This window comes from Pseudomonas sp. RA_15y_Pfl1_P11 (genome assembly GCF_963970975.1).
GTDB lineage: Bacteria > Pseudomonadota > Gammaproteobacteria > Pseudomonadales > Pseudomonadaceae > Aquipseudomonas > Aquipseudomonas tritici.
This window is the reverse complement of record NZ_CAXAOY010000006.1, coordinates 57,672-114,553: the sequence shown is the minus strand read 5'-3', so window position 1 is coordinate 114,553 and position 56,882 is coordinate 57,672. Positions and strand designations below refer to the sequence as shown.

51 protein-coding genes and 4 pseudogenes (2 of these 55 cut by a window edge) are annotated in these 56,882 nt (G+C 60.8%); 23 read left to right on the top strand and 32 right to left on the bottom strand.

All coding sequences use genetic code 11. From position 1 onward, the window contains the following. Positions 1-357, bottom strand: partial view of a nuclear transport factor 2 family protein gene (locus AACY44_RS09605; RefSeq protein WP_339530139.1) — the 5' portion only. 165 nt of this gene lie to the left of the window's left edge; the window shows 357 of its 522 coding nt (coding positions 1-357); it begins with the start codon at positions 355-357; the stop codon falls past the left edge of the window. Position 358: 1 nt separating this feature from the next. Next, positions 359-1,483 carry an amidase gene (locus tag AACY44_RS09600; protein WP_339457100.1) on the bottom strand — a complete coding sequence of 375 codons (1,125 nt, stop codon included), beginning with the start codon at positions 1,481-1,483 and terminating at the stop codon, positions 359-361. Between the two features lie 193 nt (positions 1,484-1,676). On the opposite strand from AACY44_RS09600, the gene AACY44_RS09595 reads away from it, so the two are divergent. Both AACY44_RS09595 and AACY44_RS09590 read left to right on the top strand, forming a co-directional pair. Next, positions 1,677-2,153 carry a MarR family winged helix-turn-helix transcriptional regulator gene (locus AACY44_RS09595; RefSeq protein ID WP_339530137.1) on the top strand — a complete coding sequence of 159 codons (477 nt, stop codon included), beginning with the start codon at positions 1,677-1,679 and terminating at the stop codon, positions 2,151-2,153. A gap of 137 nt (positions 2,154-2,290) precedes the next feature. Beyond that, a complete protein-coding gene (locus tag AACY44_RS09590) occupies positions 2,291-3,775 on the top strand; it encodes an aldehyde dehydrogenase family protein (RefSeq protein ID WP_339457097.1) in 1,485 nt (494 codons plus the stop codon). Between the two features lie 49 nt (positions 3,776-3,824). On the opposite strand, the gene feaR is transcribed toward AACY44_RS09590, so the two are convergent. The 7 genes from feaR to AACY44_RS09555 all read right to left on the bottom strand — a co-directional run bounded on the left by feaR (position 3,825) and on the right by AACY44_RS09555 (position 11,059). Beyond that, positions 3,825-4,724 carry a transcriptional regulator FeaR gene (gene feaR / locus AACY44_RS09585; protein WP_339457095.1) on the bottom strand — a complete coding sequence of 300 codons (900 nt, stop codon included), beginning with the start codon at positions 4,722-4,724 and terminating at the stop codon, positions 3,825-3,827. Positions 4,725-4,747: 23 nt separating this feature from the next. Then, complete coding sequence (locus tag AACY44_RS09580) at positions 4,748-5,869, bottom strand: MFS transporter (protein WP_339457125.1); 1,122 nt, start codon at positions 5,867-5,869, stop codon at positions 4,748-4,750. A 126-nt stretch (positions 5,870-5,995) separates the two neighbouring features. Next, entirely contained in the window at positions 5,996-7,201 is a 1,206-nt protein-coding gene (locus AACY44_RS09575; RefSeq protein ID WP_339457093.1) for a Bcr/CflA family multidrug efflux MFS transporter, read from the bottom strand. Continuing rightward, positions 7,198-8,046, bottom strand: a complete 849-nt coding sequence (locus AACY44_RS09570; protein ID WP_339457092.1) for an alpha/beta fold hydrolase — start codon at positions 8,044-8,046, stop codon at positions 7,198-7,200. Before AACY44_RS09570 ends, AACY44_RS09575 begins: the two co-directional genes overlap by 4 nt. Positions 8,047-8,112: 66 nt before the next feature. Continuing rightward, entirely contained in the window at positions 8,113-9,405 is a 1,293-nt protein-coding gene (locus AACY44_RS09565) for an NAD(P)/FAD-dependent oxidoreductase (RefSeq protein ID WP_339457090.1), read from the bottom strand. Between the two features lie 58 nt (positions 9,406-9,463). After that, entirely contained in the window at positions 9,464-9,886 is a 423-nt protein-coding gene (locus AACY44_RS09560; RefSeq protein WP_339457089.1) for a RidA family protein, read from the bottom strand. 33 nt (positions 9,887-9,919) lie between these two features. Continuing rightward, complete coding sequence (locus AACY44_RS09555; RefSeq protein ID WP_339457088.1) at positions 9,920-11,059, bottom strand: tyramine oxidase subunit B; 1,140 nt, start codon at positions 11,057-11,059, stop codon at positions 9,920-9,922. Positions 11,060-11,242: 183 nt separating this feature from the next. On the opposite strand from AACY44_RS09555, the gene AACY44_RS09550 reads away from it, so the two are divergent. From AACY44_RS09550 to AACY44_RS09525, 6 genes are all read left to right on the top strand, one after another. Beyond that, on the top strand, positions 11,243-12,067 hold the full coding sequence (locus AACY44_RS09550) for an AraC family transcriptional regulator (RefSeq protein ID WP_339457087.1): 825 nt from the start codon (positions 11,243-11,245) through the stop codon (positions 12,065-12,067). A gap of 133 nt (positions 12,068-12,200) precedes the next feature. Then, a complete protein-coding gene (locus tag AACY44_RS09545; protein ID WP_339457085.1) occupies positions 12,201-12,929 on the top strand; it encodes a response regulator in 729 nt (242 codons plus the stop codon). Beyond that, the gene (locus AACY44_RS09540; RefSeq protein ID WP_339457083.1) at positions 12,926-14,017 is read left to right on the top strand and encodes an ATP-binding protein; all 1,092 of its coding nucleotides are present in this window, start codon (positions 12,926-12,928) and stop codon (positions 14,015-14,017) included. The genes AACY44_RS09545 and AACY44_RS09540 overlap by 4 nt, the downstream gene beginning before the upstream one ends. A gap of 37 nt (positions 14,018-14,054) precedes the next feature. Continuing rightward, positions 14,055-14,252, top strand: a complete 198-nt coding sequence (locus AACY44_RS09535) for a hypothetical protein (protein WP_339530134.1) — start codon at positions 14,055-14,057, stop codon at positions 14,250-14,252. A gap of 55 nt (positions 14,253-14,307) precedes the next feature. Beyond that, positions 14,308-14,670, top strand: a complete 363-nt coding sequence (locus AACY44_RS09530; RefSeq protein ID WP_339457080.1) for a hypothetical protein — start codon at positions 14,308-14,310, stop codon at positions 14,668-14,670. After that, a complete protein-coding gene (locus tag AACY44_RS09525) occupies positions 14,658-15,566 on the top strand; it encodes an ABC transporter six-transmembrane domain-containing protein (protein WP_339457079.1) in 909 nt (302 codons plus the stop codon). The genes AACY44_RS09530 and AACY44_RS09525 overlap by 13 nt, the downstream gene beginning before the upstream one ends. 101 nt (positions 15,567-15,667) lie before the next feature. Here the strand turns inward: AACY44_RS09525 and AACY44_RS09520 are convergent, their stop codons facing one another. The 9 genes from AACY44_RS09520 to AACY44_RS09480 all read right to left on the bottom strand — a co-directional run bounded on the left by AACY44_RS09520 (position 15,668) and on the right by AACY44_RS09480 (position 25,138). Beyond that, entirely contained in the window at positions 15,668-16,609 is a 942-nt protein-coding gene (locus tag AACY44_RS09520; protein ID WP_339457078.1) for a helix-turn-helix domain-containing protein, read from the bottom strand. A gap of 50 nt (positions 16,610-16,659) precedes the next feature. Continuing rightward, positions 16,660-17,466, bottom strand: a complete 807-nt coding sequence (locus AACY44_RS09515) for a 2-keto-4-pentenoate hydratase (RefSeq protein ID WP_339469906.1) — start codon at positions 17,464-17,466, stop codon at positions 16,660-16,662. Then, the gene (locus AACY44_RS09510) at positions 17,463-19,070 is read right to left on the bottom strand and encodes a bifunctional 3-(3-hydroxy-phenyl)propionate/3-hydroxycinnamic acid hydroxylase (protein WP_339530131.1); all 1,608 of its coding nucleotides are present in this window, start codon (positions 19,068-19,070) and stop codon (positions 17,463-17,465) included. The genes AACY44_RS09515 and AACY44_RS09510 overlap by 4 nt, the downstream gene beginning before the upstream one ends. Before the next feature lie 61 nt (positions 19,071-19,131). Then, the gene (locus AACY44_RS09505) at positions 19,132-19,734 is read right to left on the bottom strand and encodes an amino acid synthesis family protein (protein ID WP_339530129.1); all 603 of its coding nucleotides are present in this window, start codon (positions 19,732-19,734) and stop codon (positions 19,132-19,134) included. Positions 19,735-19,749: 15 nt separating this feature from the next. Beyond that, complete coding sequence (locus AACY44_RS09500; RefSeq protein WP_339457073.1) at positions 19,750-20,208, bottom strand: VOC family protein; 459 nt, start codon at positions 20,206-20,208, stop codon at positions 19,750-19,752. Between the two features lie 11 nt (positions 20,209-20,219). Then, on the bottom strand, positions 20,220-21,260 hold the full coding sequence (locus AACY44_RS09495; RefSeq protein WP_339469909.1) for a VPS10 domain-containing protein: 1,041 nt from the start codon (positions 21,258-21,260) through the stop codon (positions 20,220-20,222). A 12-nt stretch (positions 21,261-21,272) separates the two neighbouring features. Further along, positions 21,273-22,067: an SDR family NAD(P)-dependent oxidoreductase gene (locus AACY44_RS09490; RefSeq protein WP_167655331.1), complete on the bottom strand. Its 795-nt coding sequence runs from the start codon at positions 22,065-22,067 to the stop codon at positions 21,273-21,275. 27 nt (positions 22,068-22,094) lie between these two features. Continuing rightward, on the bottom strand, positions 22,095-23,585 hold the full coding sequence (locus AACY44_RS09485) for an aldehyde dehydrogenase family protein (RefSeq protein WP_339457069.1): 1,491 nt from the start codon (positions 23,583-23,585) through the stop codon (positions 22,095-22,097). An 11-nt stretch (positions 23,586-23,596) separates the two neighbouring features. Continuing rightward, a complete protein-coding gene (locus tag AACY44_RS09480) occupies positions 23,597-25,138 on the bottom strand; it encodes an acetolactate synthase large subunit (protein ID WP_339530126.1) in 1,542 nt (513 codons plus the stop codon). Between the two features lie 288 nt (positions 25,139-25,426). Between AACY44_RS09480 and AACY44_RS09475 the strand changes: the two genes are divergently transcribed. Next, positions 25,427-26,185, top strand: coding sequence for an IclR family transcriptional regulator (locus AACY44_RS09475; RefSeq protein ID WP_339457066.1), 759 nt, complete (start codon positions 25,427-25,429; stop codon positions 26,183-26,185). Between the two features lie 29 nt (positions 26,186-26,214). On the opposite strand, the gene AACY44_RS09470 is transcribed toward AACY44_RS09475, so the two are convergent. The 3 genes from AACY44_RS09470 to AACY44_RS09460 form a co-directional block, all read right to left on the bottom strand. Continuing rightward, complete coding sequence (locus AACY44_RS09470) at positions 26,215-27,537, bottom strand: hypothetical protein (protein WP_339457064.1); 1,323 nt, start codon at positions 27,535-27,537, stop codon at positions 26,215-26,217. A gap of 38 nt (positions 27,538-27,575) precedes the next feature. Then, on the bottom strand, positions 27,576-29,012 hold the full coding sequence (locus AACY44_RS09465; protein WP_339530124.1) for an aldehyde dehydrogenase family protein: 1,437 nt from the start codon (positions 29,010-29,012) through the stop codon (positions 27,576-27,578). 81 nt (positions 29,013-29,093) lie between these two features. Beyond that, positions 29,094-30,542: an APC family permease gene (locus tag AACY44_RS09460; RefSeq protein ID WP_339457061.1), complete on the bottom strand. Its 1,449-nt coding sequence runs from the start codon at positions 30,540-30,542 to the stop codon at positions 29,094-29,096. Between the two features lie 308 nt (positions 30,543-30,850). Here AACY44_RS09460 and AACY44_RS09455 point away from each other — a divergent pair. Then, a pseudogene (locus AACY44_RS09455) lies at positions 30,851-31,071 on the top strand (hypothetical protein); the annotation flags it as partial. Positions 31,072-31,225: 154 nt separating this feature from the next. Continuing rightward, positions 31,226-33,364 carry a methyl-accepting chemotaxis protein gene (locus tag AACY44_RS09450; RefSeq protein ID WP_339457060.1) on the top strand — a complete coding sequence of 713 codons (2,139 nt, stop codon included), beginning with the start codon at positions 31,226-31,228 and terminating at the stop codon, positions 33,362-33,364. Here the strand turns inward: AACY44_RS09450 and AACY44_RS09445 are convergent. Continuing rightward, a complete protein-coding gene (locus AACY44_RS09445) occupies positions 33,312-34,328 on the bottom strand; it encodes a helix-turn-helix domain-containing protein (protein WP_339530121.1) in 1,017 nt (338 codons plus the stop codon). The genes AACY44_RS09450 and AACY44_RS09445 overlap by 53 nt on opposite strands. A 209-nt stretch (positions 34,329-34,537) precedes the next feature. Here AACY44_RS09445 and AACY44_RS09440 point away from each other — a divergent pair, with 209 nt between their 5' ends. From AACY44_RS09440 to AACY44_RS09430, 3 genes are all read left to right on the top strand, one after another. After that, a complete protein-coding gene (locus tag AACY44_RS09440) occupies positions 34,538-35,914 on the top strand; it encodes an aspartate aminotransferase family protein (protein WP_339469921.1) in 1,377 nt (458 codons plus the stop codon). A 27-nt stretch (positions 35,915-35,941) separates the two neighbouring features. Next, complete coding sequence (locus AACY44_RS09435) at positions 35,942-37,396, top strand: aldehyde dehydrogenase family protein (protein WP_339457055.1); 1,455 nt, start codon at positions 35,942-35,944, stop codon at positions 37,394-37,396. 82 nt (positions 37,397-37,478) lie between these two features. Further along, positions 37,479-38,042 carry a cytochrome b gene (locus tag AACY44_RS09430; protein ID WP_339457053.1) on the top strand — a complete coding sequence of 188 codons (564 nt, stop codon included), beginning with the start codon at positions 37,479-37,481 and terminating at the stop codon, positions 38,040-38,042. 300 nt (positions 38,043-38,342) lie between these two features. Here the strand turns inward: AACY44_RS09430 and AACY44_RS09425 are convergent, their stop codons facing one another. Both AACY44_RS09425 and AACY44_RS09420 read right to left on the bottom strand, forming a co-directional pair. Further along, positions 38,343-40,568, bottom strand: a complete 2,226-nt coding sequence (locus tag AACY44_RS09425; RefSeq protein WP_339437234.1) for a putative bifunctional diguanylate cyclase/phosphodiesterase — start codon at positions 40,566-40,568, stop codon at positions 38,343-38,345. Continuing rightward, the gene (locus tag AACY44_RS09420; protein WP_339530118.1) at positions 40,565-40,852 is read right to left on the bottom strand and encodes a hypothetical protein; all 288 of its coding nucleotides are present in this window, start codon (positions 40,850-40,852) and stop codon (positions 40,565-40,567) included. Before AACY44_RS09420 ends, AACY44_RS09425 begins: the two co-directional genes overlap by 4 nt. A 123-nt stretch (positions 40,853-40,975) precedes the next feature. Here AACY44_RS09420 and AACY44_RS09415 point away from each other — a divergent pair, with 123 nt between their 5' ends. The 4 genes from AACY44_RS09415 (at position 40,976) to AACY44_RS09400 (ending at position 44,931) form a co-directional block, all read left to right on the top strand. Further along, positions 40,976-41,788 (top strand): DUF1206 domain-containing protein, encoded by an 813-nt coding sequence (locus AACY44_RS09415; RefSeq protein ID WP_339437237.1) that lies wholly within the window; start codon positions 40,976-40,978, stop codon positions 41,786-41,788. Positions 41,789-41,934: 146 nt separating this feature from the next. Then, on the top strand, positions 41,935-43,377 hold the full coding sequence (locus AACY44_RS09410) for an ATPase domain-containing protein (RefSeq protein ID WP_339428452.1): 1,443 nt from the start codon (positions 41,935-41,937) through the stop codon (positions 43,375-43,377). Positions 43,378-43,400: 23 nt separating this feature from the next. After that, entirely contained in the window at positions 43,401-43,763 is a 363-nt protein-coding gene (locus AACY44_RS09405; protein ID WP_065873108.1) for a response regulator, read from the top strand. Between the two features lie 298 nt (positions 43,764-44,061). After that, positions 44,062-44,931, top strand: coding sequence for an isocitrate lyase/PEP mutase family protein (locus AACY44_RS09400; RefSeq protein WP_339420223.1), 870 nt, complete (start codon positions 44,062-44,064; stop codon positions 44,929-44,931). Between the two features lie 55 nt (positions 44,932-44,986). Here AACY44_RS09400 and AACY44_RS27740 read toward each other — a convergent pair. Continuing rightward, positions 44,987-45,463: pseudogene (locus AACY44_RS27740) on the bottom strand (methyl-accepting chemotaxis protein); the annotation flags it as partial. A gap of 111 nt (positions 45,464-45,574) precedes the next feature. Continuing rightward, a pseudogene (locus AACY44_RS27735) lies at positions 45,575-46,252 on the bottom strand (PAS domain-containing protein); the annotation flags it as partial. A 214-nt stretch (positions 46,253-46,466) separates the two neighbouring features. On the opposite strand from AACY44_RS27735, the pseudogene AACY44_RS09390 reads away from it, so the two are divergent. From AACY44_RS09390 to AACY44_RS09380, 3 genes and pseudogenes are all read left to right on the top strand, one after another. After that, a pseudogene (locus AACY44_RS09390) lies at positions 46,467-46,538 on the top strand (hypothetical protein); the annotation flags it as partial. Between the two features lie 65 nt (positions 46,539-46,603). After that, positions 46,604-46,984 carry a RidA family protein gene (locus AACY44_RS09385; RefSeq protein WP_339420219.1) on the top strand — a complete coding sequence of 127 codons (381 nt, stop codon included), beginning with the start codon at positions 46,604-46,606 and terminating at the stop codon, positions 46,982-46,984. Positions 46,985-47,154: 170 nt separating this feature from the next. Next, positions 47,155-49,134 carry a peptidase U32 family protein gene (locus tag AACY44_RS09380; protein ID WP_339420218.1) on the top strand — a complete coding sequence of 660 codons (1,980 nt, stop codon included), beginning with the start codon at positions 47,155-47,157 and terminating at the stop codon, positions 49,132-49,134. Here AACY44_RS09380 and AACY44_RS09375 read toward each other — a convergent pair. Beyond that, entirely contained in the window at positions 49,112-50,017 is a 906-nt protein-coding gene (locus tag AACY44_RS09375) for a DMT family transporter (protein WP_339439237.1), read from the bottom strand. The genes AACY44_RS09380 and AACY44_RS09375 overlap by 23 nt on opposite strands. Before the next feature lie 109 nt (positions 50,018-50,126). Here AACY44_RS09375 and AACY44_RS09370 point away from each other — a divergent pair, with 109 nt between their 5' ends. Beyond that, positions 50,127-50,567, top strand: a complete 441-nt coding sequence (locus tag AACY44_RS09370; RefSeq protein WP_049708345.1) for an Lrp/AsnC family transcriptional regulator — start codon at positions 50,127-50,129, stop codon at positions 50,565-50,567. Positions 50,568-50,599: 32 nt separating this feature from the next. On the opposite strand, the gene xylB is transcribed toward AACY44_RS09370, so the two are convergent. The 5 genes from xylB to AACY44_RS09345 are packed head-to-tail and all read right to left on the bottom strand — an operon-like array spanning position 50,600 to position 56,558. Next, the gene (gene xylB / locus AACY44_RS09365) at positions 50,600-52,060 is read right to left on the bottom strand and encodes a xylulokinase (RefSeq protein ID WP_339420216.1); all 1,461 of its coding nucleotides are present in this window, start codon (positions 52,058-52,060) and stop codon (positions 50,600-50,602) included. A 14-nt stretch (positions 52,061-52,074) separates the two neighbouring features. Further along, positions 52,075-53,067, bottom strand: coding sequence for a LacI family DNA-binding transcriptional regulator (locus AACY44_RS09360; RefSeq protein ID WP_339420215.1), 993 nt, complete (start codon positions 53,065-53,067; stop codon positions 52,075-52,077). 21 nt (positions 53,068-53,088) lie between these two features. Next, positions 53,089-54,021 (bottom strand): ABC transporter substrate-binding protein, encoded by a 933-nt coding sequence (locus AACY44_RS09355; protein ID WP_339420214.1) that lies wholly within the window; start codon positions 54,019-54,021, stop codon positions 53,089-53,091. 34 nt (positions 54,022-54,055) lie between these two features. Then, positions 54,056-55,033, bottom strand: coding sequence for an ABC transporter permease subunit (locus tag AACY44_RS09350; RefSeq protein WP_339420213.1), 978 nt, complete (start codon positions 55,031-55,033; stop codon positions 54,056-54,058). After that, complete coding sequence (locus tag AACY44_RS09345; RefSeq protein WP_339530114.1) at positions 55,026-56,558, bottom strand: sugar ABC transporter ATP-binding protein; 1,533 nt, start codon at positions 56,556-56,558, stop codon at positions 55,026-55,028. Before AACY44_RS09345 ends, AACY44_RS09350 begins: the two co-directional genes overlap by 8 nt. 322 nt (positions 56,559-56,880) lie before the next feature. On the opposite strand from AACY44_RS09345, the gene AACY44_RS09340 reads away from it, so the two are divergent. Further along, positions 56,881-56,882 carry a 2-nt sliver of a sensor histidine kinase gene (locus tag AACY44_RS09340; RefSeq protein WP_339420211.1) on the top strand. Its footprint extends 1,339 nt past the window's final position, so only 2 of the gene's 1,341 nt are visible here; its start codon straddles the right edge of the window (only 2 of its three bases are visible, at positions 56,881-56,882); the stop codon falls past the right edge of the window.

Here is a 56,882-nt window from a genome sequence, read left to right as displayed (position 1 = left end):
GGACGTCTGCAACATCACCCAACTGCCAAGCACGGTATCGTCCTGCACCTCGATCAGCTCGCTGGTGAGGAAGTGCACGTTGAGGGCAAAGTGCGCCGGGGTTTTCATGTAACCGGCGAACATCGCGGCAATCGCTTCGCGTCCACGATAACCACCGAAGCTCTGGGCGTACTTCGCGCCTTTGCCCTCCCACACCGCATCAAGGGTGAACAGACCGGCCAGTTCGTGCAGTGGCGTGCGTGCATCGAGTGCATCACACAGCACCATGTAGCGGTTCATGCAGGCACGGGCGCTGGCTTCGATTTCAAACCGGCGCAGGCGTCGCTCCAGGTCCGCTCGCGGGATGGTCGCGTTCATTTCAGACCTCTCCCCCGGCGTACAGACGCTCGAGTACGCGGCCGGCAATGGCCAGCAGTTGCTCATCGGCGCCCTTGGCCCCCACCAGTTGCAGGCCCACCGGAAGTCCTTCGGCGCTGGCCAGCGGCATGCTCAGCGCCGGGTGTCCCGACAGATTGAACGGGCGCACGAAGGCGGTCATTCCGAGCACTGCCTGGGTGTCAGTTGCCTCGGTCAGGGTCAAGGGGAAGTCCGGCATGGTCGGCAGTACCAGCACATCGACGTGCTGCAAGGCGGCGTCGACTTCGGCCGTGAACTGCGTGCGCACCCGCTCGGCTTCGGCCAGCGCGGCCGCCGTGGTATTGCCGGCGGCGGCCAGGCGCGCAGCGATGTCGGCACCCACCTTGCCGGTTTCCAGCAAGTGACCGCACGCATCGAAGGTTTCGCGGTTGATGACCACCATGCCAGCGTCATAGGCCGCCTTGAGGCTGGGCAGCGTGAGACGTTCACCGGGTAGACGGATCACCGCGATGGCGGCATCAATCACACGCTGTACGGCGGCGCTAGCCTGCACCGTGACGATGCCCAGGCGCGGCGCATCCGGCGGCGCCACTGACGTGAAGCTGGCGTCGATCGCCTGCATCGCCGTGACCAGCATCGGCAGGCTTGCGGCAAACGGACCGACGCAGTCGAGGCTGCTGTGCGCCGGCATGACGCCACGGCGGCTGACCCGCCCGAACGTCGGCTTGAAGCCGAACACCCCACAGCAACACGCCGGGATGCGCACAGAGCCGCCGGTGTCGGTTCCCAGGGAAAAATCCGCCAGCCCAGCCGCCACGGCAGCGGCCGAGCCACTGGAGGAGCCGCCCGGAATACGCCCCGGGAAACGCGGGTTGGGCGCGGTGCCGGTCCAGTGATTGATGCCCGTGGTGCCAAACGCCAGTTCATGCAGGCTGGTCTTCCCCACCAGGCGACAGCCCTTCTCCAGCAGCGCCTGCACCACATCGGCGTGGACCGTGGCAGGTGCGGCATCCTCCAAGGCCTGGCTCGATGCACGAGTGGGCAGGCCAGCCAGATCGATTGTGTCCTTGACCATCACGGTCGGCCCATCGCCACCAAGGAAAAGCTGTTCAATCACCAGGGTCATGTCGGGTTACCTTCACTGTGAAATGCGGAATGGGGGCGCCCGATGCGCCCTTTCCTTTTTTCACACTCACCGAATATTACGTGAATTGTCAACTAAATTTCCCGGTGCAAAGCGGTCTGCTGTCCGGTCAAAAGCCGTGCCGAATTCACGAGAAAAGTCTATGATTGCTCGCCGCCCCCGACATGAGCAGACCATGAGCGCACCCAAAAAACACGCAGGCCGCTACGACCCCGGCAGTGAAGACTTTCACAAAGAGGATTTTCCGTTCTACTGGCTGGCCATGGTGCATGGTCGCTACAGCCAGTACATGGAAAAAGCGCTGAAGAAAATCGGCTTGGATATCCGGCGCTGGCGGGTGCTGTTCATTCTCAAGGAGAACGGCCAGTCGAGCATTTCCGAAATTTCCACCCACGCCATCGCCAAGCTCTCGACCATCACCAAGACGGTGTATCGCATGAAGGAAGACGGCTTGGTGGACACCGCGCCCTGCGAGGACGACGGCCGCGTGACGCAGGTGCGCATCACCGAACAAGGGCGTGAGGCGATTGAACGTATCCAGGTCGCCACGGGTGACGTGTTCAAGCGCAGTTTCACCGGCATGACCGAAGCGCAGATCCAGCGCCTGAACCGCATGCTCGAAACGGTGTTCGACAACCTCGGCGAACCCTAGATCAGCGGCGACACAACCTGTCAGGCATAACCAAATTCCTGGCAGGCTCGAACAAGCAGGCACGCGGGCATCGGTTTTTAATGCAAAGGTCTTTCGAGCGCCCCAGCGCGCGACGAATCCTTCATTGGAGCGCCACCATGCACATTGCCCTGCTGCCCTCAGTCGTTGCCTTCCTGGGTCGCGACCATTCCAACTTCATCAATGGCGCCGCGCACACCAGCGCCTCCCCCCAGCGCATCGGCGTGGTCGATCCCGGAACCGGCGAGACCGTCGCGCAGCTGCGTGACGGTCTCGCCGAGGATGTGAACCTGGCCGTCGACGGCGCCACCGCTGCCTTCAAGGGCGCCTGGGCGCAAGTCACCCCCTACCAGCGCGGCGTGCTGCTCAACCGCCTGGCCGATCTGATAGAGGCCAACGGCGAAGAGCTGGCGCAACTGGAAACCCTGAGTTCCGGCAAATCGATCAACCTGTCGCGGCATATCGAAGTGGGCCAGAGCGCCGTGTTCCTGCGCTACTTCGCCGGCTGGGCGACCAAGATCGGCGGCCAGACAATGACCCCGTCGTTCCCTTCAATGGCGGGTGAGCAGTACAGCGCCTACACCCTGCGCGAGCCGGTGGGCGTGGTGGCGGCCATTGTGCCGTGGAACTTCTCGCTGATGATCGGCGTGTGGAAACTGGGCGCCGCGCTGACCACCGGCTGCACGGTGGTGCTCAAACCCAGCGAATACACACCGCTGTCCCTGCTGCGCCTGGCGGAACTGGCGATCGAGGCGGGAATTGCGCCGGGCGTGATCAACGTGGTAAACGGGCGCGGCCAAGTGGGCCAGCAGTTGATCGAACACCCGGCCGTGCGCAAGGTGTCGTTCACCGGTTCGGTGCCCACCGGCATCGCGGTGGGCAAGGCCGCCATGGCGGCCGACCTGACCCGCGTCACCCTGGAGCTGGGCGGCAAGAATGCCGCCGCGCTGCTGGCCGATGCCAATGTCGATGACGCCGTAGCGCGCTTCGTGCAATCGGCCTATGTGCACCAGGGCCAGGTGTGCGCGGCCCCCGAGCGTTTGTTCGTGCACCGCTCCATCGTCGAGCAGGTGACGCAGAAGATGGCGGCGATGTTGTCGCAGATGGTCATAGGCTCGCCTCTGGATGAACAGGCTCAGTTCGGCCCGCTGTCGAACAAGCCGCACTTCGACAAGATCCTCGGCTTTTTCGACCGTGCCCTGCAGAGCAACCAAGTGATATGCGGTGCGCGTGCCGTGGACCGTTCCGGTTACTACGTGGAACCGACGCTGATCATCGCCAACGGCAAGGACGATCCGCTGCTGCATGAGGAAACCTTCGGCCCGGTGGTATGCGTGCTGGCGTTCGACGATGAAGAAGAACTGGTCACCTTGATGAACGACAGCCCGTTCGGCCTCACAGCCAGTATCTGGACCAACGACTTGTCCAGGGCCTTGCGCCTGATCCCGCGAATCGAGGCGGGGACGGTGTGGGTCAACATGCACACATTTGTCGACCCGAGCGTGCCATTTGGCGGGATGAAGGCGTCGGGCATGGGGCGTGAATTCGGCAGTGCGTTTATCGACGACTACACCGAGCTGAAATCCGTGATCATGCGCTATTGACCACACCGGACCTGTGGCGAGGGAGCTTGCTCCCACGCCGCAACCAGGCTCAGTGCCCGCGGCGCCTATAGCTGCTGGGTGTCAGCCCCGTCTGATTCTTGAACGTCTTGGAAAAATGCGCCGAATCGGCGAAGCCCCAATAGCTGCCGATCTCGGTGATCGAGCGATGTGCGCAAACGGGATCGCGAAGGTCCTGCGCGGCCTTCAACAGCCGCTCACGCAGAATATAGCGGCAGACGCTGTCGCCACTCACCTCAAACAACCTGTAGAGCTGGCGGCTGGAGATGCCCAGCTCTTCGGCCAGCGACGCCGGCGACAGCCGGGGTGAGTCAAGCCGCTGCTGGATGACGGATTGCACTTCATGCAGCTGCCACCCAGGGCAATGGTCGCTCGCACGGTACTCCAACACCGAGGCCAGCAACGCAACCAACGCCCTTTGCAGACCATCACCATCCTGCGGGCAAGACCACTGAGCCAGCTTACCCGCAGCGACCTGCCGTACCAGCGTGCCGAGCAGTTGGCCACAGCCCCCCGTGGTCGACAGCTTGCCGAAGCGGCTACGGTCCAGCCCCTTGAGCAACTCACACGGCAACGGGATCGACACATGGGCGAACAACCCTTTGGGGGTCATTTTCACCGCGCCGGAAAAGTCCAGCAAAGCCAAGTCACCTGCGTGAAGGTCAAGCACCTTGTCGCCCAGCTCAATGACCATCGAGCCCTGCTGCTGCAATACAAGAAAACACCGGGCCGATGAGCTGCGCCCGCTTGAGCGAGCGGCCTTGGCAATCACACTGGCATTGCTGCGAATGTGGGCGACCGCCGTGGTGCCCACCAGCGTCTGTTGCATTTCCCCGATGAAAAGGCTCTGGCAATGGTCATAGCGCGTGTCGAAACGACCGCAGGTCGCGCGCACACATTCGTTCCAGGTCGACAATGCTTGACCACGCATGGGTATTCCCCCTCTTCACTCGCTCACAATCCGGACATCACGGCGGTACCCGAAGCCCGGATGCGCTGGAACGCCAACTGGGCTCTCAACACCGCCGCGCCATAGATGGCCAGCACCGCCACCGAACAGGCACCCGAGAACACCAACACCGCCGAGTAGCCGAATGCCTCGATCAGAAAACCACCGATGGCCGGCCCGAATGCCGCACCGAGGGACAGGCACAGCGCGCCCAGCGCGACAAGCTTGCCCGACAGGTCGAACTCAGCCATGACGCCGAAGGTGTAAGCCAGCACGAAGCCGATCGAAAAGAGAAAGCAAATAACGCCTACGACGTAGGTCGTCAGGGAAGAAAACTGCGACAGTGCCACCAGGCCCAGTAACTCGGCGAGGATAACCACAGCCACCGGCATGAAGCGCCCCACCTTCAGGCCGATCGCCGACGCGATGAAGCCGCCGCCGGCATTGATCAAGAAACCCAGCGCCAGCACCATGCCGATGGTGTCGGAGGCCAGGCCGGTCTTTTTCCCCATAAGCTCCAGGAATGCCCACACCGACATGATGCCGGTCAGGAAAATCAGGCTGGCCACCAGGCTCAACCATACGATGATGCGACTCTCGGCGGTCGCAATCCGCCCGGCGTTCCCGGGCACCTCCAGCTGTCGCTCGCTACGGCGCGGTACCCAGGGCAGCGGCAGGATGCCCATCACCGCCATGGCAATGGCGATGGTGATCAGCATGCCTTCAAAGCCCCACACCGGCGCCACCGCCACGGGTAGCACGATGAGCAGGAAGGCGCCCGGCACGGTCTCGATACCCAGCTTGAAACCAAACGCACGCTCAGGCTGCGAACTGTCACCGAAGATCGTCATCGCCAAGGCATACAAGGCGCCTGTCCCGGCGCCCGCCAGAGCCATGATCGCCAACAGCGCTTCATAGCTAGGATCTCGCAGCACAAACAAGATCGCGCCCACCACCAGCGCTGACGAGAGTGCCGAAATGACCCGCCAACTGAGCCGGTGAATCCACAGCAGGGACGCCAGCCCGAACGCGCCAAACCCCAGGTTCATGGCCATGGCCAAGTTGCCCAGTTGGTGCTCGCCGAGCCCGAAACGCTCGGCAAACGCGCCAAACAGAACGGGCAGCACGTTCAATAACAAGGCACCTGCACCCGAAACCAAGCCTGCACACACATAGACAGAGGTCTTATCGATCGAATTTATTTTTGTAGTTTTCATCCAGGTATCCCGGTTTTTTTAAACAGAAGCTCACGCTTACTTAACGACGGCAGTCACCGCGCTAGCGCGGGCAGGCGTGCGAAGGGTCACGCAATAAGCGACCAGCGAGCCCAGCCCGCAACACCCCACCACCCAACACATCGGCCAGGCGCTGCCATCAGCCAAATGACTGACCCACAGGCTGGCCAACGCCCCAGTGGCAAATTGCACCGAAATTCCCAGCGCCACGCTCGCGCCGGCCTGGCGTGGAAACAGCATCATCAGGCTGGCCATGCAATTGGCGCCGATCAAACCGGTCACGCCCATGTACAGCACCATGCAACACACGATGCTCGCCAGCCCACCCCATTCGGTATACCCGACCAGCATCAGCGCCAGCCCTGCCCCGCTCACCAGCACCGCACCGACGCCGAGCATGCGTTGCGGCCCAAAACGACCCACCCAACGCGCGTTGATGAAGGTCACCAGGATGATGCCGAGGATGTTCAGGGCGAACAAAGCGCTGAACACCCGGGGCGAGACACCGAAATACACGACGTACACAAAAGGCGAAGCCGTGATAAAGGCGAACATGCCGCCAAACCCCAGGGACATGCACAGGATCAGCGCCATCGCCCTGGGTTGCCGGGCGATGGTCAGGTACGCCGCGAAGGCCGCCCCAACGGACGCCCCGCGATCCTGTACCGGCAGGCTTTCCTTCAGGGTCAGGGCCACCAGCAACAGGCACAGGCTGGACAGGATGAACAAGGTGGCAAAGATCGTGCGCCAACCCTGGATCAGCACCAGCCAGGTCCCGATCATCGGCGCGACCAGTGTCGCCATCATCGTCAGCACGTGCATCCACGACAGCACTTTGGCTGCCTCCGCCAGGCCTACCCTGTCCCGGGCGACGGCGCGTGCCAGCACCAGCGCGCCCGCGCCACCCAACGCCTGGAAGAAGCGCCAGGCAATCAGTTGCTCGACGCTACCGGCAAACAGGCAACCCAGGGTCGCAGTCGCGTACAGCACCAGACTGCCGAGCAGCAACGGGCGCCGGCCATAGCGGTCGGACAGCGGGCCGTAGCACAGCATGCCCAGGCACAGCCCGGCGAGAAACGCGCTGATGGTGTGCTGCACCTGCGCGGTGCTGGTCGACAAGTCATCGGCGATTTGCGGAAAACTGGGCAGGTAAGTATCAATCGAAAACGGCCCAAAGGCCGTCAGGGATGAGAGCAATACAATCAGACGTGCCCGCGGTTTCATCGGCCGGGAATCGCGAGGCTGTCAAGAAATGCGATGACCAGCCGGTTGAACGTCTCGCCCTGGTCGTCGTGCACATAGTGGCTGGCGTCCGCGACTTCGGCCGTGCGCACGTGCGCATTGCTGTCGCGCATGGCTTGCAGCGTCGCCGCCGGCAAAAAGTCCGAGCGCATACCGCGAATGAACAATGTCGGACAATCCAGCGCGCGTACCGCCGGCCACAGATCGGTAGGCTCAATGCTCAGGCGCGCCTCGGCGATGCCTTGTTGATCGTGGCGCCAGGTGATCGCGCCCGCGCTGTCCTTCATCGAGTGCGCCAGCCGCGACGTCAGGCCCTGCGCCGACAAGCCAGGACGCGACGCCTGCCAGAACGCACGGGCGGCGTCCCAATTGTCGAAACGCAACGGGGTCTGGTTCATCTCGCGACGAATGCGCGCAGCACCGTCGCCCTGGCTGGAGGAACCAGGCCCGATGTCTTCGATGATCAGGCCAATCAAGCGCCCCGGCTGCTGCCGTGCGTATTCCAATGCGTTGGCGCCCCCCAGCGAGTGGCCCAGCAACACGAACCGCTGCAAGCCGACATAGGCGACAAAGTCCTGCAGGTCTTCCACATAGGACTGCGTGTGATAACTGGCGGCCGGTGCCCAGTCACTCAGCCCGCGTCCGCGCTGGTCCAGGGCATAGATGCAATAGCCATCGCCCAGCGCTTCTACCAGCGACTCCCAGGTCTGGGCGTAAGCGCGCAAACCATGCAGCAGCACCAGCGGCACGCCGCCCGGCTTGCCCCAGCGTAGAAAATGCAGACGCAAGCCTGCGCGATTGGTGAAAAAAATGCTGTCTGGGGACATTGCCTGGTTCCGCCGCTCAGTAAAGGAGAAACACCGTTTTTCTGGGACTGTTGCGGTGCATGTGACCTAGAAACGATCAAACCGATAAGGGCTCGGGTCGATGATCGGGGTATGCCCGCTGACGATATCGGCGGCCAAGTGGCCCGCCGCCGGCGAGGTGCCGAAGCCGTGCCCGGAGAAACCGGTGGCCACGGTCAGGCCGGGGATTTGCGCGACCGGACCAATCACCGGATTAGAATCCGGGGTGACGTCGATCGTGCCGGCCCAGGCCTGGGCAATCCTGGCGTGTTCGAACACCGGCCAGGCCGCCTTTAGGTTGTTCATCGCATCGTTATTGAGCCGCGGGTTGACCGCCGGGTCCTGTACGCGCACGCGTTCGAACGGGCTGACACTGTCGGCCGACCAACGTCGCGAAAGCACCAGGTCATTGAAGAAATACGTGCCCAGTGACACGTTCAATACGCTGCGCTGCGCGCGAAACTGCGGCATGTATTGCCTGGCCAGCAACAGGTGATCGAGGGTCAGGAAAGCATCCAGTTTACCGCGCTGGGTGATGATGAAGCCGCCGTCCGTGTGCTTGCGAAACGAAAAGTCCGGCGCGCCCACGGCAATCTCGGTGGGGCCCTGCATCGGATGGGTGCGCAACACCGAACAGGTCAGGGCCAGGGTCGGCAACGATACGCCGAGGTTGCCCAGGAAGCGTCGCGACCACATGCCGCCAGCCAGTAACACCTGGTCGCAGCGGATCTCGCCTTTTTCAGTGACCACGCCGCTGACTTTGCCAGCGGACATCTGCAGCGTACGCACTGCACACTGCTCGATGATCACCACGCCCAGGGCCATGGCGGCCTTGGCGATCGCGCTGCTGGCCAGGGTCGGTTCGGCGCGCGCGTCGGAGGGTGTGTAGATGCCGCCGGCCCACTCACCGGCGCCGCCCGGCACTTTTTGTGCGATTTCGCGGTTGCTCAGCAGCCGAGAATCCAGTGACAGGTGCTCGACCGATTTGAGCCAACCTTCATGCATCGCCATTTGCGCCTCGTTGCGGGCGACGAACATGATGCCTTCCTGGCGATAACCCACATCCGCACCGACGCGATCGGGCATTTGCGCCCATAAGCGGTCAGCGGCCAGGGCCAGCGGAATATCGTGGGCGTGACGACTGGTCTTGCGTACCCAGCCCAGGTTGCGTGAGGACTGCTCGCCGGCGATACGGCCTTTTTCCAGGACCACCACCGGGATATTGCGTTCGGCCAGTGTCAGTGCGGCAGTCAAGCCAATGATGCCGCCGCCGATGATGACGACGGCGGTCGTGGAGGGAAATTCGGTGGACGTATTCACGGGCGCAATAGTCGGGGCCATGATCAAGACTCGCAAAACAATAGAGGTCGGCCGCGCGAGGACGCGGCCGCATAACGGGTCACTGCGACAGGCGAATCACTTCGACCTGGGCCTTGGAGGCGTTGCGATACGCCGTCACTTCCAGCTCCACCTTGTATACCGTCGAACCCAGCGGCGGGCAGGTGACGGTACTGGCCGGGTCGACACCACGGAACTTCTCGCCGATCAGGCCCATCACCGCTGGCACGTCCTTGGGGTCCTGGATAAATACCCGCGAGCACACCACATCGGCCAGGCTTGCATCGACGGCGGCCAGCGCGGTTTCGATGTTGGCGAACACCTGATGCGTCTGCTCAAGGATGTCCTCCGGGATCAGTTTCGTCTGCGGGTGGCGCCCGGCGGTATTGGACACATAGATCCAGTTGTCCACCACCACCAGGCGCGAATAGCTGGCCTGGTCTTCAAAGGGTGAGCCGGTCTTTAGCTTGATGATTTTGGTCATGTCGTAAGTCTCGTCAGTGGGTTAAAGGATGGCTTAGCGCAGGACGGGGGTTTCCCACAGGTTAAGCTTCACGCCGATGCCTTTTTCCACGGCATTGCGATACACCACGGTGCCCCAGGCCACGTCTTCCACAGGCATGCCGCCCACCGACATGATGATGATCTCTTCATCATTGCTACGGCCCTGGGCATCACCGGCGACGATCTTGCCAATGTCTTCGAGCTCTTCGGGCTGCATCGTGCCTTCGGCGATCATGTCCATGAACCGCACACCGATGACCGGCACGCAGTGGTGCGCAGGCTTGGGCAATTCTTCGAACCAGGCTTCGTAGAGGCCGGTGTTGTCCAGCACCTTGCGCACGTCGGCGCGCTCCATCCCCTCGTCCAACGAGCAGGATGCCGGCATGGCCATGAAACAACCCGGCTTGACCCACTCGCGCTTCACAATTGGGTAGTTTGAGGGGTCACCTGTCTCACCGGAGCTACAATAAGTAACAAGGTCGGAACCACGGACCACCTCTTCGAGGCTGTCGACCACGGTGATCGTGGTCACCTGTGGGTAGGTGTCTTTCACCCAGCCAATAAAATCATTCAGGCTTTTCTCGCCACGACCCTTGATCTTCAAGGTATCGATATGCGGGCAAACGGCGATGAAAGCGGCGAGCGTGGTCTTGCCCATCACGCCAGGGCCGAGCAGGCCGACCACTTTCGAGTCCTTGCGGGCCAAGTGCCGTGCGCCCACGCCGGGGATCGCACCGGTGCGATACGCCGACAGCAGGTTGGCAGACATATGCGCCAACGGTGCGCCGGTGTCGGGGTCGTTGAGGGTGAACATCAGGATCGAACGTGGCAGGCCTTTTTCGCGGTTGGCGATATTGGAGCCGTACCATTTGACGCCTGCGGTGCAGAAGCTGCCGCCCAGGTAGGCCGGCATTGCCATCATGCGGCGGTCAGCGGTGGGCTTGGGCATGTTCGGGAAAGGCGAATCCTTCGGAAACACCACCATCGCGCCGTGAGAATCGTTGTTTGGTCCGGCCATGCGGTAGTCACCGCTATAGAGCAGGCCGAACATCTCCTCCATGGTATTCACACAGGCAAGCATGTCGGTTACGCCTGCGCGGATCATGTCCTGCTCGGACAGATAGATGAAGTCAATTTTTGTGGTAGTGGACATTATTATTCTCGACGGAAGATGAAGTCGCTGCGGTAGGCGCTGCTCCCACGCTATCGAGGTCGAGTATCAGTGAGTGTTTCAGGGCGGTATTGTAAATTTCGGACATCAAGGTTCGTCTCCGTCCGCAGAGTTGGCGCGATAAATGCGTGAATATTCCCGCATATCCCACGCCAAGGTCCGGCCATGCCCAACCTGTGTTCACCGCCGCTGCGGCAAACCGCTTACGAACAACCCTGGTTCGTACTCAACTCTTCACGGTATTCGGTAATGCCCTCCGAGCACCCGGCGATTTCGCATTTCTACGCCTTCGATGTCGCTCACTCGGCGGATCTGCTGGCGGTGCCGGACGGCTGCGTGGATATCGTGTTCGACTGTGACGCCACGCGCCCAAGTGTGAGGATTTGTGGTACCCCGCTGGAGGCGCAGCAGGTCGAACTGCTGCAGGGTCATCATTACTTCGGCGTGCGCTTTGCGCCGGGGGTTATCCCAGGTTTCATCAACGTTGTGGCCGAGGACCTGACCGAACAGGAATGGGATCTGCTGGAAGTGTCTACGTTTGCCCAGCGCATTTTCGAAAGCATCGTCCAGGCCCCGCAGTTGCAGGAGCAGATAAAGCTGTTCAGCGATTACCTGGCCCCGCGCCTCATCGGCCGAAGCTCCAAACTCACGACCATGGTCATCCAACAGGCGCTTGCGCATCGCGGTGACCTGCGTATCCAGCAACTGGAAGAACTCAGCGGGTACACCAGCCGCACGATTCATCGCCAGTTCAGCCAGGACACCGGCCTGTCGCCCAAGACGTTCTGCCGGATCATTCGCTGCCAGGCGGCGCTGGAAACCCTGAACACCCGGCACGATGTGTCGTTCTCAGACCTGGCCCTGGACCTGGGCTTTTCCGATCAGTCGCATTTCCTGCGCGACTTCAAGAAGCTGGTCAGTACGACGCCCTGCGATTACCAGCGCAAAATGCTGCAGAGCGCCTACGCCGAGCGCATCCGCTTCGCCTGAGTGCCCTCCCCCCGTTCAGCGAAAAATTAATTCCCCTCTCCATCATTTCTCCATAAAACCTTCGCCGAACGTGCATGCTTGCGGTGCATCATTCAATCCGTTGCTGAAAAGCAGTGCACCCACCGAGCAGACCATGACTGAACCACTCCTTGCATCGCCCTCCAACCAGGCGCTGGTGCTGATCGCCGAAGACGAGCCGGAAATCGCCGACATCCTCACGGCCTACCTCAAGCGTGCAGGTTTTCGTACCGCCCATGCGCAGGATGGGCGTCGTGCGCTCGAACTGCATCAACTGCTCAAGCCAGACCTGGTGCTGCTCGATGTGATGATGCCCAAGCTGGATGGCTGGATGGTGCTGGCGGAGTTGCGTCATCGCGGTATCACGCCGGTGATCATGCTGACTGCACACGACCAGGACATGGACAAACTCATGGGCCTGCGCATTGGTGCGGACGACTACATCGTCAAACCCTTCAACCCGGCAGAAGTCATCGCCAGGATCCAGGCCGTGCTGCGCCGCTGCAGCGATCAAGGCCGTGGCGCCGACCACCGGGTGCTGCGCGTCGACGCCTTTGAAATCGACATCGACAGCCATGAGGTGAACGTACACATCGGCACGCAAAAATTGCCGCTGCACCTGACGGTGACCGAATTCAAGTTGCTCGCACAGCTGGCCAAGGCGCCACGCCGCGTGTTCAGCCGTGCCGAACTGCTGGTGCTCTGCTCGCCGGAGAGCGACAGCCTGGAGCGAACCGTCGACAGCCATATCAGCAAGTTGCGTCGCAAGATCGAAGACCTTGGCCTGCATGGCGTACCGGCCAGCATCCGTGGCGTCGGCTACCGGTTTGGGAGCCAGGCATGAAAGTCGCCAACAGTTTGAGCCGGCAGATTATCGTGTCGATGTCGGCCGTGGTGATGTGCGTGATCGCGCTTGCGCTGGTCGGCTCCTACATCTTCTATGCATTGCTCTGGACCTTTTCGCCGCCGACGGAGTTGGAGATGCAGTCGGATGAGTGGCTGCCCAGCAGCGTGGAATGGGTGTGGATGGGCTTGATTACCTGCGTCAGCCTGGGCGTCGGCGTGGCGGTGGCCGTCAAATTGTCCAAACGTATTCTGACACCGCTCAACTCGGTCGCCGTGAGCCTGCGCAGCCTGGCCGACGGTGACCTGGATGCCCGCGCCGTGGCGCCTGATCTTTCCCTGGGCGAAGCTGCCCTGTTGGTGGATGACTTCAATAGCATGGCGAACCGACTCAAACGCATGGCCGAGGAACAAGCCTTCTGGAATGCCGCGATTGCCCATGAACTGCGCACCCCGCTGACCATCCTGCGCGGTCGTTTGCAGGGGCTGGCCGAGGGTGTATTCGAACCGGACACCGCGCAGTTCTACAGCCTTCTGGGCCAGGTCGAAGGCTTGACCCGCCTGGTCGAAGACCTTCGCGTGGTCGGCATGGGCGACAACGGCCACCTGGAATTGGCGCTCAAGGAGGTGGAGCTGGCCGATGCACTGGAGGCTGAAGCGCGCTTGTTCGAGCCCAGCCTGAACAGCGCCGGTTTTGCGCTGCAATTAAACCTGCGCAAGGGCCCGGTGTACTGCGACCCCGATCGCATCTGCCAGGCTTTGCTCGCGCTGCTGGACAATATTCGCCAGCACGCCACACCGGGCACCGTCAGCATTGAACTGGGCGGTGACGAGCGAGGCCACTTCCTGAGGGTCGCGGATGAGGGCCCAGGGGTCGACGCAGCATTCGCCACACACATTTTCGATGCGTTTCAGCGTGGCGAAAGCTCACGCTCGCGTGCCCAAGGCGGCAGTGGGCTGGGCCTGGCCGTGGTGCGGGCAATTGCCCTCGCCCATGGCGGCGCAGTGACCTGTCGAACAGCGATAAACAGCGGCACGGTGTTTGAACTGAGTTTGCCATGCGGCGCCTTGTTTACTACTCAAGCCTGACAATCAATCAACAATTAATACCCTCTAAGGTGATGGCATGCGTCTCTCTATTGGCCTGTTCAAGAGAGCAATAAAATATCGCCACTTTGCCTTACTGGACATACACGGACGTTGCGTTGCTTTCATGAGTTGCGAAGGGATTCCTGCCAAGGGTGAATGGGTGGAAGTCAACGAAGTCAATCTCGCCTGGCTCAGCCAAACGCTGCCAGGCCAGGAGCGCCGGGGCCTCGAATAGCCGCATCGCCTGCCGCCTGTCTCTGATGTTTAACATTATTACGTGGATAACTGTTATGCCGACACAGCCTTCAGTTCGGAACACTATCGACCTTAAACAAGTGGAAGCGTCACTGACGCTCTACACGTTTAAATTGAGAAAGTTGCAACGTTTCTGGATTCCCCTGCAGAAGTACGCGCCGCAGTGTGTATTGGCGTTGTGGCTGATCGGCGTGTGCGTGTCTTTAGTGACGCTGTCGTATTACCACTGGCTGGTCATCGCCCCCGCTATTTGTCTGTTGATCACCGTGGAAATCATTATCGAAGAAGTACAGATCGATCTTTTATTGATGACCGATGAAGCGCGATATCTGCTCGATGTCACCCGTGGCCTCTATCAGCGCACTACGCGCGCCGCAGGCGCCCCATGCAGCCCGTAACGCCGCCGATTCTGCTCGAAGAGAGTAAAAAACTGGGTCAGCAATCCGCCAGCCAGACCCTCAAGGCGATCGCCAAAGCCTATCCCGGCAAACTGTTCGGCACCTTGTCGCTGGTCGCGTTGGAGAATGCTTTGCTGCTGGCCTACCCGTTGTTCGCCGGGTTTTCCGTCGACTCGATCATCCGTGGCGATGTCGGCAGTGCCGTGTGGTACGCCGCCGTAGTCCTCGGTTTCTGGGTGGTCGGCGCGGCTCGCCGGGCCCTGGATACGCGCACGTTCACGCGCATCTATGCCGACCTCGCGGTGCCGGTGATTCTCAACCAGCGCCTGCAACGTCACAGCACCTCCAGGGCGGCGGCGCGAGTGGTACTGGCGCGGGATTTCGTCGATTTTTTCGAAAAGCATGTGCCCACCATCGCCACTGCGCTGGTGTCGGTTGTCGGCGCGGCGGGCATGCTGTTGGTGATCGAGCCCTGGGTCGGCCTGGCCTGCCTGCTCGCACTGCTGCTGTGCGTTACCCTTATGCCGGGCTTCGCGCGGCGCAACCAGCGCTTGCATGAGCGCTTGAACAACCGCCTGGAAAAGGAAATCGGTCTGGTGGAAAAAGTCGGCGCCAACACCCTGCGCCGTCACTACCACGTGCTGTCGCGATTGCGAATCGGGCTGTCCGACCGCGAGGCCGTCGCCTTCCTGTCCATTGGCTTGCTGGCGGCGCTGCTGTTCGTGGTTGCCATCAGCCAACTGGCCTTGGCGCCGCAGGTAAAGGCCGGGCATATCTATGCAGTGATGACCTACTTGTGGACCTTCGTCAGTTGCCTGGATGAAGCGCCGTCGACGATCGACCAACTGGCGCGGCTCAAGGATATCGGCAAGCGCGTGGACCCGGGGCTGGCTTAAAGCCTTGGCAGATGGGCGATGCACGTTGCACCCCTGTGTGTTTCCTTGCGTCATCCTGGCAACGTTGAAGATCTTCCCGCATTGGCGCGCGCTTTGTCGTGTCAGTACGACGCTCGGCGCGTTTCGGACGGCGATTCGCCGAACAACTCACGGTAATGCGTGGCGAAATGGCTCAGGTGAAAAAAACCCATCGCCACGGCAATCTCACCGATGTTTTTCTCGCTCGCAGGGGTTGCGATCAACTGTCGCCTGACGGCGTTGAGGCGCAAATTGCGCAGGTACTCGACCGGTCGCATATCGGTGACGGCCTGGAAACTATTTTGCAGGGTCCTGCGACTGACGTGCAGCTGCTCACACAGATCAAGAATGCTCAACGGCGTATCGCCGCTGGCAATGATCAATTCCTGGCTGCGCCGGACCAGGTAGGCACTGACGGCGAAATTGCCACGTCGGCAACGCACCTCGTCGCTGGCGTGGCTGAACAGATCGAGGAACGCGCCAAGCAATTCATCTTCCAGCATCTTTTCCGAGGCCGGGTTTATAGCGCCTGCATGTTCCAAAAAGTGACGAAACAGCGGGTGGATGCGCTGGCGAATGCGCAACAGTAACGTTTCATCCACGCTGAGCGCAGACACGCTGGTCAAGCGTTTGAGCTGGTCGTTGGAGAGTTCGAAGGCGGCCAGTTTGGCAAAGCGCACGGCATCGACATTGAGTGCGAAAAAGTGCGTGCCTTGCGGCGCATGCAACACGAACTCTTCGCCGTCACGCAACAGCACCACGCTTTGCGCGCTCACCTGCTGGCCTTGAACCACCGGCGGGCTGCCCAGTGACATGGCCGCACACAAGCGACCCTTGGGCGAGCGGCCATGCTGCACCACACGTTTATCCAGCACCTCCTGGAATATCTGGAAACGATCGCCGGACAACTGCCACAGTTCGCTGGTCAGGCAACCGCGACCGAGCTGGTCATAGACCTGCTGCCAACCCTGGATCGAGCCGGCGTGCTGTTGAGAGTCATTGAAGGTACGGACTTCGGCGAGCATATGCGTGATTCCTCGGCGGCCAGATTGTTTTTTTTGGCCTGAAGGCGGGCTCAGTCATCCATAACAGTCGCTGGCGATTGCGCAGGCACGAGGCCTGTGCGGAAATCCAAAGCCAGTTCCGTGCCAAGCATGCGCAAACGATAAGCGCCCGGTTGTATACCCAGCGGTGCCAGCAACGCACCGGACAACACGACCTGCCCGACGCCTACGGGATGACCGTCCGCGAGCAGACGCCGCACCAGCCAGCACAGGTTGAACAGAGGGCTGTCTTCGCGCGCCTGGGTATCACCGCTGCCGAGCAATGCGCCCTCATGCTCCAGGCGATACGCCACGCAAGCATGCCGCACCGCATCGAACGGCACGCGCGGCCCGACACAGTAAAGCCCTGCGGCGGCGTTATCGGCCAGGAACGCGCCAAGCCCGAAAGCCCAGCCCTGCCAGCGGCAGTCGGCGATTTCGAAGGCCGGGGCCACCTCGGCAATTGCCGCCAGAATCTCCTCGTCACGGTAATCGCCTGGCGCCAGGGGCCGCCCGAACACCAGCGCCAGTTCAACCTCCAGCTTGGGCTGGATCAGCCGCGCGAACGACACCGTGCTGCCCGGCTCGACTGCCATGGCCGACGTGAGCGCGCCATACACTGGTTCATCAAGGCCAAAACGCGCCTGCGCCGCCCGGCCGGCAAAGGCCACCTTCCAACCGCTCAGGCGCTCACCACCTGCCAGGCGCTGTGCCAGGCCCTGGCGCAACAGCGTGTAACCTTGCTGCTTGTCCAGCGCCTCGGGCGGCAACGGTGCAATGGCGCGCGCGCTATGCCCGGCCTCGTGCAGTTGAACGAGCAACTCGTCAGCGCCACTCATGACAGTTGCTCCGCCAGCTTGCGCAGCACGCCGTCAAGCCGCTCAGGCGTGGTGATGGCGGCGACGAAGCGGTCCGGACGCACTACAACGATGCAGTCACGCACCTTGGAGAACCATTCGCCCAGGCGGTTATCCACGTCCTCCACACTCAATGCATCATTGGCTGTCAAGGGCTGGTTACGCCCAACGCCGCTGCGCGAACGATTGACCTGGATGAAACGTGTATCCCAGCGCGTCCAATACTCGGCCATCGCCTCACTGAGATGCTCACGCGGGTTCACGCGATAACCCAGCACGGCATAACCATTGCCGAGCACCTCGTCCAGGCGCCGACGCTGGCCCTGGTCGTCTTCGATATTCGGCTGGATGAACAACTGCCCGACCAGATCATCCTCACGCAACTCGGCCCGCTCGTGATACACCAGCCCCTTGGTGATGGTGGCCTTGGGTTTGAACTTGAATTCCAGCAAGTGCGAGCGCAGGTTATCCACGCTGTTGACCGCCTGGAACAGCCAGTCGCGTACGCCGGCCATCAGCGGGTTAGTCAAGCCGAGGACCGCACCCATGTTGTCGGCCAGCGCCACCAGTTCGGTCGCGTGACCACGCCGCTCCTGGTCGTAGGTAGCGAGGATCGACGGCGCCGCGCGGCCCTGGATGATCGCTGCCAGTTTCCAGGCCACGTTGGCCACGTCGCGCAGGCCCGAGTTGAGACCCTGCCCGGCCCACGGCGGGGAGATATGCGCGGCGTCGCCCACCAGTGCCACACGCCCTTCGACAAAGCGCGCGGCGACCCGCGAGTGGTGGGTATAGGCTCGGATGCGGATGACGTTGAGGTTGTTCACGGCATCGCCGATATGCCCGTGTATCAGTTTGCGAATCGTCGCCTCTTCGCACATTTTCGCTTCGTCCTCGCCCTCCATCAGCATGAATTCCCAGCGTCGCTGCTGGTAAGGCAGGTAGATGCACACGAAGGGCCGCTGCGGGTCGGCATGCAGCGCTGTGTAAGGCGCATCAAGTGTGTCGTTGGCGGTGTCGACCACCACCCACTTGCGCGGATGGGTCAGCCCGAGCAGTTCGATGCCGAGCTTTTTGCGCACGGTGGAGCGTCCGCCGTCGGCACCGATCACATAGTCAGCCTGGAGCTGGTAGATCTCGCCGTCGGCATCGCGCACCTGCAGGGTCACACCCTCGGCATCCTGATCGAGTTCCAGCAATTCGTGGCCCTGACGCAACTCAACGCTGGCATGCTGGCCGAGGTGTTCACGCAGGGTACCTTCGAGCAACTGCTGCATGAAGATATTGCGCATCGGCCAGCCGTAATGCGCAGTGCTTGGCTTGACCTCGGCGAAGCACACGCCGCGCGCATTGTAATAGCGCAGCGGTACGTCGCAGATCATGTCGCGCACCGCCAGCTCGGCGATGCCGATGCCCTGCAGCACACGCAACGCCTCATCGTCCATGCCTACTGCACGGGGATAAGGCAGGATGCCGTCGGCCAGCTCAAGGACGACGCAGTCGACACCGTACATTCCCATAGAGTGCCCGGCCGTAATGCCGTTGGGGCCCCCGCCCACGATGACAACTTGGGTCTTCTCCTGCTTCATCGCTATTCACCGCTTTTCTTGTTGTGGTTTGAGTCCAGCACCGCTTGATCCTGCGCGTTTATCAGTGCAGACCGTCAAGGCCTTTTACGTCTTCGGCTTTCAGCCCGCCCAACCGCGCATGCAGGCGTCCGCGTGTAGCGAAGGCCCAGATCACGACGATCTCATCCGGCGAAGGGCCGTCGCCGAAGGTCACCGAGAAACTGTCGTAGTGCGAACGCACGTACAGGGCGTCCTTGTGCGCCAGCGGCACGTCGATGGTCGAACCTGGGCCACCTCGCTTGCCGGTGGACGGCACCCACGACTGGCCACCGCCCAGGGCGACGCGAATCGGATCGGCGGCCGGGTTGGTCAGAAACGCATTACCGTGCTCGTACTCGCCTGCGCTGCCCACCAGAATGGCCTTGCCGTAACTTTCAATCTGACGCGAGCCGGCCAGGGCCTGGATACGTCGGCCGAATTCTTCGCCCAACAGCGGGGACGGCTCGATCAATTGCGAAAGGTCTTCGCTGTAGCGGCCGGCATACGGGTTGGCGATCACCGCAGCGATGGCGTATTTGAACACCGGTTCGCCATCGGCCAACTGGCCGGTTTCATTGGCCAGCGTCTCTTCAACGAAGCTGTACCACTTGCGGATGTGATAGCTGGCGAAATTTGTGGTTTTCATCGGGTCTGCCTCTGTTCAAAGGGGGTCGAGTGGGTCAAGCGTGATGTTGCGACTCGGCGCACCGGCGGCCTTGAAGCGGGCCTTGCCGCACGCGTCGTCATGCTCGGTTTCGAGAAAAAATTCCATGCGATTGCAATCGGGATCGTTGAAATACAGGCCGTTGCCGATTTCATGATCGGTAATTTTCACCACCTCGACGCCCTTCTTCAGCAGCATGCCGTAGAGCTGGCGCAAGGTGGTCATGTCACCGGCGATTTCCAATCCGTAGTGCTGCAGCCCCAGCCCGCCCTGGTGGGCGCCGGGTTCTGCGCGAAGCAACGCGATGTCGTGATGCTTGGTGCCAAACGCCATCATCACCCAGCTCTCGCCACGGGCACTTTCGTGCATGCCCAGAATGTCGGCGTACCAGCGTGCCGACACATCAGGATCACTCACCCAGAGCGATAAGTGAGTTCGAAGGATTTCGACTTTCATCACTGTTTACCTCAGTTTTTCTTGACGATGGATTGATGCCCGGCCTTGATTTGCGCCACGGCAGGCGTCCACAGCACATCGGCGATCTCGCTGAATTCGCGCCAGTGCTTCTGCCAGCCATCACCGCCGTTGTCGGACGTAAACAAGTGCCCATACTTGGTCCCCGCCACAATCTGGCGCGGGTTGGCCGGGTTAAAGGCAATCGCCCAGACGCAGGAATTGGGTTGCTGCGGCAACGGCAGCACGTTCCAGCTGAGTGCAGCATCACGGGAGACGAGGATCTTGCTGGTGGTGCCCGGTGTACCATCGGAAATGCTCAGGTACAGCTCGTCCTGCGTGCCCAGCGGCGCATTCATGGCGCGCAAGTAGTAAAGGCCGAAGGCTTCGCGACCGACAATGCCGGTCCAGGTCAGACCCTCGTCCAGGCTGCGGTAGACCGCATTCACGCAGACCACCACGATGACTTTTTCGCCGTGATTGGGCAGTACCACAATGTTGTGGATGTCCGAGTTGTAGTCCCACAGCAGCCGGTCGTCGACACGGGTCCAACTGTCGCCGCCGTCACGGGAATGGAACAACCCGCCCTCCTCCAGGCCGAACCACAGCTGCTTGCGGTCGGTAGGGTCATAGGCGAAGGCCAGCAGGCGCGGACGACTGACACCGTCGCAGAACTCGGGAATTTCCACCGGGGCGCGATCCCAGCTCAGGCCGCCGTCCAGGGTGCGCCACAACACGGCACGCGAAGGCGCGCCGGTGCCGACGAAAATCCGTTGTGCATCCTGCGGATCAACCGCAACTTTCCACACGGTCTGCCCGTTGAAAGGCGAATCGATGCGCTGCCAATGCCCACCGGTATCGTGGCTCACACACAAGCCCACATCGGTACCGGCATAGATCCGCTCGGGCGTGTCGGGGTGCAGGCTCAAGGATCGGGTGATCGCATCGAACTCCAGGTCCTGCCCCAGGCCAAGGCGATGCCAGGTCTTGCCATCGTCGGCGCTGCGGATCACCGCTTGCCCGACGGTGGCGACCAAAAGGGTTCCACTACTCATCTGTGATACTCCTCAGATATAGATGCCACGGGTCAAACCGCCGTCGATGCCGATGGATTCACCGGTCACCGCAGCAGCTTTCGGCGAAGCCAGGAAGCCAATCAGCCAGCCCATTTCAATCGGTGCGAGGGTACGGCGAATCGGCGTCGCGTCGATGTAGGCCTGCTCGACCTGCTCGGCGGTCTTGCCCTGCTTGACTGCTTCGCGCTCGTACAGCTCCTGGATATGCGGGGTATCGACGACGCCGGGGTGAATCAGGTTGACCGTGATGCCTGAAGGGCCGAGCTGGTCGGACAGGGTCTTGGTCATGTGCGCGATCGCCAGGTTGCGCATGCCCGAGAGCACTTTGCTGCTGCGCCCGGTGAGGCCGCCGATGTTGATGATGCGACCGAAACCGCCCGCCTTCATGTGCGGGGTCACGGCCTTGGCGCACCGGAAGTAGCCGATCACCTTGGTGTTGAGGTCCGACAGCAGTTCATCATCGCCGGCGTGTTCGATGTCATTGCGCACCACACCCGACGGCGCTGCGGCACCGTTGACCAGGATGTCGATACGGCCGAAGTGCTTGTGCGCCGCCTCGACCATCTCCGACACGGCCTTCATGTCATTGGTGTCACAGAACAGCGGCAGTACTTCATTGCCGGTCTGTGCGCTGATCTCTTCGGCCGCCAGTTGCAGGAACGCCATGCGCCGCGCGCAGATCACCACCTTGCAGCCTTCCTCGGAGAGAAAACGTGCGACTTCCTTGCCGATGCCCATACCGCCGCCGGTGACGATGGCCACGCGGCCTTTCAATTCCAGATCCATAGCAATTACCTCGTGTGATTATTCAGTTCAGGCCAGATCGACAAACACGCTTTTGGTCTCGGTGTAGGCGTCGATCACGTTCTTGCCCATTTCCCGGCCCCAGCCGGATTGTTTGTAGCCACCAAACGGCGAAGACGGATCGACCACGTTCCAACAGTTGATCCAGACCGAACCGGCCTTGAGCTGCGCGGCCACGCGGTGCGCCGAGCGCAGGTCGCGGGTCCACAGCCCGGCGGCGAGTCCATACGGCGAATCGTTGGCGCGCAGCACCAGATCGTCGATGTCGGTCCAGCTCATGACGGTGAGTACCGGGCCAAAGATTTCTTCGCGAGCTACGCAGGCCCGCTCGGCACGGTCGAGGAATACGCTCGGTTCAATGAAATGCCCATGCTTGAGGTGCTCGGGACGGCCGCCGCCGCAGATCAGTTCGGCGCCCTCTTCCTGGCCCCGTTGCAGGTAGCCCTTGACGGTGCTCAGTTGCCGCGCGGACACCAGCGGGCCCATGCTGCTGGCGGGGTCCAGGCCATTGCCAAGTACATGGGCGGCGGCATGGCGCTGGAGTTCTTCGAGTACCTGGTCGAGCACGCTGGCATGCACATAGAGGCGCGAGCCGGCCGTACACACCTGGCCCTGGTTGTAGAAAATCCCATCGGCGGCGCCCTTGGCGGCGCGCACGATGTCGGCGTCGGGCAGGATGATGTTCGGCGACTTGCCGCCCAGTTCCAGCGAGACCTTTTTCATGTTGCTGGTGGCCGCCTGTGCGATCAGGCGCCCGACCTGGGTCGAGCCGGTAAAGGCGATCTTATCCACGTCCGGGTGCTGTGCCAGCGGTGCGCCGGTGTCGGCGCCCAGGCCGGTAATCAGGTTGACGACGCCGGCAGGAAAGCCTGCGGCCTCGATCAGTTGCACCAGGCGGATCGCGATCAGCGGCGTTTGCTCGGCGGGCTTGAGCACCGCCACGCAACCGGTGGCCAACGCCGGGCCGAGCTTCCACACGCACATGGTCAGCGGGAAGTTCCACGGCACGATCAGCGCGCAGACACCGACCGGCTCGCGCAAGGTGTAGTTGAGCATTGGCGCGCCGCTTGCCGGTGATACAGGCAGCGTGCTGCCTTCGATCTTGGTGGGCCAGCCGGCGAAGTAGCGAATGATATTCGCCGCGCTGGCCGCTTCACCGCGGGCGTTGGCGATCGGCTTGCCGTTCTCCAGGGTGATCAGTTGCGCGAGTTCCTCGCGGTGCTGGTCCAACAGATCGGCCAGGCGAAACAGCAACAAGCCGCGCTGCGCCGGGGACTGCAAGGCCCAGGCGCCGGTAAAGGCTGCGCGCGCGGCCGCGACAGCCGCGTTCACATCGCGTTCATCGCCTTGGGCGACTTCGGTCAGGGTCTGTTCGGTGGCCGGGTTTTCCACGGCAAAGCGACGACCGCTGGCGGCGTCCTGCCAGGTACCGCCGATGAACAGGCGACCGGGCTGCGCCAGGAAGGCCTGGACGGCAGGTAATAATTCGAGCTGATGCATAGTCGACTCCTTCACAGCGCCATTTCGATCAGGCAAGGACCACGGTCAGCCTTGGCATTGGCCAGCGCCCGTTGCAGTTCGGCATTGGTCTGCACCGTGCAGGCCGGGACCCCGTAACCTTTGGCCAAGGCCTTCCAGTCAATACGCGGGCTGTCGAGCACGGTCAGGCGCAGGGCTTGCGGGTCCATTTCAGTCATGCCGAAGCGACGCAGCTCGTTTTGCAAAATCGCGTAGCGATGGTTGGCGGCAATCAGGATCACCACCGGCAACTGCTCGCGGGCGATGCTCCACAGGGTTTGGATGGTGTACTGGGCACTGCCGTCCGATTGCAGACAAAACACGCTATTGCCGCGTTCTGCCAAGGCTGCACCGAACCCCACCGGAATCCCCTGGCCAATCGCGCCACCGGTATTGGTCAATACCCGATGACGCGCGGCGCGGGCGGAAGCGGTAAAGAACGGGTAGCCGCAGGTGCCGCCCTCGACCGAGACAATGCTGTCATGAGGCAGTGACGCGGCCAGCACTTGGCCGATGGATTGCGGTGTCAGCTCGGCATGGCCGGGCGGCAGTTCGATACCCTGCGGGGTCGGTACATACGCCGGCGCATTCAGGGCATCGGCCAGCGCCGCTAGCGCGCCGGCGACGTCGTCACCGACTTCGGCCAACGTCAGCAGACGCTCACGTTCAGCGAGGCGCGACGGGATGCCTTCGTAGCCAAAATAACTGATGGGCTCCGGCACGCCTGCGCATACGACAAGGTCGTACTGCTCAAGAATTTCAATCGCCACTTCCGGGAAATACGGCAGGCGATCCAGGTCCGGCAAGCCACCGCCACGGTAGCTCAGGCGCGGAAAGGTCTCGGCAAACAGGCGCACGCCGGGCAGTTGCGCCAGGCGCCCCGCTGCTTCGAGGCCCGCGACCGACAAGCCCTCATCGCCGACGATAAACACCAGGCGCTGACCGTCACGCAGTGCCTGCGCCACGGTTTCGACCCGGTCACCGGCAAATCGGCGCACCGGCGCGCGCAACGGGTCGAACACACCGTCATGCTTCACCGCGTGGGCTTGCAGGTCCATGGGCAGAATCAAAGTGGCGATCTGACCTTTGGCCTGCCAGGCCGCACGCACCGCTTCCTGCAAGTCTTCACCGATACCCGCCGCCGTGCGCGAGGTGCGCACCCAACCAGAGACGGTGCCGGCCAAGGCCTGGATGTCACTCGCCAAGGGTGGATCGTAGTTGACATGCCAGGAGGCGTGGTCGCCGATGACGTTAACGATGGGTGTATTGGCCCGACGCGCGTTATGCAGGTTGGCGATGCCATTGGCAAAGCCCGGGCCCAGGTGCGTCAGGGTCATCGCCGGTTTGCCGGCAATGCGGCCATAGCCGTCCGCCGCACCGGTACATACCCCTTCGAACAACGACAACACCGGCTTGAGGGCAGGTGCGCTGGCCATGGCCGCCACCAGCGGAATCTCGGTGGTGCCCGGGTTGGCAAAGCAGTACTCGATACCGCTTGCCGCTGCCGCATTCACTATCAGTTGCGCGCCATTCATTGTCAGCCCTCTCGCTTGAGCGTTTTCTTTGGTGAGATTTATCACACATAGGAACACTTCAAACAAGTTATTTTTACTTAAAATCTCTTATTTTGAGATTTAAGTGAAATTTAAATCCGGAAAGCTTAGTGTATCGACCTGCAGGGTCGGGCTTGCTCGTGAATGCGGTTTGTCAGTAATTTCCATCACTGGCCCACCGCTTTCGCGAGCAAGCCCGCTCCCACATTGGATCTGCGCTGTTTTCGCCTATAGTGCTTACCCGCGTGCCATCCCTTCTCTAGGAACGAAATGAGCAGCCTGAGTAAATTGCTGAATGTCCTGGACCTGTTCGGTCCAGCGACGTTGAAGATCGACCCGGACACCATCGCCGAGCGCATGGGCCTGTCGCGCGCCACCGCGTATCGCTATGTCAAGGAGTTGTGCGACGCCGGCCTGCTGACCCGTGTGGATGCCGGCCACTACGGCCTGGGGCCGCGCGTGATCGAGCTGGACTGGATGATGCGCCAGTACGACCCCATCCTTCTGGCGGGGCGCGAGCTGATGCACGAGCTGTCGGCGCAGACCGGCTTGGCGGTGTTCGCCAGCGTCTTCTACGACGGGCGCATCATCAACACCTACATCGCCGAACCCACCGACACGTATCACTTCTCCTTCGGGCGCGGGCATCCGCTGCCCTTTTTTCGCGGCGCGCAGTCCAAGGTATTGATCGCCTTCCAGAAAGGTCGACGCCTGCAGCGCCTGTTCGAAGAGCATATGGCCAGCGACCCGGACAGCCCCTACGACTGGGCCAGCTTTGCCAAGGCCACAAAGAAGATTCGCAAGGATGGGTACTGCATGACCCATGATGAACTCAACCTCGGCCTGACTGGTATCGCCGCGCCCATCATCCAGCCAGATATCGACGAGGTGATCGGCAGCCTGTCCGCCGTCGGCAGCACCCAGAGCTTCAAGCTGCTGCGTCAGGAAACCGTGATTGAAATGGTCATGGACACCACCCGCCGGATTGCCGAGAACCTGCGCAATCCGCCGGGCGCCGCCGCGTCCTGAGGTTCAGGCGCGACCGCAGCAGTGGTGGGCTAGAACGGCACGGCGATGGTCAACTGGCTGTAAACGTTGGTGCCGTTGCCGGCGACCTGGTTGCCGCCGGTGGTGGCGTCCTGCTTGGGCTTGTAGAGGCCGATCAGCGGCGTGACGATCAGGTGCGGGTTGACGGCCCACTCGGCGTATACATCCAGCTCCCGAGCATTGAGGTTCAGCGCATTGCTCTTGCGTACGGTGTCGAAGTCGAAGTACAGCGCACCCAGGGTCAGGTTTTCCAGAGGCGTGGCCTTGAGGGCCACGTGCTGGATGCTGGTGTTGCTGTTGAACGGCCCGGCATAGTTGCCCGCGACTTCGCCTTGCAGCCAGGTGCCATAGCCGGTGCTCAAGCCGGTGAACAGCGAATCCCACTGCTGTGAGTAGCGGGTGTAGCGGTAGCTGACCTTCGGCGTCCAGGCGACATCGGCAAAGGTGTAGCCAGCTTCGCCGTACCAGGCTTTTTCGGGGCCGGTGTCCTTGTCCTGCCAGGCATACTCGAACGCCAGGCTGACATTCGGCAGGCCTGCGTCGCCTTCGCCGCGCACGCTGTAGACATTCATGCCCTTGCGCTGGCGCTGAAAATCACTGGCCCAGCGTTCGTTCACATCGATGCCATGCACCCAGGTCAAGCCCAGTGTGCCGGGTTTGGTGGTGTAATCCAGAGTACCGGCGGCCACTTCGGTTTCAGCCTGGGCGCGGTTATCGGACTTGAGCCACAGCAGACTGCCGTGCAGGCCATCCTTGCCGCCCAGACGCAGGAATGCGGTTTGATCGAAGGCGTGCCGCGCGGCCAGGTAATACGCACCGCCACGGTTCAACGTGCCATTGGCCGGGCCCTTGCCCAGGTTCGGCCCGTCGTCGTTGATCAGGAAGCCACTGCCGAGTTTGACCACCTGGCGACCGCCGGAAATGTCCACGCCGTCCTTGCCCAGGGCCGGAAACAGGTCGCCTGAGCGCCAACCCAGGTACGCATCTTCGATTTTGGTGGTGCGTTCGCTGCCCAGCGTATTACCGGCCGGGTCGCCGTCACCCCAGGTCGCGGAACTGACCAGCGCGAAGGCGCCATAGGCTGTGCCATGGCCGGCCAGGGACTGGTCGCCACTCAAGCCATACTTGATGAAACCTTCGCGCCAGGTGGAACCACCCGACGTGCCGTCATAGTTTTTGCGGCTGTTGAACATGCCGAACACGGCGGTCATGTCGGCATTCAGATGCCGGCTCTCATCGCTGTACAACTCATAGGCCTGGGCCTGGCTGATGGCGCAAAGCGTCAACGTACAGGCCAACGTACCGCTGAGAAATGACGTGGAGGGATACCGCATGATCGAAGCTCCTTGGTGTGCGCCTTTGAGAGGCTGTCTTAGTTGTCGAGGCGTGATTCGGCTGCGCGCTTGTTGACGAACAGCAACTGCTGGCCGGTGAATTCCAGTAACCCTTCAAGGCCGAACTCGACGCCAAACCCAGACATCTTGCTGCCGCCGAACGGCGTGTTCGGCTGAATGCGCGCGTGGCAGTTGACCCAGGCCACGCCACTCTCCAGACGGCTGGCCAATGCCTGCGCCTGTTCCACGTCCGGGCCCCAGACCGAACCGCCCAGGCCCATGTCGCCGGCATTGGCGCGGCGCAACACATCCTCGACATCCTGATAAGCGATCAGCGGCAATACCGGCCCGAACTGTTCCTCGTCGACCAGACGCTGGCCATCGCGCACATCCGCCACCAGCGTGGGCGGGTAGAAGAACCCGGGGCGATCCAGGCGTGCGCCGCCACACAACACACGCGCACCGTGTGCCCGCGCATCGGCAATCAGCGCGTCCACCAGTTGCAGTTGATCAAGGTTCTGCACCGGGCCGAAGTTGACGCCGGGCTCCAGCCCATTACCGACCACCTGGCGCTCGGCAATCCGCGTCAGGGCCTCGGCAAACGCCTGGTACTGGGATTCGTGAATGTACAAGCGCTTGAGTGCGGCGCAGGTCTGGCCCATGTTGAGGAAGGCGGCCTGGAAGATCTCTTCGGCCACCTCCTCCACCGACGTACCCGGCAATACAATCGCCGCGTCGTTGCCGCCCAGTTCCAGGGTCAGGCGCTTGAGGTTGGTGGCGGCCCCGCGCATGACGCTCTGGCCGGTGGCTGTGGAGCCGGTGAATACAATCTTCTGGATCCCCGGGTGCGACGTGATCGCGCTGCCGAAACCCTGCTCGCCAGTCACGCAGTTGATCACACCGTGGGGCACATGGCGCCCGATGATTTCGACCAGGCGCAACGTGCTCAGCGGCGTCATGCTCGATGGCTTGCTGATCACGCAGTTACCCGCGCGCAGCGCCGGCATGATGTGCCATACGGCGATCATGAACGGCCAGTTCCACGGCGTGATGGACGCCACCACACCCAACGGTTTGCGGTGCAGTTCGATGCGCTGGGTCGGGGTTTCTTCCACCAGCTCCACGGCGATCTCCTGCCCGGCAGCGTAGCGGGTCCAGGCGGCGGCGCCCATGACTTCGGAAAACGCCAGCTCAAGCGGTTTGCCTTGTTCCTGCACGATCAGCCGGGCCAATGCATCAGCGTCTTTTTCGATCGCATCGGCAATCGCATTGAGGTGCTCACAGCGCTGCCCATGGGTACTGTGGCGCCAGGTCTTGAAAGCGGCCTGAGCGGCGGCCACCGCCTCGTCCAACTGGGACAGCGAGCCGGCCGGGCATTGTGCGAATGCGGCGCCGGTCGCCGGATTGATCACGTCAAACTGGCCGTTTTCACCGGCAACCGAAACGCCGTTGATGAGCATCTTGTAATGGTGCATATGCAATTTCCTTTAACGCAGACGAGCCCTACCGCAGAACGGCAGCGAACAATTCACAGGAGAGAGGTTTCGAACCAGGCCTTAGAGCTTGTGACTGCCCAGGGCCAGGAACCGCTGCGGCGATACCTTGCGCAGGCGCGCGGCGAGATACAGGCCGCCCAGAAGGGCTGCGGGAATCACCGCGCACAAGCTGTAGGACAAGAGTTGGCTGGCCCCCGTCAGCACATCGAAATGCGCCACCGCCAGTACCAGCACGCACAGCAATGCCAGGCACGACAATACCGGCAGAATGCGCCCGCGCAGCGGGCCGACCTTGAGTTCGGGGTGCCGATGGAAATACACGCAGATCGCGAACGAGGTCATCGCCATCAGCAGGATCACGCACAGGGTTGCCAGGTTGGAGAACCAGGCGAACAGTTGCAGGATTGGGTCGGCGTCCATCGCGGCGAAGATCAATACCACCACGGCCGCGATCAGGCTCTGCAAGGCAGACCCCATGTGCGGGCTCTGGTGCACGCGGTGGGTGGTGCCCAGCACGCTGTGCAGCAAGCCGTCACGGCCGATGGCGTAGAAGTAGCGCGCCGCCGCGTTATGGAACGCCAACAGCCCGGCGTAGATGCTGACCATGAACAGCACGCGAATGATCTGGGTCAGGTGCGGGCCGACGAAGTGATCGGACATGCCGTAGATAAAGGTGGTGGGGTCTTGCATGGCTTGCAGCATCGGCACGATCTTGTCCGCGCCCACACCCACTACCATCGACCACACCGACAGCGCATAGAACCCGCCGATCAGCAGCACCGAACTGTAGGTGGCGATCGGGATGGTGCGCTGGGGGTCTTTCGCTTCTTCCCCGTAGATGGTGGTGGCCTCGAAGCCGATGAAGGCGGCGAAGCAGAACAGCAGGCCAATGGACGGAGTGCCGCTGAACACATGCTGACGGGTGAACGAGTCGAGATTGACGCCGCTGTCACCCCCGGTTTTCAGAATGGCAAAGTCGAGGATCAGGATCGCCAGGTATTCGGCGATCACCACCAACGACAGTACCCGTGCCGAGAGGTCGATCTTGCGATAGCCGAGAAACGCGATGCTGGCCATCGCCATCAGCGAATAGGACCACCAGGGCAATATCACACCCGCCACGCTCTCCATGGTGCCGGCGACCACGCCACCGAACATGCCATACAGGGCGATCTGCAAGATGTTGTAGGCGAACATCGCCAGCACTGCCGCCGAGCCGCCGGCCAGGCCGCCCAGGCCACGGGAGGTGAAGGCGTAGAAACCGCCGGCGTTGGTGACATGGCGGGACATGGTGGTGTAACCCACCGAGAACGCCAACAGCACCAGCAAGGCCAGCAGCAGTAACGCTGGGGTGCCGGCACCGTTGCCCAGCATGATGCCGATCGGGAAACCACCGGCAATCACACTGAGCGGGCTTGCCGCCGAAATCACGAAAAAGATGATGAAGCCGACACCCAGGGCGCCACGCTTGAGCTCCGTAGAGCTGTTGACCGGGAGAGTTACGCTCATGTTATTGACCTTATTGTATGAGGCAGTCGCTGTGGGGTGGCCCCGATCCAGGCGCTATCGGTGCCGGGTAGCGCTTTTATTCTTGAGGTTGCACGCTGGATTCGATCCTATGCCCGCCCACATAACCCTCGCTATCCCAAATCGGTAACATCGCGGCCAGCGCCCCAAAACAGGTCAGGGCCGACTTATTCCCCCGCCGATTTGGGATAACGGCGCGGGTGCGCGCTCGTGCATGCTACGTTCACCCGCCCTATGCCTGGCTGACCTGAAGTTGCCGGCGTAGGCCATTCAATTATCGAGCCCACCCTATGCCCTCCAAACGCCGCTGGCTGATCCTTGTCATTATCTCCAGCGATTGTTGCTCATCGTCATTGATAGGGCCGTGCTGTACACCGCCTTGCCCGACCTGACCCCGATCCCGCTGACGTTCAGCGAAGAGCGCGAACAGGCCATGGCATTTAGTATCTGGTCGTTTGTGGCCTCCGGCGGGGCGGCGCTCGGCCCGGTCGTGAGCGGCTTGCTGCTGGAGCTGCCGCTGTTCGGCATACCGCGATAATCACTGAATTACCGAACCGGCCTTGTTAAAACCCGAGACCGGGCGATATAGGACATACCAATAAGAAGTCAGTGGCCCAGGCCAACTGATGGTCAACAAGCACGCTGTTCACCTGCGAGATACTCCGATGCTCGACGCCCTCTCCATCCGTTTGAAAATCATCCTGCTGTCCGGCTTGTGCCTTCTGGGCGTCATCGGCCTTATCGTCAGCCTGAACCTCTATCAGAGCAACCAGAACAACCGGTTGATCAGTGCGTCCAGCAGCAAGATGCTGACCGAGAGTGGCGAGACGCTGCTGCTGGCCAAGGCCGCCGAGCAGACGGGGAACCTGCAGCGGGTCTTCGGCAACAGCCTGCTGCTCATTACCGCCCTGTCCGACCAGGCGGCCCATTTGCGCAACATGGCCGCCCAGCGCGGCTTGCCGGCCGCGACGTTGCGTGAGGAGCTGAACCAGAGTCTCAAGGCAACCTTCGAGCGCAATCCGCAGATACTCGGGCTGTGGCTGGTTTTCGAGCCGAACGCGCTGGAGGGTCAAGACAGCGCATTCGCCAACGACGCCGCGCGCGCCTCCAACGAAACCGGGCGCTTCGCCAGTGCCTGGAACCGGGGTGCTGGCGTAGCGGTGAACATCCTGATTCCCGAAAGCGATTTGCAGAAGACCGAACTCAGCATCAGCGGCACCCCCTATAACAGTTGGTACACCTGCCCGCGAGACACCCGGCGCACCTGCCTGATGGCGCCTTATGCCGACACCCAGGCCGGGCAAGTACAACTGATGACCACGCTGTCGATGCCGTTGATTGCCGATGGCAAGGTGATCGGTGCCCTGGGTGTGGACCTCGCACTCGGTGCCCTGCAAGCAGCGGCAAGCGATGCCCAGCGCATGCTGTTCAACGGTTCGGGAAGCATGCTGATTGTGTCCGACAGCGGCGTGCTCGCGGCCTACAGTAAGGATGCCGGCCAGGTTGCCACGCCGCTCAGCGTCACATTGGGTAAGGAAAGCAAGGCGATACTCGCGGCATTGACGCAAAAAAAACCGCTGGTGCTGGCCCAGGATGATTTGATCCGCGCCGTCTACCCCGTCGCGCCTATCCCCGACGCGCCAGCTTGGGGAGTGGTCATTGATTTGCCCAAACAGGTATTGCTGGCTGACTCGGTAGCGCTTCAGACCTTGCTTGACCAGACCCAAACCCGCGACACGCTAGCGTCATTGCTGGTGGCCATCGGCGCCGGGCTGCTGGGCCTGCTGCTCATCTGGTTCACTGCCTCCGGGGTGACGCGCCCAATCAACAGTGTCGCGCAGATGCTCAAGGCGATTGCCAGCGGCGACGGTGACCTGACCCAACGCCTGCACTACCGCAAGAAAGATGAACTGGGCGAACTGGTGAACGGGTTCAACCGTTTCCTCGACAAACTGCAGCCCACCGTCGCGCAGATCAAGCAGAGCATTACCGATGCGCGCGGCACCGCCGACCAGTCTTCGGAAATTGCGCGGCTGACCAGTGAAGGGATGCAGGTGCAATTTCGCGAGATCGATCAACTGGCAACCGCCTCCAACGAAATGAGCGCCACCGCCCATGAAGTCGCCCATAGCGCCTCGAGTGCCGCCCAGGCAGCACGCGGTGCCGACCAGGCGTCCAGGGAGGGCATCACCCTTATCGAGCGCAGCACCCAGGACATCAATGCGTTGGCCCGCGAGGTCAGCAAGGCCGTGACGGAAGTCGAAGCCCTGGCGGTCAACAGCGAGCAGATCGGTTCGGTGTTGGAAGTGATCCGCAGCATTGCCGAGCAAACCAACCTGCTGGCACTCAACGCCGCGATCGAAGCGGCGCGCGCCGGCGAAAGTGGCCGAGGTTTTGCGGTGGTGGCCGATGAAGTCCGCAACCTGGCCAAGCGCACCCAGGATTCCGTCGAGGAAATCCGCATGGTCATCGAACGTATCCAAACCGGCACGCGGGGCGTGGTGGCGACCATGCATTCCAGCCAGACGCTCGCCCAGGACAACGCCGGGCAGATCCATCAGGCCGTGCAGGCGCTTGGCAAGATCAGCGACGCGGTAACGGTGATCAGCGACATGAACCTGCAGATTGCAAGTGCCGCAGAGGAGCAAAGTGCGGTGGCCGAAGAGGTCAATCGCAACGTCTCGACCATCCGTGGTGTGACTGAGACCTTGACGGAACAGGCCGCAGAGTCGGCGCAGATCAGCAGTCAGCTCAACGCACGGGCCAATCAACAGATGAAGCTGATGGACCAGTTCCGCGTGTAACACATGGCGGTATGGCGGCGCGTGATGTCTGGGACGGTAATTCGGCGAACAGCGCATGGTACTCAGCCGCGAAATGGCTGAGGTGGTAGAAGCCCCACTGGGCTGCGGCATCGCCAATCGAGAGATGCGCGGCCTGAGTGGACATCAAGGTGCGGCGTACGCCATTGAGCCGCACACAGCGCAGGTAGTTCAGCGGCGTGGTCTCGGCCACGGCGCGAAAGCTGTTCTGCACCGTGCGCCGGCTGACCTGGAGGCGTTCGCACAGTTCGAACACACTCGGCACGTCGAACTGCCCGGTGGTCGCCATGCGATGGCATTTCTCGACGATAAAACTGCGCGTGGAGCTGCTCGTGCGCTGCTGCTTATCGCAGGCCGGATCGGTCATGAGCTGCACCAACTCGCCGAGCATGGCCTGCTCCAGCGCCTCGTCGTGTTGTCGCTCCTGAAGGCTGTCGTGAGTCTCGCTGGCCATGGCCTGGGCGAATACCGTGAGCAAGCGCCGACGGGCATCGGCGAAACGCTGGCTGGAAACCCGGATCACCGGCTGACGCAGCAACAGGCTCACATCCTTGGCCGAAGCGGTTTGCGCCAGCGCCTGCTCGAACAATTCACGCTCGAACGTGATGGACAGCAGTTGCATGCCCATCGGCATATGAAACATGAACTCTTCGCCACCGCGCAGAAAAAACAGGCTGCTGTCGTCCACCTCCCGCCCCTGCATCCGCATCGAACCAGGCACGTTGATCGGCACCGCGAAGCACATCTTGCCGCGCGGTGCAACGCCGTGCTGCACGACACGCTGATTGATCTGCTCAAGGAAAACGTGGCACCCGCCGGTGGTCAACTGCATCAGCGAACTCTCGGTCGAGCCTGCGGTTAACTGGCTGTAGTCCTGGTTCCACTGCTGCACGTTGGCCGCATGAACGTGAACATCCTTAAAATGACCGATGCTGGTATTTCTCATAATGAGCAATATCCTCGGATATTTTTTATTCTAAGGTCGCTTTATTTGGCGATATTCTCACATAAAGCAATTAATGCAAATTTCGCGACAGGTTCAGCTCATTCGACCTCACCTGCGTCGGCGCACCCATGTGCCGATTCGGGCTACCAGCCTGACCCGCGTCACGCAGATGATCAGGCCACATCAATCAACATCGCAGAGAATCCGTCATGAGTGAAGCCAAGCTTGCAGCCTTGCATTTCGCCGATGCACCGCGCATCACCTCCAGCACGCTCCCCGGCCCCAAAACGTGCGAGGCCCTGGCGCTTTCGGCGCGTACCGAGTCCATGGCACGCGGCGGCGGGCGCATGCCGATCGCCATGGACCGCGCCTTCGGTGCGACCTTCAAAGACCCGGACGGCAACACCTATATCGACCTGTCCGCCGGCGTCGGTGTCAGCAGCGTGGGCCGCTGCCACCCCAAAGTGGTGCAGGCGATTCGCGAACAGTCCGAAGTGCTGATGCATGCCCTGGAAATCAACAGCACCCGGCGTACCGAGCTGGCTGCCAAGCTGTCCGAAATCGCGCCCGAGGGTTTGCGTGGCGACTGCATCACCTTCTTCACGCAAAGCGGCAGTGATGCACTGGAGGCGGCGATCAAGTTCGCCAAGCGCATCACCGGGCGGCACCAGATCATCGCCTTTCACGGCGGCTACCACGGCGTGTGGAACGCTTCGGGTTCGCTGACCACCGGCACGGCCTACCGCAAGGGTTTTGGCGCCCAGATGGGGGGCGTAATTCACGCGCCCTACCCTTACGCCTACCGCTTCCCCTTCGACACCACCCACAAAAGTGCCGAGCAGATCGCCGGCGAGTACATCGACTACCTGTTGAACACCCCGTACACCGCCGCCGATGACGTGGCTGCCGTGATTGTGGAGCCGGTACAGGGCGAAGGCGGCTACGTGCCCCCGTCGCCGCAATTCCTGCAACTGCTGCGCAAGGCCTGCGACCGCAGCGGCACATTGCTGATCGTCGATGAAGTGCAGTCCGGCGCGGGGCGCACCGGCAAGATGTGGGCGGTCGAGCATTCCGGCGTGAAGCCCGACATGCTCACCTTCGGCAAAGGCATCGGCAGCGACCTGCCCATGGCCGGCCTGATCATGCGCTCGGACTTGGCGGCGCAGATTCCCGACGGCTCCATGCCCAATACGTTCGCCGCCAACTCGTTGTCGGCCGCCGTGGCACTGACCAACATCAGCATCCTCCAGGATCCTGAACTCGACCTGCTCAACCGCGCGCACACCTTGGGGCTAGAGGCACAGGCGCATATTCGCGGCTTCAACAGCCCGTTGGTCGGTGAAGTGCGCGGTCGCGGCCTGATGATCGGCATCGAACTGATCGAAGACCCGCTCACCAAGGCGCCCCTGGCGGGCGAGAAGATCGGCCAACTGATGGGCTATCTGCTCAACCACGGCGTGCTGATGATTCCCTGTGGCCGCTACAGCAACGTGATGCGCGTAATGCCCTCACTGACGATCTCGCGAGAGCTGTTCTTCAAGGCACTGGACATCTTCGGCGACGCCCTGGCTTCCCTCAAAGCATGATCTTGCCCACTACTCGAGGACCGCAAAATGACTGAGCACTTGAATCATTTCATCGAAGGTGCGTCCTGCGAAGCCTTCGACCGTCGTCGCATAGACCTGGTCAACCCCGTGACTGAGCAGGTTTACGGCAGCTCCGCGCGTGGCACCAGCGAGGACGTGGACCTTGCCGTGGCGGCTGCACGCCGACAACTTGAAGGCGGCGAGTGGAGCCAACTCGACGGCGCCAAGCGGGGGCGACTGCTGTCGAAACTGGCCGACCTGGTCGAACGCGACAGCGAATTGCTGGCCGATATGGATGCCGACGCCATTGGACGCTCGCCGATCGAACCACGTCGAATGGACCTGCCCAACGCGATTGCCAACCTGCGCGCCGCCGCCGGCTGGGCCAACCAGCTCGAAGGTCGGACCATTCCCACCGGTGGCTACTTTGGCACCAAGACCCTGTCGTACACGGTACGCGAGCCCGTGGGCGTAGTCGGTGCCATCGTGCCCTGGAACTCGCCGCTGATGATCACCGTGTGGAAGCTCGCGGCGTTGCTCGCGGCTGGCTGTACCGTGGTGGTCAAGCCTTCGGAAGAAACCCCGCAGTCGGCCCTGCACCTGGGGCTGCTGGCGCAGGAAGCCGGCTTCCCGGACGGCGTGATCAACGTGGTCACCGGCTACGGCAACGAAGTCGGTCGCGCCCTGTGCGAGCATCCGGATGTCGCCAAGATCAGCTTCACCGGCAGTCCCGAGGCCGGGCGTGAGATCCAGCGCACGGCTGGTGTGTTGTTCAAGCGCGTGGCCTTGGAACTGGGCGGCAAGAGCCCGCAGATTGTGTTCGACGATGCCTCCTTCGACGACGCCCTGCGCGGCTGTACGCTCGGTCTGTTCGCCAACCAGGGCCAGGTGTGTGCGGCCGGTTCGCGGATCCTGGTGCAGCGCAGCCTCGCCGAACGTTTCGGCGCCGCGCTGGCCGAGGCTGCACAGGCGGTGAACGTGGGCGATCCTCGCGAGCCCGGCGTACAGATGGGTCCGGTGGCCAAGAAGGCGCAATTGGATCGCGTCAACCGCTACATCCAGCTGGGCATCGACCAAGGCGCAACGCTGCTGGCCGGCGGCGTCTCGGCCCCTAAGCAGGGCTGGTTCGTGCGTCCGACGATCTTCGCCAACGCCCGCAACGACATGGAAATAGCCCGGGACGAGATCTTCGGTCCCGTCGGCACGCTGATCACGTTCGACAGCGAAGACGAAGCGATCGCCCTGGCCAACGACAGCAGCTACGGCCTCGCGGCCACGGTCTGGACCAGCGACCTGGCCAGAGCGCACCGTGTCGCGGCGGCGGTGAAAGCCGGCGCCGTGGGTATCAACTGCTGGAGCCCATTGGACGCCAACCTGCCTTGGGGCGGCGTCAAGACCAGCGGTATCGGGCGTGAAGGTGGGTTCAGCGGCGCACTGGCCTACACCGAGGAGAAAGTCATCACCGTGCTGCTGCCGGTCTGAGCGCAGCCCCTGTCCTGACCGAGCCACCCTCCAACGTTGAGGGTGGCCATTCAACCGTGCATCGCTCCGTGGAGAGCCTGATATGAACCCAATAGATCAACCGACAATCGATCGGTACCCGACCTCCCTGCGCGTGTTGCACTGGGTGCGTGCCGTGCTCGTCCTGGGCCTGCTGTGGGTCGGCTGGCACATGACCGGCATGAATGATGAAGTGGCGAGCAAATACGAGCTCTACTACCCGTGGCACAAGTCCTTCGGGGTGTTGACGTTCCTGGTGGTCCTGACTCAGCTCGCCGTGCGTTTTCGCACCCTCCATTTGCCGCAGCCGCTGGAAACCCTGGCGGGGTATGAACGGTTTCTGTCACGCCTGACGCAGCGCATGATGTACGTGCTGCTGGTGATCGTGCCGTTGATGGGCTACTCCATGTCGAGCACCTACACGATGAGCGATGGGGTGTTCTTTTTTGGGGTTAACCTGCCGGAGCTGTTGCCAAAGAATGACGATTGGTTCGCGGTGTTCCAATGGCTGCACAAAGTCCTCGCCTATAGCTTGCTGGTGCTGATCGTGCTGCATGTGGCGGGCGCCCTCAAGCATCGCTTCTACGACCGGGACCCACGCAACGACGTCTTGCGCCGCATGCTCTGACGGAATAAGACCATGTGTCCGTAGCGTAAGAAAACGGCCATGCTGCGTGGTCCGGCGGCGCAGGCCCTCGCAGCACCTCCGACCCGCTGCTTCGCCGGCTGTATAAAGGCAACAAAATCGGGACCACCAAATGATTGCGACTCGCTGAGGAGATAGAAATGACAGCTTCTCGATCACCATTTGATCGCGGTTTATCCTCATGCCCATCGCCTAGAATTGCGACAGTCGTTGCGCAGTGAGTGCACGCTGTCGGGCGACGGTGCAACGGATTATTTATTCCACTAAGAGGTCAGTCTGGCTTCAAAAGCCCTGCTCAGGTAGTTGCGGGTTGTTAATAATTGGGTACGTCAAATTGTCGTCAGTCATTGAGACATAACGCTCAGTGAACTCATGAGCCGTCATAGGACGACCATAGAGGTAGCCTTGGCCCTCTTCGCATAAATAATGCCGCATCAGACTTTCCTGTTCGCGTGTTTCTATGCCTTCCGCAGTGACTTGAAGATTAAAGCCGGCAGCCAGCCTGACAACAGCCTCGATGATGACTTCATCTTTTTTACTACGTTCGACGCCACTGACAAACGAACGGTCAATCTTAAGCCGTGTGACCGGGTAGTCTTTCAGAAGGCTCAAAGAAGCATAGCCTGTGCCAAAATCATCAAACGCAATGCCTACACCCAACGAGCGAAGGTAGCGTAGGGGCTCCATAATTCGCTGTTCGTTTCGCAAAATTATATTTTCTGTAATCTCCAGTTCGAGTGCGCTCGCCGGTAAAGAAAAGTCGTTAAGCGCACTTTCAACCGTTTCAGCAAAGTCGCGCGTACGAAACTGAGCTGCGAACAAGTTGACGCCGATCCTGAAGCCGTCACAGCCGATATTTCGCCAATGAGCTGCCTGTTCACAGGCTGAGCGCAATATCCACTCGCCCACCGGTACCGCTAGAAGGCCTGCTTCTAGTACAGGTAAAAAAACCGCTGGAGACATGACACCCAGTGTTGGATGGTTCCATCGTATAAGAGCTTCGGCCCCAGTAATAACGCCATCTGCAAGGCGTACCTGGGGCTGGTAGTACAGTTCAAATTCTTTGTTCGCCCATGCCTGACGCATTGATGAGCTGAGCGCTCCTCTCTTTGACGCGGTGTGTCGATGCTCGGAGGTGAACATACGAACAAGGGATCGCCCGTCAGACTTGGCTTGATAGAGCGCCAAATCCGCGTTGCCTAGCATTTGCTCCCCATCGTAATCAGAGCCTGATCTCATCGACACGCCAATACTGGCTCCGATATAAATAGAATTATCTTGAAACTCTATAGGTTCCTCAATAAGTGCGATGAGCGCCAAACCAAGCTCAATCGCTTTGTGCTCGTCGGCAATCTCTGCCATGAACACTACAAATTCGTCCCCACCCAGACGGGCCACCATATGACACGTCGGTACGCGTTTGCGAAGACGACTTGAAGTCACCCTGAGGACAAAATCACCAGCCGCGTGGCCTAACGTGTCGTTAACATCCTTGAAACCATCCAGGTCGATCAGAAGAATTGCCGCTGCTATCTGCGCGTCACACGCCTCCTTAATCCGCTGCTTAAGTGTTGATCGATTAGCGAGGCCTGTCAGATGATCGTACTCAGCAGCGTGCTTCAGTAGCTTTTCCGCCGCTACACGTTTTGTGACGTCACGGATGATCGCCCCAACTTGTGCCTCGCCGGCTTCAGTCCATTGTGAGAGAGAGAGCTCGATGGGTATTTTATGGCCGTCACGATGCAGGGCCGTCAAGTTGACGGATTTTCCGATGATGCTGGTTGGGCCGCCTGAGACTACCCTCGAAAAACCTGCATGATGTCTGGAGCGCATCTCTTGCGGAATAATGATGTCGAGAGTCTTTCCAACTGCGTCTTCGGATCTATGCCCGAAAATAAGCTCGGCCGAATTATTCCACGAGGTGATTTGATTTTTGCTGTTTGAGCAAATAATGGCATCGGGTGAAGTCGACGTGATATTCATGAACCGAGTGAGGCTATCCTCGTTCTTGAGTTCGAGCCGACGTAACTCCATTTTTTCAATAACGATGACGGCCAAGTCCTGAAGAACAAGCTGGTCACGTTCTGAAAATATCTCTCTTGGCTTATTGTCGATCAGGCATAAGCTACCCAGCATATGCCCCGTGGCCGTTACCAGTGGCGCCCCCGCGTAAAAGCGAATATGGGGAGCTCCGACAACCAGGGCGTTTGATCTAAACCGCTCATCCTGCAATGCATCAAGTATCAAAAAAACGTCACGACCCATGATCGCATAATTACAAAATGAGACGTCACGACCTGTTTCACACACAGCGAGGCCAACACGTGCTTTGAAGAATTGTCGGTCGCGGTGTACCAAAGAAATCAGGACGATGGGTACATCAAAAATCCGAGATGCCATTTGGACGATCTGATCAAATTCGTGCTCAGGTGGCGTATCCATCAGCTCGAAAGCATTCAAAATCTGAATGCGCTCTTCATCATTATCACTGACTGGGTAAGTACTCATTTGAGGTTATCGCTAAAAGCTGACCGCACATAGAAAGCGACGCGATTGGTATGGATCGCTGCTACTTCAGCATCGCTGCAAATAAGCTGCAAAAATATGCTCACATCATGAAAAAAAAAGAAAATTCTGTACATTTCAACACCTGTCCGCAGCGTATCGGCAGCTATTTCGAGCGGCTCATCATCTGTATCGTCAAAAAAACGGATATCTGTAGAAATCTCTTTCAGCGCGCAGGCGTGCGGGATGAGCGCGCATCGGGCCGAGACGCGACGCATCGACGTCATATTCGAACACGATGAGCACCTTGATCCGTTCAAAGTTGATGAGCATCGAAACAGGCTTCGCCTCAATCGAACCCCTCCCGGCAAGATGGGTCTGCTCTTGTATCACTCTCGGGAATAGATCCAATGTCCACGCAACACAGCCTAGTAGTACTCGCTCGCGGCGGATACGCCGCTCGAGGCGTGCTTTATTTGATCATCGGTATCTTCGCGCTCCTGGCAGCACAGGATTCGACAAAGCCGAAGGACAGCCATAAGAGCCTGGAAGCCTTGCTTGGCCAGCCATTCGGCTATTTTTTGGTTGGGCTTGTGGTGACAGGTCTGCTCGCTTTTGCTGGTTGGCGCGTCCTGCAAGCGACGCGTGATGTCGATCATCACGGCACAGAACTCAAAGGTTTGGTTATTCGAGCGGGCCTGTTTTCCGCAGGTGTCTTCAACGGTGCTTTAGCGTTTTTTGCACTCGGCCTCCTCATGAGCGGCATTCGAAGCTCGGGCAATTCCGGAGGGCAAACCCAAGATTGGCTGGCGCATCTGTTGTCTTGGGAATACTCGAACGTGTTGGTGTACGTGATCGCCCTCATTCCACTTGGCGTTGGAGTGGCTCACATCATCAAGGGATGGAAAGCGTCATTCGAGAAATACTTTAACGCCGATGAAGACGTCATGCGCTACGTACGGCCAGTGTCTCGGTTCGGTCTCATAGCTCGTGGCGTCGTGTTTATAGAGATTGCGTTACTACTGGCAGTCAGCGGTTCATCCTATCAAGCCATGGACCCACCTGGTATGAAGGAAGCGCTCGACGCGCTCCAGAACCTCCCGGGTGGATGGTTGATTTTGATGGTGATGGCCTTGGGGCTGATTGCTTTCTCGGTTTACAGTTTTTCTGAAGCGTTTTGGCGCACGATAAATATGGATGTGCCAGGCGTACCGAAAACGTAGTTGAAGCCGTTACGACGAGTGTTTTTTTGCACTTCACATCGGTTGGTAGCTAGACGCCACGGCGGCACTATGCAAATCCTGAATAGCCCCAACGCTCGAATGGCGTTAGCATCCTGCCCATTGGGTTTAACGATCAGGGTCGTACTGTGGAAAAGCTAAATCGCCTTCAAAGCGGAATCGAAGGGTTGGATGTCCTGCTCAAGGGCGGACTGGTCGCTGGGGCCTCTTATATCATTCAGGGGCGCCCTGGGTCCGGCAAAACCATTCTGGCCAACCAGCTTGGGTTCCACCATGCGCGCAACGGCGGGCGTGTCTTGGTTGCCACGCTGCTGGCCGAATCCCATGACCGGCTGTTCCAGTTCCTGTCGACCTTGAGCTTCTTTGACGCAGCCCGGGTGGGCGCAGAAATTCAGTTCGTCAGCGCGTTTGACACACTGGAAAACGAAGGTCTTGATGAAGTGGTCAAGCTGCTACGGCGCGAAATCAGCCGGCAGAAGGCAACGGTCTTGGTGGTAGACGGTTTACTCAACGCGCGCTCCAAAGCCGACTCCCCGATCGATACCAAGAAATTCATTTCTGAACTGCAAGGTCACGCCGCCTTTGCCGGTTGCACCGTCCTGTTCCTGACCAGCTCGCGATTGGATGACGGTAGCCCCGAGCACACGATGGTCGACGGTGTAATCGAAATGGGTGAGGCGTTGTTCGGTACGCGTTCGGTCCGGCGTATTCAATTGCGCAAGACCCGAGGCAGCGGCGCGCTGACCGGCCTGCATGAGTGTGAAATCACTGACGACGGCCTGATGGTCTATCCGCGTCTGGAAAGCCTCTATAGCTACCCTTCTTCACACGACGACGCCGACCTCACGCGTATCCCCAGTGGCATCGGGTCGTTGGATGAGATCCTGCATGGCGGCCTGCACCGTTCTAGCGTCACGCTGGTGATGGGGCCATCAGGGATCGGCAAGACCACCCTGGGCCTCAAGTTTCTGGCTGAGTCAACGGTGGAGTCGCCCGGCCTGCATTTTGGTTTCTATGAAAGCCCTCAGCGCTTGCGTCTGAAGGGTGAGTCGTTGGGCATCGATATCAAACAGCTGGAACACAGTGGAGCGCTGACGATCGCCTGGCAACCGACAACCGAAGGTTTGCTCGACGGGCTGGGTGCACGTGTGTTGCGTGTCGTCGAGGAGAAAGGGATCAAGCGTCTGTTCATTGACAGTTTGAGCGGGATGACCCGTGTGTCGAATAACCCCGCGCGCATCACCGACTTTTATAGCGCGCTGATGAATGAGCTGCGTTGCAGGGGCGTCACGGTATTTGCATCCATCGAGGTCCACGACCTTGTCGGCTCCGAGGTCAGCGCGCCGGCCTCTGAACTGTCCAGCATTGCCGACAACCTGATGTTGATGCGCTTCCAGGAAATTCAATCTGAACTTAAGAGGACGCTTTCCATTCTTAAAGTGAGAGACAGCTGCTACGACACCTCATTGCTGGAGGTCGTCATCCGTGACCAAACCGTTGAACTGAGAAAGGTTTTCCGACATGCATCCTCAGTTCTCGCACACTCTGCGCTGCCAGGCTCAGCCTTATAAGTACTTGGGTAGGTTGAATTGACATGTCCACCATCCTTGTCGTCGACGACGAATACTTGATCGCCGATATTCTCGGCTATGCGCTGGAGGATGAAGGATTCATGGTCGTTAAGGCCGGTAATGGTCGCAAAGGCCTTGAAGTGCTGGAGCGCGAGCGGCCAGCGTTGATCATTACCGACTTCATGATGCCCGTTATGGACGGCCTCGAGTTCGCCACGGCCGTACGTGCGCTGCCGTCGCTCAATCACTTGCCTATTATTCTGGTGAGTGGTGCGCAAGCCCATGTCGGCATGGAAAGATCAGACTTGTTTGATGCAGTGCTGGATAAGCCCTTCAAGATTGATTTGATCATCGCCGAAGTACGACGCCTGTTGACACCTGCTTGAATGCCGAACCTTTGGCAGGTGTCGGCGATGCAGCGAAGGCGCCCTCCTCTTGCCTGTGCGTTTATCGGGCTGGATGGGCGCTCCGGTTGATCAAAACTCCGTAATCACAGTGACACCGGCAACTTCGAACCTGTCCATATTCATTAACGCGTCTATGGACCATTTAAGGAAGCCGTATGCGTTAAACGCATACGGCTTCCTTAAACGTCATAATCCCCTGTTTCCTGGCGTGTTAATCTCGCACCACCACGAATAGACATTGATCGTCACTCGACGATGACCAGAACCAGGAAAGAACATGCCGAAACTCTCTCACTCAGCCTTGCGCCGCAAATTCCGTGAATTGCTAGCCACCCCAGCGTGCGTTGAAACCGCCTCCGTATTCGACCCAATGTCGGCGCGTATCGCCGCCGACCTGGGTTTCGAAGTCGGCATCCTCGGGGGCTCGGTCGCTTCGTTGCAGGTACTGGCCGCACCCGATTTCGCGCTGATCACCCTGAGTGAGTTCGTTGAACAGGCCACCCGCATCGGTCGCGTGGCCCAGTTGCCGTTCATCGCCGACGCTGACCACGGCTATGGTAACGCGCTGAACGTAATGCGTACTGTCGAAGAACTTGAGCGCGCCGGTGTGGCCGCGTTGACGATTGAAGACACGTTGCTGCCGGCGCAATTCGGGCGTAAGTCCACTGACCTGATCTCCATTGAAGAAGGCATCGGCAAGGTGCGGGCTGCGCTGGAGGCACGGGTTGATCCAGAGCTGTCGATCATTGCCCGAACCAACGCGGGCGTGTTGCCGACCGAAGCGGTTATCGAGCGGACCCTGGCTTATCAGAAAGCCGGTGCCGATGGGATTTGCATGGTGGGTGTCAGTGACTTCGAACACCTGGAAAAGATCGCCGAGAACCTCACCGTACCTCTGATGCTGGTAACCTACGCCAATCCCAAACTCAACGATGCCCAGCGTCTGGCGAGCCTGGGTGTACGCGTAGTGGTGGCCGGTCACGGCGCTTACTTTGCAGCGATCAAGGCTACCTACGACAGCCTTCGTGCCCAACGCCAACTGACTCACAGTACGTCAAACCTCAGTGCCACCGAGCTGACGCACACCTACACGCTGCCGGAAAGCTATGTGGCGTGGGCGGAAGAGTTCATGGACGTCAAAGAGTAATCCCCAAGCCGGAACGAGGGGGTTCCCCTCCTCCCTCTTCACAGGGTTACCGCTATCAGCCCACCCAGCCCACCGCGGTCTTCGGAATCACTTCCGACTCATCCAGCTTCGACGCAAACATGCTCACGGCCTCCACCGCGTCGCTGGTGCTGGTGCGAATCTGCAGGATGACCGAGCCCGCCTGATCAGCCAGGTTGACACCGCGTTGGGCGCCTTCCTGGGTGGCGTTCATGCTGGTGACGGCGTCGCGGGTTTCCGCGAGGATCATGCCGATCATCTCGGCGATTTCCGCCGTGGAACGGCTGGTGCGCCCGGCCAGTTGCCGCACTTCATCGGCCACTACCGCAAAGCCACGCCCTTGATCGCCCGCACGCGCCGCCTCAATAGCAGCGTTCAGCGCCAACAAGTTGGTCTGGTCGGCGATACCGCGAATGGTGTTGACGATAGCGGTGATCTGCTCCGAACGATCGCCCAGTTGCCCGACCAGTCGCGCAGAGGCGCCAATGTTGTCGGCGATGCGGCGCATCTCACTGGCGGTCTCCTGGATCACCTGGGTGCCATGTTCGGCAAAACGCTCGGTCTCGGACGAGATATGGTAGGCACGTGAAGCGCCACGGGAGTCTTCCTCGAACTTCTCAACACGCTCGGTGATATCGCTGGCGAACTTGACGATCTTGGTCAACTTGCCGTCGCCATCGTAAACCGGGTTGTAACTGGCCTCCAGCCATACCACCCGGCCATGTTTGCCCAGGCGCTTGAATTGCCCGGTGAAAAATTCGCCATTGTTCAGGCGCCCCCAGAAGTCGGCATATTCACCGCTGTTGACCAGGGTCGGTTCGCAAAACAGGCGGTGGTGTTTGCCTTTGAGTTCCGCCAGCGAATAACCCATCACGCTCAAGAAGTTGGCGTTCGCGTCCAATACGTGGCCGCCGAGGTCAAACTCGATCACGGCCATCGCCCGGTCCAGCGCGACCAGTTTGCTGGAAGCGGCCGCTTCCTGTTCCACTTTGGCGGTGACGTCCAAGGCGTACTTGACCACTTTCAGTACCTGGCCGCGTTCATCCAGGACCGGGTTGTAGCTCGCTTCCAGCCAGACCGTCTTGCCGTTGGCATCGACCCGCTTGAAGGTGCCTGACACAAATTTGCCCGCCTTCAAATCACTCCAGAATTGGCTGTAGGCCGAACTGCTGGTCAGCGCCGGCAAGCAAAAGTCGCGGTGGGATTTGCCGCTCAATTGAGCAGCGCTGTAGCCCATGGTCTTGAGAAAGTTATCATTGGCCAGCAGCACCTTGCCATTGAGGTCAAATTCCGCCACGGCCATGGAGCGTTCCAATGCGACGATCAGTCCTTTGTACTCAGTGGATTCGGCCGTCTTGGCCGCCAGTTCTGTTTTGAGTGTTTTGTTGAACATGACGTACCCTCAGCCGTGCGGAAAAACTGATCTCTTGAATGGCTATCGGCTGCGTAATACGCGACTTGACGGGGCAAAAACTTTTATTTTCTGGCGCCAGATCGAAGCCCCGCCAATGGCGATTGAATACGCGCTGTCCAACGGCTTCGGTTTTGGCGGCGTCAATGCCAGTGTGCTGTTCCGCCGCTGGGCGTAGTTTGCCCCTGCTGTCGTTTTCGAGGACCATGGGTGCCTTTCTGAACCTGCCAACGCGAGGCACCCATGGCCAACCACGACCTGCACTACACCCCTGATCCAGATGCCGACTCGATTTCATCGGATGTGATCGGCTTCAACGGCATCCTGGTGTCCACCCAGATCCCGACCCGCGCCGATGGCAGCCTGGAACTGGGCGACATCACCCTGCAAAGCGAATGCACGCTAGAAGCCTTGAAGGTCGCGCTGGAAAAGGCTGGCAGCTCGATGGACCGGGTGATGCACTTGACCATCTACCTCACCGACATGGCCGATCGCGCCGCTTTTAATGAAGTCTACAAACGCTTCTTCGCCAAGCCCTGGCCCGTGCGCGCGGCGGTGGGTGTGGCGGCGTTGGCGGTAGAAGGCATGCGTGTGGAAGTCACCGCGATGGCTGCCAAGGCCTAAGCCGCACTCGGTCAACAATGTGGGAGCGAGCAAGCCCGCTCCCACAGTTGATGGGGTTTGCCCCCTCAAAGCATGGGGAGCACCGGCGGTCGGCCCTGCGGTAGGTGCCTGCCCAGCGTTTCACAGCTACAATGCGCGCCTCAACCGTGACAAGCCTGACTAAAAAAACTATGTCCTTGCCCAAGCATCACCTCGAATTGCTCAGCCCTGCCCGCGATGTCGCTATCGCGCGCGAGGCCATCCTGCATGGCGCCGACGCCATCTACATCGGCGGCCCGAGCTTCGGCGCGCGCCATAACGCCTGTAACGAAGTGAGCGAGATCGCTTCCCTGGTGGAGTTCGCACGCCGCTACCACGCGCGGGTGTTCACCACTATCAACACCATCCTGCATGACAACGAGCTGGAACCCGCGCGCAAGCTGATCCATCAGCTCTACGACGCCGGCGTCGATGCGTTGATCGTGCAAGACCTGGGCGTGATGGAACTGGATATTCCGCCCATCGAGCTGCACGCCAGCACCCAGACCGACATTCGTACCCTCGGCCGTGCCAAGTTCCTCGACCAGGCCGGTTTCTCGCAGCTGGTATTGGCCCGTGAGCTGAACCTGCAGGAAATCCGCGCCATCGCTGATGAAACCGATGCGGCCATTGAGTTCTTTATCCACGGCGCCCTGTGCGTAGCGTTCTCTGGGCAGTGCAACATTTCCCACGCGCAAAATGGCCGCAGCGCCAACCGTGGCGACTGCTCCCAGGCCTGCCGCCTGCCATACACCTTGAAGGATGACCAGGGCCGCGTCGTGGCTTTTGAAAAGCACCTGCTGTCGATGAAAGACAACAACCAGAGCGCCAACCTGCGCGCCCTGGTCGAAGCCGGCGTGCGCTCGTTCAAGATCGAAGGCCGCTACAAAGACATGGGCTATGTGAAGAATATCACCGCCTATTACCGCCAGCGCCTCGACGAGATTCTTGAAGACCGCCCGGACCTGGCTCGCGCTTCCAGCGGCCGTACGGCGCATTTCTTCCTGCCCGACCCGGAAAAAACCTTCCACCGTGGCAGCACCGACTATTTCGTCAGCGACCGCAAGATCGACATCGGCGCCTTCGACACCCCGACGTTTACCGGCTTGCCGGTGGGTGTGGTGGAAAAAGCCGGCAAGCGCGACTTGCAGGTTGTTACCCATGAGCCATTGTCCAACGGCGACGGCCTCAATGTGCTCGTCAAGCGTGAAGTCGTGGGTTTCCGCGCCAACATCGCCGAGCCTAAAGGCGAGTTCGAGGAAGACGGCGAGAAACGCTACCGCTATCGCGTCGAGCCGAATGAAATGCCGGCCGGCCTGCATCAACTACGCTCGAACCATCCACTGAACCGCAACCTGGATCATAACTGGCAGCAGGCCTTGCAAAAGACCTCTGCCGAGCGCCGTATCGGCCTGGCGTGGGCCGCTCGCCTGCGTGAAGACCAACTGGAAGTCACCGCCACCAGCGAAGAAGGCATCAGTGCCAGCGTCACCCTGCCCGGCCCGTTCGGCGTGGCCAACAAGCCGGAACAGGCGCTGGACACCCTGCGCGACCTGCTCGGCCAGTTGGGCACTACTGAATACCACGCGACGGACGTCCAGCTGGATGCACCGCAAGCGTTCTTCATCCCCAACTCACAGCTCAAGGCGCTGCGCCGCGAAGTGATTGAAGCGCTGACCGCCGCCCGCATCGCCGCTCACCCGCGCGGTGGCCGCAAAGCCGAGACCTCGCCGCCGCCGGTGTACCCGGAAGCACACCTGTCGTTCCTGGCCAACGTCTACAACCAGAAAGCCCGCGACTTCTACCACCGTCACGGTGTGAAGCTGATCGACGCCGCCTTCGAAGCCCACGAAGAAACCGGCGAAGTGCCGGTGATGATCACCAAGCACTGCCTGCGTTTCTCGTTCAACCTGTGCCCTAAACAGGCCAAGGGTGTCACCGGCGTGAAGACCAAGGTAGCGCCGATGCAGTTGATCCATGGCGATGAAGTGCTCACCTTGAAGTTCGACTGCAAGCCGTGCGAGATGCACGTGGTGGGCAAGATCAAGGGGCATATCCTTGGCTTGCCGCAACCGGGCAGCGCGGTGGAGCATTTCAACCCGCAAAACATCATCTTTCAGGGCACGCACTAACCCTGTGGGAGCGGGGCCACCACCAGCCCCGCTGCAACCCCGCAGCCGCCAGCAGAATCGCCGCTACCCCCAGCCATTGCAGCCAGCCGAGGCGATGCCCGAAGGCAATCCAGTCGACGAAGATCGCCGCGATCGGGTAGATAAACGACAGTGCTCCGGTGATGGCCGTCGGCAACTTCTGGATCGCGCCATACAACAACACATACATCAAACCAGTGTGCACCACGCCAAGCGTTACCAGTGCGGCCCAGGCGTTTGGCGCAGTTGGCAGGCCGTTCCAGGGCACCAAAGGCGCCAGCAGCACCGCCCCGGTTGCAACTTGGATCAACGCCATCAAATGCGGCGGTACGTCTTTCAAACGCTTGATGATCAACGCTGCAATCGCATACAAAAACGCTGCGCCCAACGCTAGCGCGATCCCCGCCAGGTAATCCCCGCCGCTGCTCTGCTGATCGCCATGGGCGGTAACAATCGCCAACATCCCGAGAAACGCCACGCTCAGCCACGCGAGCTTCTGCACGGTGATTTTTTCACCCAGGAACACCGCCGCCAACATCACCAACATGAACGGCTGCACGTTGTACACCGCCGTACTGATGGCAATTGACGCGTGGGAATAGGACTCAAACAGCAACAACCAATTACCGACAATCGCCACCCCACTGAGCATCGCCAGCCCGACCTTGGCCCAACTGAGCAGGTCCAGACGCAAGTACCCGAGCATCGCGCACACCAGCAACAGTGTCAGCCCGCCGATCACGCAGCGCCAGAACACCACTTCGATCACCGACACGCCAGAGACCAATACAAACCAGCCAATGGTCCCCGAGATCAGCATGGCGGCGACCATTTCCCACGACCCGCGACGAATGGATGTGTCCATGATTAAGGCTCCTCAAGTGAGGCTCAATTATGGCAATCTGCTTGAGAGCGGCTCCAGTGACTAAAATAGGTCAAACACCTGGATGGCCTTTACTTATTAGGCGGATCCCATGATTGACACCATCGACCAGCAACTGATCGCCGCTTTGATGGACGACTCACGCTTGTCGCTCAAGGCCCTGGCCGGCATTACCGGGCTGTCCTCGCCCAGTGTTGGCGAGCGTTTGCGGCGTCTTGAAGAGCGCGGCGTGTTGACCCACTACACCGTGGATATCGACCCCAAGCATTTTGGCTACCTGTTGCAGGCCATCGTGCGTATCCGCCCGTTACCCGGCAAATTGCAGGAGGTGGAGCGCCAGATCCAGGCGATCCCCGAGTTCACGGAGTGCGACAAGGTCACGGGCGAGGATTGTTTTATTGCGCGGCTGCATGTTCGCACCATGGATCATCTGGACAGTTTGCTTGACCGGCTTAACGCGTATGCCGAAACCAACACGGCGATCGTCAAGAAGACCCCGGTGAAACGGCGATTGCCGCCACTGGGGGATTAACGGGGCAGCTCCCACAATTAGAACTGTTTCGTTTATTCGTGCAGTATTTTGGCTGCTGCCAATAAGCCTCGGAACTTACGATAACGCGCATCCAGCACTGACCGTTGATTTGCATCTGGCAAATACCTCGCCTTCACGGGCATCCCTGCCTGCAACAACGCCTCCCCCTGCCCAATCGCCAGGAACCCCAGCTTCGCCGCGCCGATACACGCACTCAACTCACTGCCGTGCAAGGTGAAGATTTCTCGCTGCAGGATATTCGCCAGCAACTGCGCCCAGTATTCACTGCGCGCCCCGCCCCCCACCAGGGCGCATGCACCCACATTCGCACCCGCCGATTGCACGGCGTGCAAGGCATCGAGCAAACCGAAGCCCACACCCTCCATCACCGCGTAGCCGAGCATGGCGGGCGTGCAGTCATGGCCCAGGCTCATGAATCCACCGCGCAGCAACGGATCGTTATGGGGGGTACGTTCACCGGCGAGGTACGGTAGAAACAGCGGTGTGTTCAAAGGCACAGGCTGCCCTATTGGCAACTGCAGTTGCACCTGGCCCAACAACGTTTGCTCATCCGCCGTGCCGGTCAGCCGCGTCACCCAGCGCAAGCAACTGGCACCGGCCAGCATCGCGCCCATGGTGTACCAACGGTTGGGTAACGCATGGCAGAAGCTGTGCACGGCACTGGCCGGGTTGCCGGCAGCGTGGGCAGTGATTGCGACAATCGCCGCGCTGGTGCCGAGGGTGATGAAGCCATCGCCTGCGTTGATCGCACCGATACCCACGGCGGCCACCGGGTTATCGCCACCGCCGCCCGCAATCACTACGTCAGTCGACAGCCCCAGCTCGGTCGCCGTCAACCCCGCACTCGCGGCGCCGCCTTCGACCAACCTGGGCATCTGTTCCGGCCCAAGGCCCGTAGCGCGCAGCATCGGGGCGAACCACTCACGCTGTGCCACATCCAGCCACAACGTCCCGGCAGCGTCGGACATCTCGCTGATACGCTCGCCACTCAGGCGCAAACGCAGGTAGTCCTTGGGTGATAACACGCAGTCGATGGCTTTGAATACCTCAGGCTCATGCTGTTGCAACCACAGCACTTTCGGCGCCGTGAGCCCGGCCATGGGCAGGCTGCCCGTGACGTCGGCAAACCCCGCCCCCAACTGTTCAGCCTCAGCGATCGCGCGGGAATCGTCCCACAGGATGGCGGGATACAACACGCGGTTGTCATCCCCCAACAACACAGCACCGTGCATTTGCCCGGACAGGCCGATACACGCCACACGCGCAAACGCCTCGTGCGCACGCAGTTGCCCCAACGCCTTAACACACGCCTGCCACCAATCTTCCGGCGCTTGCTCGGACCAGCCGCAGTGGCGCCGCGACACACTCAAACGCACGCCAGCGTGGGCCAGCACCCTACCGTCAAGGTCCATCAGGATGGCCTTGAGTTCAGAGGTGCCGAGGTCTATTCCGAGGGAAACAGGCAGGTTCATACGTAATTGTCCAATCAACTACCGCCACATGAGTCACGCAATTGCAGGGTTGGCGCCAGGCGCACGCGCTGGGGCGGTGCCGTGGGCGAAGCCATGCGCTGCAACAACAGGCCGACAGCGCGAGCGCCGAGTGCCTTGACCGGTTGAGCGATCAAGGTCAGGCGCGGCACAAAAAAGTCCGCCCAGTCAAAATCATCAAAGCCGACCAAGGCCATCTGCCCCGGCACGGCGATATGTGCGTCACGCAGCGCGTGCATGGCACCAAGGGTCATCAGGTTGTTGCCGGCCATGATTGCCGTGGGCGGCGCGGCCAGGCCCAGCAACTGCGCCGTGGCCAGGCGTGCCGGCTCGGTGTTGGAGCCGCCATTGACCAACAGTTGTGGATCAAACGCCAGCCCCGCCACGTGCAACGCTGCGCGGTAACCGGCCACTCGCTCATCGGTGGTGCTGAACCCCTCGCGCCCGGCGATAAAGCCAATGCGGCGGTGACCATGGGCGATCAAATGTTCAATAAGGGCCTGGGTGGGCTCGGCGTTGTCCACCCCGACCTGGTCAAACTGCTCGCTCATCATGCGGTCCACCAGCACCGCTGGAATCTCGTTGGCCCGCAGGTATTCCAGCGCTTTTGAGCCGCTCGAGGGGGCCAGCACAATCCCGTCGACCCGCCGATGATGCAGCGCCGTGACCACCCGCAGCTCCTGCTCCGGGTCGTCGTGGGTGTCGACAAACAGCATCATGTAACCGTGCTTGGCGCATTCGGTTTCAATCGCGTGCACCGTTTCACTGAAGTAATGGTTGGACAGCGCCGAGATCGCCACGCCAATCGTGCTGGTACTTGACCGGGCCAGCGAGCGCGCCAGGGTGTTGGGGATGTACCCCAGCGCCTGGATAGCCTGCTGCACCGCCTGCACCGTGGCCGGGCTGACCTTGCGGGTACCGTTCAACACATGGGACACCGTTGATGTCGACACCCCCGCCCTGCTTGCGACGTCATCCATGGTGACCACGGCGCTGTTCCTCTCACTGATTCAACGTTTACTCGACCAACCGCTGTACGTACCGATGTTGTCACGGGTGATCAGTTTTGGCGTGAGCAGGGTAACCGCTTCGGCTGGGGCTTTGTCGTTGAGAATGTCATTGCCCACGTCCACCGCTGTCTGCGCCATGGCCCAAGGGTCCTGGCTGGCGGACGCCTGGATTTGCGTGTCGGTCTTCAGCGCATTTTCGATATCCGGCGCGCCGTCCACCGAGGTAATAACGATGCCGCTGCGCTTGAGCTGCTTGGCCGCCAGGTCGCTGCCGATGGCTTGCGGGTCGTTGATCGCGAACAGACCGTCGATTTTCGGGAAGCGTGTCAGGTAACCCTGCATGGCGTTCAAGCCGCCTTCACGGGAGCCCTTGGCGTCCTGGTCATCGGACAGCACCTTGATCTGCGGCGCGCTGGCGAGTGCCGCCTTACACCCTTTGACGCGGTCGGTCACGGCAGTGACTTGCGGGCCGTTCTGGATGATCACATTGCCCTTGCCGCTGAGCTTATCCACCAGGTACTGGCAGGCCAGCTTGCCGGCCTCGACGTTGTCGGTCTGCACGGTGGCGTTCACGCCCTTGGCGTCGACATCCACGGCGACCACGACAATGCCCGCGTCGCGGGCTTTTTTGATGGCCGAGGCCATGGCGGACGGGTCTACCGCGTTGATCAGGATCAGGTCGACCTTGGACGAGATAAAGTTGTCGATCTGCGAAAACTGCTTGCTCAAGTCATAGTCGGCCGACACCGAGGTCACCTTGACGTTGGGGTTTAACGCCTTGGCCCGCGCGGTGGCGCCATCGGCCAGGGTCACGAAATACGGGTTGCCCAGCGAGCCCATGCTGATGCCGAGGGCTTTGAGTTCGCGCGCTTCGACGGCTTGGGACATCAAGGCAGCCAAGGCAATAACGGGAAAGATACGTTTGACGTTCATGCGGGTCTCTCTTGTGATTGTTGTATGAGTGAAATCAGGTCCGAGCACCGGACTGGCGATAACGATCCAGCGCGACTGCGCCAATGATCACGATGCCCTTGATGATGTACTGCCAGATATCCGACACGCCCAGCAGCACCAGGCCGTTGGTGAGTACCGCGATAATCAGCGCACCAATCAGCGTGCCGCCGATGGTGCCGACGCCGCCGGTAAAGCTGGTGCCACCGAGGATCACCGCGGCAATCGCGTCCAGCTCATAGGATTGTCCCAGTTGCAGGCCGTTGGCCGCGAACAGACGCGAAGCGCTCATCACCGCGCCCAGCCCGGCCAACGCACCGGACATGGCGTAGACGAATAGCAGCACCTTCCACACCTTGATCCCCGACAATCGCGCCGCTTCCGGGTTACCGCCCACCGAGTAGATCTGCACGCCCATCACCGTCCGGCGCAGGATGAACCACGACAGCGCTACCACCGCGACGGCAATGATCACCAGCCAGGGCACGCCGAGCACCGAGTCATTGCCGATAAACGCAAACGGCAGGTCGGGGTTGAAAACGGTCTTGTCATCGGCCAGCAGGCGCGCCAAACCGCGCATGGCGGTGAGTGCGCCGAGGGTGACGATAAACGGCGGCAGGCGCATAAAGGCGATCAATCCGCCGTTGACCAGGCCCAGCAACAGCCCGAAGCCAATACCGGCAGCAATCCCGAACATGCCGAACTGCGGCGACATCGACGCTTGCAACGCCACCACCGCCGACGCGGCCAGGATCGCGCCCACCGACAGGTCGATACCCGCCGTGAGGATCACAAAGGTCATGCCGGCCGCCAGCACCACGTTCACTGAGGCCTGCTGAGAGATGATCGACAGGTTCTGCACTGTCAGGAAGTTCTCGCTGGCCAGGGCAAAGCCCACCAACAACAGGATCAGTACCGGCAACATGCCGACGGTGCGCATCAACTCGCGTGCGCGTTCAGCTTTACCTATCGTTGCAACGTTCAATTCAGCCATGGGCAACCACCTGATCGCCACCGGTGGCGAGGTCAATAATACGTTCTTGGGAAATAACCTGGCCCGACGCCCCGCCGACTTCAGCCACCAACTGGCCTTCGCGCATGATCAGCACGCGGTCGCAGGTGCCGATGATTTCCGGCAACTCGCTGGAAATCACCACAATGCCGACACCGGCTTGCGCCAGTTGATTGATGATGCGGTAGATCTCGGACTTGGAACCGATGTCCACGCCGCGTGTGGGTTCGTCGAGGATCAGCACATGCGGCTTGACCTCCAACAGCCGCGCCAGCAGCACCTTTTGCTGATTGCCGCCGGACAGCGCACCGACATTGACCTTGCCCGACGCCACGCGAATCGACAGTGACTTGATCGCGTCCCTGGCGCGCTGCGCCGCGTGGCCACGATCGAGCACACCACCGGCATGGGCATCCGGTACGCAGGCGCAGACATTGATGTTGTCGGCCACGCTCATGTCCAGGAACAGGCCCTGAGCCTTGCGGTCTTCGGTGAGGTAAACGACACCGGCGCGGATCGCATCCGCCGGGGTGCGCAGTTGGGTGATGGTTTTGCCGACCACTTCCAAGGTACCGGAGGTGCGTGGGTCGGCGGCAAAGATCAGCCGTGCCAGTTCGGTGCGCCCTGCCCCGACCAGGCCGGCAATCCCGAGCACTTCGCCGGCATGCAGGTCGAAACTACAGTTGCGCACGCGTTTGCCATCAGCCATGTCGCGCACGCGCATCACCACGTTGCCGGGGTTATACGCGGCGTGTTCCTTCTTGTAGAACCCCGACAGGTCGCGGCCCACCATCATTTTCACGAGCACGTCGGCCGACAGCGCCTCGCGGGTCAGCTCGCCGATGTATTGGCCGTCACGCAGCACCGAGACGCGGTCCGACAGCTCGTAGATCTCGGCCATGCGGTGGCTGATATAGATGATCGCCAAACCTTGGCTGCGCAACTGTTTGATCAGCGCGAACAAACGATCGGTCTCGCGGGACGACAAGGGTGTGGTGGGTTCGTCCATCACCAGGATCTTGGCGTGGCCATGCAAGGCGCGGGCGATTTCCACCAGTTGGCGCTCGGCAATCGACAGGCTGCTGACCCGCGTTGACGGGGTGAACTCCGCGCCAAGGCGTTGCAGCACTTCGATGCACCCGGCCTCCATGCCTTTGCGGTCGATGGTCCAGCCACGCCGCAGCTCGCGACCCAGGTAGATGTTCTCGGCCACGCTCAGGTTCGGGCACAGGCTCAGTTCCTGATAGATCACGGCGATGCCGAGGGCTTTGGCGGTGGCGGGGTCGAAGGTGGGGATGGGCTGGCCGGCAATGCGGATTTCACCGCCGGGGTCGGCTTGATAGGCGCCGGAAAGGATTTTCATCAAGGTGGATTTGCCGGCGCCGTTCTCCCCCATCAAGGCGTGGATTTCGCCGAGGTAGACCTTCAGGCCGACATTCTTGAGCACGCGCAGACCATTGAAGGTTTTGCTGATGCCCTGCATCTCAAGCAAGGGTTCAAGGCTCATGAATGAGCTCCTGGGATTATTATTTTTGTAATCGAGTGGGTCGACTCTAATGCAGATACATTTTCTTACGCAAGCGCTTGCGTTGACCGTTTGTCGACAGGTGAAACGTTTCATCACGCTTAAGTTCAGAAAGCGTCGGCTTTGGTGCAGAGGTATCCATTCGAAGGTATTTCCTCCTCAATCAGCCATCAAAACGCCACAATTCTGCTATTGTCCAAGGACCTCATCTCCTCCTCGTCGCCGCCAAGCGATCTGCTGTGAGCATGCACTGCGCCATCGCCGATTGACGATGGCGGGCCTGGACACCACGGAACGCCCTGCGAT

What these genes read in the sequence shown, in the direction of transcription:
- AACY44_RS09600 (WP_339457100.1), bottom strand. Translation starts at nt 1,483, where the DNA reads ATGACCCTGGTGATTGAACAGCTTTTCCTTGGTGGCGATGGGCCGACC.
- AACY44_RS09595 (WP_339530137.1), top strand. Translation starts at nt 1,677, where the DNA reads ATGAGCGCACCCAAAAAACACGCAGGCCGCTACGACCCCGGCAGTGAA.
- AACY44_RS09590 (WP_339457097.1), top strand. Translation starts at nt 2,291, where the DNA reads ATGCACATTGCCCTGCTGCCCTCAGTCGTTGCCTTCCTGGGTCGCGAC.
- feaR (WP_339457095.1), bottom strand. Translation starts at nt 4,724, where the DNA reads ATGCGTGGTCAAGCATTGTCGACCTGGAACGAATGTGTGCGCGCGACC.
- AACY44_RS09575 (WP_339457093.1), bottom strand. Translation starts at nt 7,201, where the DNA reads ATGAAACCGCGGGCACGTCTGATTGTATTGCTCTCATCCCTGACGGCC.
- AACY44_RS09570 (WP_339457092.1), bottom strand. Translation starts at nt 8,046, where the DNA reads ATGTCCCCAGACAGCATTTTTTTCACCAATCGCGCAGGCTTGCGTCTG.
- AACY44_RS09565 (WP_339457090.1), bottom strand. Translation starts at nt 9,405, where the DNA reads ATGGCCCCGACTATTGCGCCCGTGAATACGTCCACCGAATTTCCCTCC.
- AACY44_RS09560 (WP_339457089.1), bottom strand. Translation starts at nt 9,886, where the DNA reads ATGACCAAAATCATCAAGCTAAAGACCGGCTCACCCTTTGAAGACCAG.
- AACY44_RS09555 (WP_339457088.1), bottom strand. Translation starts at nt 11,059, where the DNA reads ATGTCCACTACCACAAAAATTGACTTCATCTATCTGTCCGAGCAGGAC.
- AACY44_RS09550 (WP_339457087.1), top strand. Translation starts at nt 11,243, where the DNA reads ATGCCCAACCTGTGTTCACCGCCGCTGCGGCAAACCGCTTACGAACAA.
- AACY44_RS09545 (WP_339457085.1), top strand. Translation starts at nt 12,201, where the DNA reads ATGACTGAACCACTCCTTGCATCGCCCTCCAACCAGGCGCTGGTGCTG.
- AACY44_RS09540 (WP_339457083.1), top strand. Translation starts at nt 12,926, where the DNA reads ATGAAAGTCGCCAACAGTTTGAGCCGGCAGATTATCGTGTCGATGTCG.
- AACY44_RS09535 (WP_339530134.1), top strand. Translation starts at nt 14,055, where the DNA reads ATGCGTCTCTCTATTGGCCTGTTCAAGAGAGCAATAAAATATCGCCAC.
- AACY44_RS09530 (WP_339457080.1), top strand. Translation starts at nt 14,308, where the DNA reads ATGCCGACACAGCCTTCAGTTCGGAACACTATCGACCTTAAACAAGTG.
- AACY44_RS09525 (WP_339457079.1), top strand. Translation starts at nt 14,658, where the DNA reads ATGCAGCCCGTAACGCCGCCGATTCTGCTCGAAGAGAGTAAAAAACTG.
- AACY44_RS09520 (WP_339457078.1), bottom strand. Translation starts at nt 16,609, where the DNA reads ATGCTCGCCGAAGTCCGTACCTTCAATGACTCTCAACAGCACGCCGGC.
- AACY44_RS09515 (WP_339469906.1), bottom strand. Translation starts at nt 17,466, where the DNA reads ATGAGTGGCGCTGACGAGTTGCTCGTTCAACTGCACGAGGCCGGGCAT.
- AACY44_RS09510 (WP_339530131.1), bottom strand. Translation starts at nt 19,070, where the DNA reads ATGAAGCAGGAGAAGACCCAAGTTGTCATCGTGGGCGGGGGCCCCAAC.
- AACY44_RS09505 (WP_339530129.1), bottom strand. Translation starts at nt 19,734, where the DNA reads ATGAAAACCACAAATTTCGCCAGCTATCACATCCGCAAGTGGTACAGC.
- AACY44_RS09500 (WP_339457073.1), bottom strand. Translation starts at nt 20,208, where the DNA reads ATGAAAGTCGAAATCCTTCGAACTCACTTATCGCTCTGGGTGAGTGAT.
- AACY44_RS09495 (WP_339469909.1), bottom strand. Translation starts at nt 21,260, where the DNA reads ATGAGTAGTGGAACCCTTTTGGTCGCCACCGTCGGGCAAGCGGTGATC.
- AACY44_RS09490 (WP_167655331.1), bottom strand. Translation starts at nt 22,067, where the DNA reads ATGGATCTGGAATTGAAAGGCCGCGTGGCCATCGTCACCGGCGGCGGT.
- AACY44_RS09485 (WP_339457069.1), bottom strand. Translation starts at nt 23,585, where the DNA reads ATGCATCAGCTCGAATTATTACCTGCCGTCCAGGCCTTCCTGGCGCAG.
- AACY44_RS09480 (WP_339530126.1), bottom strand. Translation starts at nt 25,138, where the DNA reads ATGAATGGCGCGCAACTGATAGTGAATGCGGCAGCGGCAAGCGGTATC.
- AACY44_RS09475 (WP_339457066.1), top strand. Translation starts at nt 25,427, where the DNA reads ATGAGCAGCCTGAGTAAATTGCTGAATGTCCTGGACCTGTTCGGTCCA.
- AACY44_RS09470 (WP_339457064.1), bottom strand. Translation starts at nt 27,537, where the DNA reads ATGCGGTATCCCTCCACGTCATTTCTCAGCGGTACGTTGGCCTGTACG.
- AACY44_RS09465 (WP_339530124.1), bottom strand. Translation starts at nt 29,012, where the DNA reads ATGCACCATTACAAGATGCTCATCAACGGCGTTTCGGTTGCCGGTGAA.
- AACY44_RS09460 (WP_339457061.1), bottom strand. Translation starts at nt 30,542, where the DNA reads ATGAGCGTAACTCTCCCGGTCAACAGCTCTACGGAGCTCAAGCGTGGC.
- AACY44_RS09450 (WP_339457060.1), top strand. Translation starts at nt 31,226, where the DNA reads ATGCTCGACGCCCTCTCCATCCGTTTGAAAATCATCCTGCTGTCCGGC.
- AACY44_RS09445 (WP_339530121.1), bottom strand. Translation starts at nt 34,328, where the DNA reads ATGAGAAATACCAGCATCGGTCATTTTAAGGATGTTCACGTTCATGCG.
- AACY44_RS09440 (WP_339469921.1), top strand. Translation starts at nt 34,538, where the DNA reads ATGAGTGAAGCCAAGCTTGCAGCCTTGCATTTCGCCGATGCACCGCGC.
- AACY44_RS09435 (WP_339457055.1), top strand. Translation starts at nt 35,942, where the DNA reads ATGACTGAGCACTTGAATCATTTCATCGAAGGTGCGTCCTGCGAAGCC.
- AACY44_RS09430 (WP_339457053.1), top strand. Translation starts at nt 37,479, where the DNA reads ATGAACCCAATAGATCAACCGACAATCGATCGGTACCCGACCTCCCTG.
- AACY44_RS09425 (WP_339437234.1), bottom strand. Translation starts at nt 40,568, where the DNA reads ATGAGTACTTACCCAGTCAGTGATAATGATGAAGAGCGCATTCAGATT.
- AACY44_RS09420 (WP_339530118.1), bottom strand. Translation starts at nt 40,852, where the DNA reads ATGACGTCGATGCGTCGCGTCTCGGCCCGATGCGCGCTCATCCCGCAC.
- AACY44_RS09415 (WP_339437237.1), top strand. Translation starts at nt 40,976, where the DNA reads ATGTCCACGCAACACAGCCTAGTAGTACTCGCTCGCGGCGGATACGCC.
- AACY44_RS09405 (WP_065873108.1), top strand. Translation starts at nt 43,401, where the DNA reads ATGTCCACCATCCTTGTCGTCGACGACGAATACTTGATCGCCGATATT.
- AACY44_RS09400 (WP_339420223.1), top strand. Translation starts at nt 44,062, where the DNA reads ATGCCGAAACTCTCTCACTCAGCCTTGCGCCGCAAATTCCGTGAATTG.
- AACY44_RS09385 (WP_339420219.1), top strand. Translation starts at nt 46,604, where the DNA reads ATGGCCAACCACGACCTGCACTACACCCCTGATCCAGATGCCGACTCG.
- AACY44_RS09380 (WP_339420218.1), top strand. Translation starts at nt 47,155, where the DNA reads ATGTCCTTGCCCAAGCATCACCTCGAATTGCTCAGCCCTGCCCGCGAT.
- AACY44_RS09375 (WP_339439237.1), bottom strand. Translation starts at nt 50,017, where the DNA reads ATGGACACATCCATTCGTCGCGGGTCGTGGGAAATGGTCGCCGCCATG.
- AACY44_RS09370 (WP_049708345.1), top strand. Translation starts at nt 50,127, where the DNA reads ATGATTGACACCATCGACCAGCAACTGATCGCCGCTTTGATGGACGAC.
- xylB (WP_339420216.1), bottom strand. Translation starts at nt 52,060, where the DNA reads ATGAACCTGCCTGTTTCCCTCGGAATAGACCTCGGCACCTCTGAACTC.
- AACY44_RS09355 (WP_339420214.1), bottom strand. Translation starts at nt 54,021, where the DNA reads ATGAACGTCAAACGTATCTTTCCCGTTATTGCCTTGGCTGCCTTGATG.
- AACY44_RS09350 (WP_339420213.1), bottom strand. Translation starts at nt 55,033, where the DNA reads ATGGCTGAATTGAACGTTGCAACGATAGGTAAAGCTGAACGCGCACGC.
- AACY44_RS09345 (WP_339530114.1), bottom strand. Translation starts at nt 56,558, where the DNA reads ATGAGCCTTGAACCCTTGCTTGAGATGCAGGGCATCAGCAAAACCTTC.